This window comes from Erwinia oleae (assembly GCF_000770305.1).
GTDB classification, from domain to species: domain Bacteria; phylum Pseudomonadota; class Gammaproteobacteria; order Enterobacterales; family Enterobacteriaceae; genus Erwinia; species Erwinia oleae.
In genome coordinates, this window is sequence record NZ_JNVB01000016.1 from 1 (window position 1) to 57,671 (window position 57,671).

At 53.3% G+C, this 57,671-nt stretch carries 45 protein-coding genes, 1 tRNA gene and 4 pseudogenes (1 of these 50 running past the window's edge); 23 read left to right on the forward strand and 27 right to left on the reverse strand.

The genetic code is table 11. The annotated features are described in order from the left end of the window. From GS12_RS07385 to GS12_RS23945, 5 genes are all read left to right on the forward strand, one after another. The coding region (locus tag GS12_RS07385) for an integrase core domain-containing protein (protein ID WP_034945449.1) at window positions 1–191 on the forward strand (191 nt) is incomplete at its 5' end. 133 nt (window positions 192–324) lie between these two features. Continuing rightward, window positions 325–639: a GNAT family N-acetyltransferase gene (locus GS12_RS07390; RefSeq protein ID WP_152601377.1), complete on the forward strand. Its 315-nt coding sequence runs from the start codon at window positions 325–327 to the stop codon at window positions 637–639. Window positions 640–649: 10 nt separating this feature from the next. After that, the gene (locus GS12_RS07395) at window positions 650–1,015 is read left to right on the forward strand and encodes a hypothetical protein (protein ID WP_034945455.1); all 366 of its coding nucleotides are present in this window, start codon (window positions 650–652) and stop codon (window positions 1,013–1,015) included. 15 nt (window positions 1,016–1,030) lie between these two features. Beyond that, a complete protein-coding gene (locus tag GS12_RS07400) occupies window positions 1,031–1,777 on the forward strand; it encodes a lysophospholipid acyltransferase family protein (RefSeq protein WP_034945457.1) in 747 nt (248 codons plus the stop codon). A 277-nt stretch (window positions 1,778–2,054) separates the two neighbouring features. Then, window positions 2,055–2,222 carry a biotin/lipoyl-binding protein gene (locus GS12_RS23945; RefSeq protein WP_235421104.1) on the forward strand — a complete coding sequence of 56 codons (168 nt, stop codon included), beginning with the start codon at window positions 2,055–2,057 and terminating at the stop codon, window positions 2,220–2,222. A gap of 48 nt (window positions 2,223–2,270) precedes the next feature. Here the strand turns inward: GS12_RS23945 and GS12_RS23950 are convergent. From GS12_RS23950 to GS12_RS07420, 3 genes and pseudogenes are all read right to left on the reverse strand, one after another. After that, a pseudogene (locus GS12_RS23950) lies at window positions 2,271–3,150 on the reverse strand (IS3 family transposase); the annotation flags it as partial. A gap of 201 nt (window positions 3,151–3,351) precedes the next feature. Further along, window positions 3,352–3,427 (reverse strand) — tRNA-Asn (locus GS12_RS07415). Window positions 3,428–3,572: 145 nt separating this feature from the next. Next, window positions 3,573–5,033: an AMP nucleosidase gene (locus GS12_RS07420; protein WP_034915782.1), complete on the reverse strand. Its 1,461-nt coding sequence runs from the start codon at window positions 5,031–5,033 to the stop codon at window positions 3,573–3,575. Window positions 5,034–5,278: 245 nt separating this feature from the next. Here GS12_RS07420 and GS12_RS07425 point away from each other — a divergent pair, with 245 nt between their 5' ends. Continuing rightward, complete coding sequence (locus GS12_RS07425) at window positions 5,279–6,967, forward strand: sensor histidine kinase (protein WP_034945462.1); 1,689 nt, start codon at window positions 5,279–5,281, stop codon at window positions 6,965–6,967. Further along, on the forward strand, window positions 6,961–7,680 hold the full coding sequence (gene btsR / locus GS12_RS07430; RefSeq protein WP_034945465.1) for a two-component system response regulator BtsR: 720 nt from the start codon (window positions 6,961–6,963) through the stop codon (window positions 7,678–7,680). Before GS12_RS07425 ends, btsR begins: the two co-directional genes overlap by 7 nt. 5 nt (window positions 7,681–7,685) lie before the next feature. Here btsR and yjiA read toward each other — a convergent pair whose 3' ends face one another. From yjiA to GS12_RS07450, 4 genes are all read right to left on the reverse strand, one after another. Then, window positions 7,686–8,648: a GTPase gene (yjiA, locus tag GS12_RS07435; RefSeq protein ID WP_034945468.1), complete on the reverse strand. Its 963-nt coding sequence runs from the start codon at window positions 8,646–8,648 to the stop codon at window positions 7,686–7,688. Between the two features lie 22 nt (window positions 8,649–8,670). Then, entirely contained in the window at window positions 8,671–8,874 is a 204-nt protein-coding gene (locus GS12_RS07440) for a YbdD/YjiX family protein (protein ID WP_034915779.1), read from the reverse strand. Between the two features lie 54 nt (window positions 8,875–8,928). Continuing rightward, window positions 8,929–11,082, reverse strand: coding sequence for a carbon starvation CstA family protein (locus GS12_RS07445; protein WP_034945547.1), 2,154 nt, complete (start codon window positions 11,080–11,082; stop codon window positions 8,929–8,931). A 218-nt stretch (window positions 11,083–11,300) separates the two neighbouring features. Next, entirely contained in the window at window positions 11,301–12,116 is an 816-nt protein-coding gene (locus tag GS12_RS07450) for an SDR family NAD(P)-dependent oxidoreductase (RefSeq protein WP_034945471.1), read from the reverse strand. A 157-nt stretch (window positions 12,117–12,273) separates the two neighbouring features. On the opposite strand from GS12_RS07450, the gene GS12_RS07455 reads away from it, so the two are divergent. Further along, window positions 12,274–12,546: a winged helix-turn-helix transcriptional regulator gene (locus GS12_RS07455; RefSeq protein WP_235421106.1), complete on the forward strand. Its 273-nt coding sequence runs from the start codon at window positions 12,274–12,276 to the stop codon at window positions 12,544–12,546. An 87-nt stretch (window positions 12,547–12,633) separates the two neighbouring features. Here the strand turns inward: GS12_RS07455 and GS12_RS07460 are convergent, their stop codons facing one another. Then, window positions 12,634–13,824, reverse strand: a complete 1,191-nt coding sequence (locus GS12_RS07460; protein ID WP_034945477.1) for a LacI family DNA-binding transcriptional regulator — start codon at window positions 13,822–13,824, stop codon at window positions 12,634–12,636. A gap of 196 nt (window positions 13,825–14,020) precedes the next feature. Between GS12_RS07460 and GS12_RS07465 the strand changes: the two genes are divergently transcribed. The 4 genes from GS12_RS07465 to fsa all read left to right on the forward strand — a co-directional run bounded on the left by GS12_RS07465 (window position 14,021) and on the right by fsa (window position 16,798). Then, window positions 14,021–14,464, forward strand: coding sequence for a PTS sugar transporter subunit IIA (locus tag GS12_RS07465; protein ID WP_034945480.1), 444 nt, complete (start codon window positions 14,021–14,023; stop codon window positions 14,462–14,464). A gap of 22 nt (window positions 14,465–14,486) precedes the next feature. After that, window positions 14,487–14,774: a PTS sugar transporter subunit IIB gene (locus GS12_RS07470; protein WP_034945483.1), complete on the forward strand. Its 288-nt coding sequence runs from the start codon at window positions 14,487–14,489 to the stop codon at window positions 14,772–14,774. 13 nt (window positions 14,775–14,787) lie between these two features. Further along, a complete protein-coding gene (locus tag GS12_RS07475; RefSeq protein ID WP_034915773.1) occupies window positions 14,788–16,047 on the forward strand; it encodes a PTS ascorbate transporter subunit IIC in 1,260 nt (419 codons plus the stop codon). Window positions 16,048–16,135: 88 nt separating this feature from the next. Beyond that, entirely contained in the window at window positions 16,136–16,798 is a 663-nt protein-coding gene (gene fsa, locus GS12_RS07480) for a fructose-6-phosphate aldolase (protein ID WP_034915771.1), read from the forward strand. Window positions 16,799–16,901: 103 nt separating this feature from the next. Here fsa and GS12_RS07485 read toward each other — a convergent pair whose 3' ends face one another. From GS12_RS07485 to GS12_RS07515, 7 genes are all read right to left on the reverse strand, one after another. Further along, window positions 16,902–17,492, reverse strand: a complete 591-nt coding sequence (locus GS12_RS07485; protein ID WP_034945486.1) for a cupin domain-containing protein — start codon at window positions 17,490–17,492, stop codon at window positions 16,902–16,904. Window positions 17,493–17,576: 84 nt separating this feature from the next. Continuing rightward, window positions 17,577–18,275 carry a DUF1989 domain-containing protein gene (locus GS12_RS07490; RefSeq protein WP_034945489.1) on the reverse strand — a complete coding sequence of 233 codons (699 nt, stop codon included), beginning with the start codon at window positions 18,273–18,275 and terminating at the stop codon, window positions 17,577–17,579. Then, window positions 18,244–19,527, reverse strand: coding sequence for a M20 family metallo-hydrolase (locus GS12_RS07495; protein WP_034945491.1), 1,284 nt, complete (start codon window positions 19,525–19,527; stop codon window positions 18,244–18,246). The genes GS12_RS07490 and GS12_RS07495 overlap by 32 nt, the downstream gene beginning before the upstream one ends. Further along, window positions 19,520–20,332, reverse strand: coding sequence for an amino acid ABC transporter ATP-binding protein (locus GS12_RS07500; RefSeq protein ID WP_034945494.1), 813 nt, complete (start codon window positions 20,330–20,332; stop codon window positions 19,520–19,522). Before GS12_RS07500 ends, GS12_RS07495 begins: the two co-directional genes overlap by 8 nt. A gap of 4 nt (window positions 20,333–20,336) precedes the next feature. After that, window positions 20,337–20,975: an amino acid ABC transporter permease gene (locus GS12_RS07505; protein ID WP_034945497.1), complete on the reverse strand. Its 639-nt coding sequence runs from the start codon at window positions 20,973–20,975 to the stop codon at window positions 20,337–20,339. Beyond that, entirely contained in the window at window positions 20,972–21,634 is a 663-nt protein-coding gene (locus GS12_RS07510) for an amino acid ABC transporter permease (protein ID WP_034915759.1), read from the reverse strand. The genes GS12_RS07505 and GS12_RS07510 overlap by 4 nt, the downstream gene beginning before the upstream one ends. Before the next feature lie 8 nt (window positions 21,635–21,642). Further along, window positions 21,643–22,500, reverse strand: a complete 858-nt coding sequence (locus GS12_RS07515; protein WP_034945500.1) for a transporter substrate-binding domain-containing protein — start codon at window positions 22,498–22,500, stop codon at window positions 21,643–21,645. Between the two features lie 410 nt (window positions 22,501–22,910). Here GS12_RS07515 and GS12_RS07520 point away from each other — a divergent pair, with 410 nt between their 5' ends. Next, a complete protein-coding gene (locus GS12_RS07520; RefSeq protein ID WP_034915753.1) occupies window positions 22,911–23,387 on the forward strand; it encodes a cold shock domain-containing protein in 477 nt (158 codons plus the stop codon). A 697-nt stretch (window positions 23,388–24,084) separates the two neighbouring features. On the opposite strand, the gene GS12_RS07525 is transcribed toward GS12_RS07520, so the two are convergent. The 5 genes and pseudogenes from GS12_RS07525 to GS12_RS23245 all read right to left on the reverse strand — a co-directional run. Then, a complete protein-coding gene (locus tag GS12_RS07525) occupies window positions 24,085–24,360 on the reverse strand; it encodes a hypothetical protein (protein WP_034945504.1) in 276 nt (91 codons plus the stop codon). 149 nt (window positions 24,361–24,509) lie between these two features. Beyond that, window positions 24,510–24,794, reverse strand: coding sequence for a hypothetical protein (locus GS12_RS24265; RefSeq protein ID WP_152601379.1), 285 nt, complete (start codon window positions 24,792–24,794; stop codon window positions 24,510–24,512). Continuing rightward, window positions 24,783–24,875: pseudogene (locus tag GS12_RS25280) on the reverse strand (RHS repeat-associated core domain-containing protein); the annotation flags it as partial. The gene GS12_RS24265 and the pseudogene GS12_RS25280, both read right to left, overlap by 12 nt. A gap of 180 nt (window positions 24,876–25,055) precedes the next feature. Further along, window positions 25,056–25,376, reverse strand: a complete 321-nt coding sequence (locus GS12_RS07530; RefSeq protein ID WP_034945506.1) for a hypothetical protein — start codon at window positions 25,374–25,376, stop codon at window positions 25,056–25,058. A gap of 304 nt (window positions 25,377–25,680) precedes the next feature. After that, window positions 25,681–25,923: pseudogene (locus GS12_RS23245) on the reverse strand (RHS repeat-associated core domain-containing protein); the annotation flags it as partial. A gap of 201 nt (window positions 25,924–26,124) precedes the next feature. Here GS12_RS23245 and GS12_RS23960 point away from each other — a divergent pair. Beyond that, window positions 26,125–26,397, forward strand: a complete 273-nt coding sequence (locus tag GS12_RS23960; protein WP_235421108.1) for a replication protein — start codon at window positions 26,125–26,127, stop codon at window positions 26,395–26,397. 162 nt (window positions 26,398–26,559) lie between these two features. Here GS12_RS23960 and GS12_RS07540 read toward each other — a convergent pair whose 3' ends face one another. The 4 genes from GS12_RS07540 to GS12_RS25285 all read right to left on the reverse strand — a co-directional run bounded on the left by GS12_RS07540 (window position 26,560) and on the right by GS12_RS25285 (window position 32,459). Further along, window positions 26,560–26,895, reverse strand: coding sequence for a DUF7716 domain-containing protein (locus tag GS12_RS07540; protein ID WP_052118385.1), 336 nt, complete (start codon window positions 26,893–26,895; stop codon window positions 26,560–26,562). A 24-nt stretch (window positions 26,896–26,919) separates the two neighbouring features. Next, a complete protein-coding gene (locus GS12_RS07545) occupies window positions 26,920–31,164 on the reverse strand; it encodes an RHS repeat-associated core domain-containing protein (protein WP_034945511.1) in 4,245 nt (1,414 codons plus the stop codon). Between the two features lie 18 nt (window positions 31,165–31,182). Then, window positions 31,183–31,620 carry a DcrB-related protein gene (locus tag GS12_RS07550; protein WP_034945514.1) on the reverse strand — a complete coding sequence of 146 codons (438 nt, stop codon included), beginning with the start codon at window positions 31,618–31,620 and terminating at the stop codon, window positions 31,183–31,185. 521 nt (window positions 31,621–32,141) lie between these two features. Further along, entirely contained in the window at window positions 32,142–32,459 is a 318-nt protein-coding gene (locus tag GS12_RS25285; protein WP_072016851.1) for a Shedu anti-phage system protein SduA domain-containing protein, read from the reverse strand. Window positions 32,460–32,545: 86 nt separating this feature from the next. Between GS12_RS25285 and GS12_RS25290 the strand changes: the two are divergent. Further along, window positions 32,546–32,670, forward strand: a pseudogene (locus tag GS12_RS25290) (transposase); the annotation flags it as partial. Between the two features lie 67 nt (window positions 32,671–32,737). Here the strand turns inward: GS12_RS25290 and GS12_RS07560 are convergent. From GS12_RS07560 to GS12_RS07570, 3 genes are read right to left on the reverse strand one after another with little or no spacing between them, the layout of a single operon-like run. Continuing rightward, a complete protein-coding gene (locus GS12_RS07560; protein ID WP_034945519.1) occupies window positions 32,738–33,619 on the reverse strand; it encodes an SPL family radical SAM protein in 882 nt (293 codons plus the stop codon). A 13-nt stretch (window positions 33,620–33,632) separates the two neighbouring features. Beyond that, entirely contained in the window at window positions 33,633–34,388 is a 756-nt protein-coding gene (clbA, locus tag GS12_RS07565) for a colibactin biosynthesis phosphopantetheinyl transferase ClbA (RefSeq protein ID WP_034945521.1), read from the reverse strand. Then, entirely contained in the window at window positions 34,389–34,601 is a 213-nt protein-coding gene (locus GS12_RS07570) for a response regulator transcription factor (protein ID WP_034945523.1), read from the reverse strand. Window positions 34,602–35,054: 453 nt separating this feature from the next. On the opposite strand from GS12_RS07570, the gene clbB reads away from it, so the two are divergent. The 8 genes in view from clbB to clbI are tightly spaced (at most 48 nt apart) and all read left to right on the forward strand, a layout consistent with a single transcriptional unit that may run on beyond the window. Then, window positions 35,055–44,711 carry a colibactin hybrid non-ribosomal peptide synthetase/type I polyketide synthase ClbB gene (gene clbB, locus GS12_RS07575; RefSeq protein WP_034945526.1) on the forward strand — a complete coding sequence of 3,219 codons (9,657 nt, stop codon included), beginning with the start codon at window positions 35,055–35,057 and terminating at the stop codon, window positions 44,709–44,711. Window positions 44,712–44,757: 46 nt separating this feature from the next. Then, window positions 44,758–47,340 carry a colibactin polyketide synthase ClbC gene (gene clbC, locus GS12_RS07580; RefSeq protein ID WP_034945553.1) on the forward strand — a complete coding sequence of 861 codons (2,583 nt, stop codon included), beginning with the start codon at window positions 44,758–44,760 and terminating at the stop codon, window positions 47,338–47,340. 9 nt (window positions 47,341–47,349) lie between these two features. Continuing rightward, a complete protein-coding gene (gene clbD / locus GS12_RS07585; protein ID WP_034945529.1) occupies window positions 47,350–48,219 on the forward strand; it encodes a colibactin biosynthesis dehydrogenase ClbD in 870 nt (289 codons plus the stop codon). Between the two features lie 29 nt (window positions 48,220–48,248). Next, the gene (gene clbE, locus GS12_RS07590; protein WP_052118387.1) at window positions 48,249–48,497 is read left to right on the forward strand and encodes a colibactin biosynthesis aminomalonyl-acyl carrier protein ClbE; all 249 of its coding nucleotides are present in this window, start codon (window positions 48,249–48,251) and stop codon (window positions 48,495–48,497) included. A gap of 3 nt (window positions 48,498–48,500) precedes the next feature. Continuing rightward, a complete protein-coding gene (clbF, locus tag GS12_RS07595) occupies window positions 48,501–49,631 on the forward strand; it encodes a colibactin biosynthesis dehydrogenase ClbF (RefSeq protein WP_034945532.1) in 1,131 nt (376 codons plus the stop codon). Continuing rightward, window positions 49,628–50,896, forward strand: a complete 1,269-nt coding sequence (clbG, locus tag GS12_RS07600; protein ID WP_034945535.1) for a colibactin biosynthesis acyltransferase ClbG — start codon at window positions 49,628–49,630, stop codon at window positions 50,894–50,896. Before clbF ends, clbG begins: the two co-directional genes overlap by 4 nt. Window positions 50,897–50,943: 47 nt before the next feature. Then, entirely contained in the window at window positions 50,944–55,740 is a 4,797-nt protein-coding gene (gene clbH, locus GS12_RS07605) for a colibactin non-ribosomal peptide synthetase ClbH (protein ID WP_034945538.1), read from the forward strand. Window positions 55,741–55,788: 48 nt separating this feature from the next. Beyond that, window positions 55,789–57,671 carry the 5' portion of a colibactin polyketide synthase ClbI gene (clbI, locus tag GS12_RS07610; RefSeq protein ID WP_034945541.1) on the forward strand. 1,150 nt of this gene lie beyond the right edge of the window, so 1,883 of the gene's 3,033 nt are visible here — the first part of the coding sequence; it begins with the start codon at window positions 55,789–55,791; its stop codon lies beyond the right edge, outside the window.

The window sequence follows — 57,671 nt, forward strand, 5'->3', positions numbered from 1 at the left end:
TGGTTGAGTCATTTAACGGCAGCCTGCGTGATGAATGTCTGAACGTGCACTGGTTCCTGTCACTGGAAGATGCTCAGGAGAAGATCGAGCACTGGCGGCAGGAATATAACCAGTACCGGCCACATTCCTCGTTAAATAACCAGACTCCGGAAGAATTTATCCGAAGCCTGCAAACAGGGCCGGATCTCTGATTTACCCTGGCACCGATATTGGGAGGAGATCAAACTGGCCGCTGTCTATAATACCGCCTGGCACCATAACTGGGGTTCCAGTGCGACAACGGCTGATGAAATCGCAATTGCAGCAAATACTGTGCCCAACATCATGGGCATGATTGCATGCAAAAATGCCCGTATTATTGGTTTTACAATGATGCAATTTATTACTGATGCCTCAGGAAAGATGGGGCGTGCTTTTCTTTCTGGAGTATTCCCTGAATATCGTCAACGCGGACTGTCGGTTGTGCTGACATCAAAACTCTCTGCTATTGCCATTGAACAAGACATCAAAAAATTCAGCATTTCTTGGATGCTGGAAGATAACAAAATGATTGTGAGAACGATGCAAAAACTTACCCAGCACGGTAAAAGCCAGCTCAGGCGTTACAGAATTTTTGCGATTGCGCAGAAAAAAACTTAAGGAAAAGGCAATGAGTTTATATGAAATGGTCAGTACAGAAAATGATGACGTTAAACTGCACTACTTCCCGCGTGTGCGTTCTGCCTGCGGTCGGCATTTAACCTTGGTGGATGGCGACAAAAATCTGAATTTCTCGTCCTGCGATTATCTGGATATGGCAGATAACAAGTTAATGAAGGATGCGGCGATAAAAGCCATCCAGAAGTACGGTACTAATATCAGCGGGCCGATGATTTTTTGTGGTTATACTGAATATCATGAAGAATTAGAAAACCGTTATTCCGAAATGTATCGTGTCAAGGTTAGCGAGGAAACTGTCGTTAGCTACCAGCAGGTATGGCTGGGCTTTCAGCAACGTGAAACTCAACATGGATAAATATTGGGTAGGTTTATGATCGCTATAGTCAGACTGATTTTGATAGGCATTTTTATATTGCTGAGCAGCGTTGTGGTGCTACTTGTTTGCCTTTTACGGCCCCGTAACATCATGAACGTTCACTTCGCAGCCCAGCTTTACAGTAAAGTCTCCTGGCTGCTTGGGGTCAAAGTTATCATCACTGGCAGGGAAAATATTCTTCCAGGTAGTTGTGTCTATGTCGCCAATCATCAAAGCAACTATGATATTTTTTTCCTGACTGGGGCTGTCCCGCCTGGTGCGGTGAGCATAGGAAAAAAAAGCATCCTCTACTTCCCTTTCTTTGGGCTGATTTACTGGTTATCGGGTAACATATTTATCGAGCGTGGTAATAAAATTAAGGCGCTTCAGGCGCTGCAAAAAACCAAAGAAAAAATGCTGAAGGAGAATATGTCCGTTTGGTTATTCCCCGAAGGTACGCGCAATTATGGTAAAGGCTTAAAACCGTTTAAAACTGGTGCTTTTCATCTTGCCCGTAATGCCGGATTGTCTTTGGTTCCAGTTAGTGCCAGTAATTATTATGGTGATTTTAAAATTAACAGAATAAATAACGGTGAAATTATTATCAAATTTTTACCGCCGGTGAAAAAAGAAACCATTACTACGCAGTCTGTCCGCGACATTGTTGCCACCGTATATGAGCAAATGAATACGGAAATCGCTGCATTGGATAAAGAACTCAGTCTGTCGGGTGAGAATGTTTTAAGGCAAGATGAACATTAGTTTCTGGCCAATTTAGCAGGACTAAAAATCCCGCTTTACTCTTTCGTTAGCCTGCCGGTTAATATCGGGAGGCGGTATGATTTTATCTTTATTTTAATGTAATCCTGAAAGTAGGCTATGCAGATTAAGTGGGAATGAATAATGGAATAATTTGGAAAAATAAAATACATTATCTTTATTTTCTGTTTAACCATTTTTGTGTTGACCAACTTTTTTATGGGGCAAAACGGCACCTCGTTCTGATGCAGTAAATTTACCGCAAGCGTTGAGAGCACCAGTGCAAACCGCACTGGCACATCGGGCCGATGTGCCAGTAACTTTACAGGCATTAGGTAAGGTTGCCTCGCAGGCAACGGTGAATGTCGCCAGCCAGATCGACGGGCAGCTAATTAAGGTAATGTTTACTGAAGGGGATGAAGTAAAAAAAGGTCAACTTCTGGTGTAGTCCCTACGGTTTTTAGTACCATCGCCAATGAGGATCTCCGGCCAGTTTTTACCTTGCATAGATAACGGAGGGCATACCCAATGAGCTATGCTGACGTTCTTCGCTATATTCTGCGCGCTAGTCTTATGTTAGCACGCGGACTACTGAGAGTGTTCTGAACAGATACATATCGAGTATTTCTGTTCGTAGCGTTTTGTTAAATCGCTCAATAAATCCGTTCTGCATCGGCCTGCCTGGCTGAATAAAATCAAGTATCACGCCGTGCAATTCTACTCATTTGACTAAAGCAGCGGCAGTGAGCTCTGGCCCGTTATCGCTGCGTATAAATGTCGGATAGCCTCTTTCAGCACTTAACCGCTCCAGGATGCGTACGACGCGATGAGCCAGGATATTCAAATTAACCTCAATTGCCAGCGCTTCCCGATTAAAATCATCGACCACGTTAAATAACCTGAATCGCCGCCAGTCGATCAGGGCATCACTCATAAAATTAACTGACCAACAGTGGTTCATTTTATGCGGAATAACCAACGGCTGTGGATAACTGTTAGGTAAGCGTTTTCTCCCTTTACGACGAAGGTTCAGTTTTAACAATCGATAGATCCGATAAACCCGTTTTGCATTCCACGGTAACCCTGCCAGGCGTGACTTATTGAACATAAGTCCAAACCCTAGGCCGGATACTGATACGTCAATTTTTTCAGTGCCTCGACCACGTGCAGATCCCGTGCCGTGTTCAGGCAATAATGCAACTGACTTCAACTTATACCCATAATCCGACACCCATGTCGTTCGCTGGCCTGATATTCCGTCATGACGTAACGCACTAACTCACGTTTTCCGGGCACCGTTAAAGTTTTTTTGACACAACATCCTTAAGAATTTCATGATCTAAGCTCAGGGAGGCATACATCTGTTTTAATCGGAGGATTTGATCTTGCGGATAGCGGTATCGGTTAATGCCATAGCGGGGGCTCCATTTTCTCAACGAACCGTGAGGCCCCGATTACGCCGCCAAAAACTATGGATATCAAGAAGCCCAGCGATCCTTCTCAGGATAGCCGGGTAAAGATAACTTCTTTTTTTTCAAACGTATCAGGACTCACTGAGATGTCATGATACTAAAATTTGGCTCCTCTGACTGGACTCGAACCAGTGACATACGGATTAACAGTCCGCCGTTCTACCGACTGAACTACAGAGGAATTGTTGGAACGGGGCGCATCATATCCAGCACGCTTTCGGATGTCAAAGGCTGTTTTCACCTTTTTTGTCGACTGCTGCATAAAACAGCAAAACGGCGACCGGCGGCTCTGGCAGCGGCATTTACGCCGCCGCCAATGGCGCGCATTACCGGAATGGCGGCTCGTTGAAGGTGCGCAGCTTGCGCGAATGCAGACGGTCGCCTTCGGCGCGCAGCAGGTCGATGGCGCAGATGCCAATTTGCAGATGCTCGGAGATGGCTCCTTCATAAAAGCGATTCGCCTGGCCCGGCAGCTTGATCTCGCCGTGCAGTGGCTTGTCGGAAACGCACAGCAGCGTTCCGTAGGGGACGCGAAAACGGTAACCCTGCGCGGCGATGGTGGCACTTTCCATATCTACCGCCACTGCGCGGCTCAGGTTGAAGCGCAGAGCCGAGGCGGCATAGCGCAGCTCCCAGTTGCGATCGTCGGTGGTGACGACGGTGCCGGTACGCAGCCGCTGTTTGATCTCTTCACCCGGCCGGCCGCTCACCTGACGTGTGGCGTCGTAAAGCGCGCGCTGCACTTCGGCAATGCTCGGCACAGGGATATCAGGCGGCAGAACGGCATCAAGGACGTGATCGTCGCGCAGGTAGGCGTGCGCCAGCACGTAATCGCCAATCGACTGGCTCTCGCGCAGGCCGCCGCAGTGGCCAATCATCAGCCATGTATGCGGACGCAGTACTGCCAGATGATCGCAAATAGTTTTGGCGTTAGACGGCCCCACGCCGATGTTAATCAACGTGATGCCCTGGCCCTCTTTGGCGATCAGATGCCAGGCAGGCATCTGATGGTTTTTCCACGCCAGACCGGAGAGGGTTTCCTGCGGGTTTGGCGTGTCCGCGGTCAGATAAATGCTGCCCGCGCAGGAGAGCGCCTCGTAAGGCGAATTCGGGTCGGCAATCTGCTCACAGCTCCAGCGGACGAACTCATCAACATAGCGCGTATAGTTGGTGAACAGCACATACGATTGGAAATGTTCCACCGGCGTGCCGGTGTAGTGGCGAAGGCGGGCCAGCGAGAAGTCAGTGCGCAGCGCGTCAAAGTGCGACAGCGGAAACGCTTCCCCTGGCTGATAAAGACCATCGGCGTTCTCATCGCCAATTTGCGCCAGCTCGGTGGTGGGGAAATGGGACGCCAGCCCGGCGCTCATGGTGCGATCCAGCGCCAGGTCGGAACCGTCAATCACATACGGGAAGGGGATTTCCTGGCTGGAGGGCCTGACGCTGAAGGTCACCGGGTATTCGCCCGCCAGCATCTCCAGCTGTTCGGAAAGGTAGTGGCGGAACAGTGACGGGCGCGTGATGGTGGTTGCGTAGCTGCCGGGGCGGGTGAAACGGCCAAAAGCGCGTGACAGATGATGCTTTGCCGCATCGCCCTGCCAGCTCACGCGCAGCTCAGGATAGACAAAAAGTCCGTTGGATCGCAGAACCGGGTCGGGCAGCGTGCCATTATCAATATAGTCGGTGATGGCTCCGCGCAGTGCGTTTACGGCATCCTCATACAGGGTATCCAGTTTATTCAGCGTCTCTTCAACGGTGAGTCCCTGCGGAGCAAAAGGTTGAGTCATCTCTTCTTCCTGTGATTATTGTTTACATAACAGCATGGTAGCCGAAGTCAGCAATAAGCGCCTGGCGCAGAAAGGTTTAACATGTTCACATGACAGTTTTTAGGATTGGTGGTAAGACGTCATCGCAGGCGACGCGTCGTTATCATTAATTATTCAGAACAACTTCGCATTTTAGCGTTTGATGCCGGGAAAGATCGCCCGGTCCGGTGTATGTTGCTCGCAGCGGAGAACAGGGGCGACAAGGTATGTACGAATTTACGTTGATTTTACTGTTGTTACAGCAGATGTGTGTCTTTCTGGTCATCGCCTGGCTGATGAGTAAAACGCGCCTGTTTATTCCCTTAATGCAGGTGACCGTGCGCCTGCCGCACAAGCTGCTGTGCTATGTCACCTTCTCAATTTTCTGCATTATGGGTACCTATTTCGGCCTGCATATTGAAGATTCCATCGCCAACACCCGTGCCATTGGCGCGGTAATGGGCGGCCTGCTCGGCGGGCCGGTGGTCGGGGGACTGGTGGGCCTGACCGGCGGGCTCCATCGTTACTCACTCGGCGGCATGACCGCACTGAGCTGCATGATATCAACCATTGCCGAAGGGCTGCTGGGCGGCCTGATGCACAGTATTCTGATTGCGCGCGGGCGCAGCGATAAAGTCTTCAGCCCGTTAACGGCTGGCGTGATCACCTTTATTGCCGAACTGGTGCAGATGGCGATTATCCTGCTGATTGCGCGTCCGTTTCAGGATGCATTGCATCTGGTGCAGAATATCGCGGCGCCGATGATGATCACCAACACCGTCGGCGCAGCGATGTTTATGCGCATCCTGCTTGATAAGCGAGCAATGTTTGAAAAATACACCACTGCGTTCTCGGCGAAAGCACTGAAGGTCGCAGCGTCAACCGAAGGCATTCTTCGCCAGGGCTTTAACGAAGAAAACAGCATGAAAGTGGCGCAGGTACTCTATAAAGAGCTGGATATCGGGGCGGTGGCCATTACCGATCGTGAAAAACTGCTGGCGTTTACCGGTACCGGCGATGACCACCATCTGCCGGGAAAACCTGTCTCATCCAGCTATACCTGGCGGGCCATCGAGAGTGGGGAAGTCGTCTACGCTGACGGCAACGAAATCCCTTATCGCTGTTCGCTGCATCCTGACTGCAAGCTCGGTTCCACGCTGGTTATTCCGCTGCGCGGTGAAAATCAGCGTGTGATCGGCACAATCAAACTGTATGAACCGCGTAATCGCCTGTTCAGCTCTATCAACCGCACGCTGGGAGAAGGCATTGCGCAACTGCTGTCAACGCAGATCCTCGCCGGGCAGTATGAGCGTCAGACTGCGCTGTTGGCGCAGTCGGAAATCAAACTGCTGCATGCGCAGGTAAACCCGCATTTTCTGTTCAACGCATTGAACACATTGATGGCGGTGATCCGCCACGACAGCGATAAAGCGGGGCAGTTGGTGCACTATCTCTCCACCTTTTTCCGTAAAAATTTAAAGCGTCCTTCAGAAATTGTCACGCTGGCGAATGAGATAGAGCATGTGAATGCCTATTTGCAAATAGAGCAGGCGCGTTTTCAGTCCCGGCTGAATATACATTTACGCATACCGGAAGAGCTGGCCCATCATCAGCTCCCGGCTTTTACGCTGCAACCTATTGTGGAAAATGCCATTAAGCACGGCACGTCGCAGCTATTAGGGACAGGTGAAATTACTATTCAGGCCAGCCGCGACGGGCAGCATCTGATTCTGGATATCGAAGACAATGCCGGACTGTATCAACCCAAAAACAGCGGCGGCGGGCTGGGAATGAGCCTGGTGGATAAGCGTCTGCGCGTGCGTTATGGCGATACCTACGGCATCACCGTTGCCTGCGAGCCTGACTGCCTTACCCGTATTACCCTGCGGCTACCGCTGGAGGAACATGTATGTTAAGCGTACTGATCGTGGATGATGAACCCATGGCGCGCGAGAACCTGCGCATCATGCTGCAAAAAGAGACGGATATCGATATCGTTGGCGAGTGCAGCAACGCCATCGAAGCCATTGGCATGGTGCATAAATTGCGGCCTGACGTGCTGTTTCTGGATATCCAGATGCCGCGCATCAGCGGTCTTGAGATGGTCAGCATGCTCGACCCGCAGGATCGTCCTTGGGTTGTGTTTCTTACCGCCTTCGATGAGTTTGCCGTACAGGCATTTGAGGAGCACGCCTTTGACTATCTGCTGAAACCGGTGGAGGCGCCCCGGCTCGGCAAAACGCTGGCGCGTTTGCGCCTGAACCGCCAGGAGCAGGATATCTCGGTGTTGCCGGAGAGTCAGCAGCATTTGAAGTTTATTCCCTGTAGCGGTTTGAGCCGTATTTATCTGTTGCAGATGGATGAGGTGATGTTTGTCAGCAGCCGCCTGAGCGGCGTGTACGTCACCAGTCAGGATGGCAAAGAGGGTTTTACTGAACTGACGTTACGCACCCTGGAAAACCGCACGCCGCTCCTGCGATGCCATCGCCAGTTTCTGGTGAATATGGCGCACCTGAAAGAGATACGTCTGGAAGATAACGGCCAGGCCGAGCTGCTGCTGCGCGACGGGCACACCGTACCGGTGAGCCGCCGCTACCTGAAAAGCCTGAAAGAAGTCGTGGGATTGTAGGTGCGTCAGGCTCTTTTCAGCGAGGCAAAGGCGTCGCGAATTTCAGTTTCCGGGAGCCGGATACCGATAAAAACCAGCGTGCTGGCGGGTTGTTCATCGGGCTGCCATTCCCGATCCCAGTCCGCACTGTAAAGGCGCTGCACGCCCTGAAACAGCAGGCGGCAAGGCTGATTTTCAATCCACAACATTCCTTTGTAACGCAGCAGCTTATCCGCAAAGCCTGCCAGCAGATTTTCCATAACGCCAGAAACTGCGTCCAGCGCCACCGGATAATCCAGATCCACAACAACCGATGAGATCTCATTTTGTTTATCAGGCATAAAGCGGAAAAGGGGGCTGACTGAAATAATCGACTCTTCCAGCATAAAACCGCGGGTATCAAACAGCAGCGCCAGGTCAATATTACCGTTAATCACCGGGTAAAGGGGCGCGCGCGCGTTGATGCGCTGAAGCCGCGCCAGCAGTTCGGGTGGCTCCCCGGCGATATCTGTTTTGGTCAACAGAATGCGATCGGCATAGCCAACCTGCGATTGCGCAAGGGTAAACTGATCCATCTGCTGCCCGGCGTGAACCGCATCGACTAATGCAATGACGCCATCCAGCAGATAGCGCTGGCAGAGGATCTCATGAGAGAAAAAAGTCTGAATAATCGGGCCGGGATCGGCCATGCCGGTACATTCAATGATTAAGCGATCGAAGGTGATGTCGCCGTTATCAAGACACTCCAGCAGATCCAGCAGGGCGACTTCCAGTTCGCCTGAACGAGTGCAGCAGATACAGCCGTTAGTCAGCGTTTTAATTTGCGTCGCGTGGTCGCCGAGCAGCTGGTCATCGACGGCAACGGCACCAAATTCGTTCTCGATAACGGCGATTTTGTAATCGTGCTGTTCATGCAGAATGTGGCGCAGCAGGGTGGTTTTTCCTGCGCCGAGAAAACCGGTCAGTACCGTAACAGCAATCGGTGTCATAGAGTGTATTCCTTTATTACTGTCAGCAGCAGCGCATACCGCCTTTGCCGTCTCCGCCGTAGCGCGCCTGCTGTCGCTCGCGGAAAAATTCTTTATAGGTCATCATCGGCGTATCGGGATGATTAGTCTGCATGTGCAGAACATAGGTATCGTAATCGGGAATGCCGACCAGCATGCGGGCGGCCTGGCCGAGATACTTTTTTGCCGCGCCCAGATTATCAAACATAACTTGCTCCCGACTGAGCTGGCCCCGCAGAAGCAGGGCCAGGATGTAACGTTATCAATGACCCGAAGAAATTTTTATTCCTTCCTTCGGCACTGCCACATAAGGCGTTTCGGTGTCCGTTGGGGTGTCTGACTGACGTGCCTTCAGCCATGCTTTGATGCCGTAGAAAATAATACTGTACACCACCAGCAGAAACAGAATACTCAAACCTGCGTTAGTGTAGTTGTTGATCACAATATGATTCATATTGGCAACCTGATGAGCGGTAAGATCGGCACCTCCCGTCGCCACTTTCGCTTTGTATTGGCGCGCCATGTAGAAGAAGCCTTCCATTTGCGGGTTATCGCTGAACAGTTTCAGGCTCAGCGCCCACGTGGTGCAGATCAGCAGCCAGACGGCAGGGAGCAAGGTTACCCAAACGTACTGTGTGCGCTTCATCTTAACCAGCACCACGGTTGCCAGCACCAGCGCGACGGCAGCCAGCATCTGGTTTGAGATGCCAAACAGCGGCCACAGGCTTTTCACGCCGCCCAGCGGATCAACCACGCCCTGGTAAAGCAGATAGCCCCACAATCCGACGCAGCCTGCGGTGCCGATAACACCCGCCAGCAGCGAGTCGGTTTTTTTCAGGAACGGCACGAAGTTGCCCAGCAGATCCTGGAGCATAAAGCGCCCGGAGCGCGTCCCGGCATCCAGCGCGGTGAGAATAAACAGCGCTTCGAACAGAATGCCAAAGTGATACCAGAAGCCCATATCGGCGATCGGCATAATTTTGTCGAACACGTGCGCGATCCCGACGGCAAGGGTAGGCGCGCCGCCAGCGCGATTCAGCACCGACGGTTCACCTATATCTTTCGCGGTTTGCAGGATCTGCTCAGGAGAGATAACAAAGCCCCACGAGCTGACGGTTGCCGCCGCATGGGCAGTGACATCCTGTAACTGCGCCATGATCATTGGCGCGTTCGCGCCACCCAGTTCATGCAGGTTAGGCATGGTAATGCCCAGGCCAGCCGGTGGCGTGTTCATCGCGAAGTAAAGACCGGGTTCGATAATAGATGCAGCCACCAGCGCCATCACCGCCACAAACGACTCCATCAGCATGGCGCCATAGCCGATAAAGCGCGCGTCGGTTTCGCAGGCCAGCAGTTTGGGCGTGGTGCCGGAGGCAATCAGCGCATGGAAGCCAGAGACGGCACCGCAGGCGATAGTAATAAACAGGAACGGGAAGAGCGCGCCTTTCCACAGCGGGCCAGTGCCATCAATATACTGCGTCAGCGCAGGCATTTTGAGTTCAGGATTCAGGATCACAATGCCTATTGCCAGACCAACAATTACCCCAATCTTAAGGAAGGTGGCCAGGTAGTCACGCGGCGCCAGAATCAGCCACACCGGCAGCAGCGCGGAGACAAATGCGTAGCCAATCAGGGTGAAGGTAATGGTGGTGTCTTTGAACGTCAGCGCCGGGCCCCAGTACGGGTCGTGAGCGATGACGCCGCCGAACCAGATAGAAGCAACCAGCAGCACCACGCCAATCACGGAAATTTCACCCACGCGGCCCGGACGAATAAAGCGCATGTAGATACCCATAAACAGCGCAATCGGCACCGTCGAACAAACGGTAAATACGCCCCAGGGGCTCTCTGCCAGCGCTTTCACCACAATCAGCGCCAGCACCGCGAGAATGATGATCATGATCAGGAAGCAGCCAAAAAGCGCGATGGTGCCGGGAACAAATCCCATCTCTTTCTTGATCATCTCGCCGAGCGACTCGCCGTTGCGGCGCGATGAGATGAACAGCACCATAAAATCCTGCACCGCGCCGGCCAGCACCACACCCGCCAGCAGCCACAGCACGCCGGGCAGATAACCCATCTGCGCCGCCAGCACCGGCCCGACCAGCGGCCCGGCACCGGCGATAGCCGCAAAATGATGCCCAAACAGCACGTTGCGGTTAGTAGGAACGTAGTTCAGGCCGTCGTTATTGACCACCGCAGGGGTCGCGCGGGTGTGATCAAGCCTCATCACTTTTTGCGCGATATAGAGGCTGTAATAACGGTAGGCCACCAAATAGACCGATACTGACGCAACCACGATCCACAGTGCGCTGATATGCTCACCGCGTCGCAGTGCCACCACCGCCAGACAGCAGGCACCGATGAATCCCAGAAGTATCCATGGTATGTGCTTAAAAATTTTATGTTTATTCATCATGAGTCCGATTATTACAACGTGGGTAAGGTAATAAGAGGCAAGTTTTTTACACAGGATATGTTGACGAATTTCCGGCGGCAGAAGGGGGATAATTCATTGAGCGGTTGTATGCGCGCATAAGCGGTCAGGTGGCAGGCATAAGCGGTTTCAGACGGTGGCTAAGCGCCTGAAAATTGTGACTAAGATCTCACTGTAAAAGACAACGCGGAGAACAGCTATAGTCCGGCCGACATTGCACCGTCAATCCGCAAATTTATGCCTGTAATATAACCGGCGAGGGGACTGGCGAGAAAGGCGACGGCCTGCGCAATATCATCGGGTTTCCCAACGCGTCCTGCGGGTACCTGAGCAAATAAGGGTAATACAACTCGCTCAATATCGTGCCAGGGAGCATCTTTATCCAGCAGCTTTTGCTGCTGCGCCACTTCGCGAAAACGCTCCTCAAGCGTTGCGCTGTGAACGGTGCCCGGAGAAACGCTATTTACCGTAACGCCCTCTGCGGCCACCGCCTTCGCCAGCGAGACGGTCATCGCGTTCATCGCCGCTTTAGACGCTGAATAATCGGGCGCAGAGGGCGGAGGCATAATGGCCGCAATGCTGGATATATTGATGATGCGGCCCCACTGGTTTTGCTTCATGGCAGACAAAAGGCGGGTGGTGACGCGAAGTGCCGCCAGTACATTACGATCGTAAGTGGACGTCCAGGAGGCGGTTTGCGTTTCAGACCAGCTTTCCTTAATACCACCCGAGCCACCGGCATTATTGACAAGGATATCAATACCGCCAGCGAGTTTTTCTGCCTCATCAACCAGATGCTGCACGTCATCATTGCTGGTCAGATCGCCCGTTACAAAGAAAGCTTTTCCGCCTTCAGCGACGATCGCATTGGCCACTTTCTCTGTCTGCGCACGATTCCGTCCATGAATGATAACAACTGCCTTTTCAAGTGCGAGTCGTCTGGCGATGGCTTCACCAATACCTTTGCTGCTGCCGGTGATCAGCGCTTTTTTACCTTCTAATTGCAAATTCATCTCTGGAAACCTATCGTGGAATGAGCATGTTTTAACAAGGTAAAGGCGGATGCAAAACGACACAATCAGGCACTTTTTTGTGCCTGTCGACCCGCAAGAGAAAGCCCTCTGCCTGGGCCCGGACGGCTCGGTTGCGCACGTAACCAGAGTCATGCGGATGTTACAGGGGCGCTGGAAACTGCCCATTCTTTTCAGGCTTTATGCCGATCCTGCGCTGCGAACCTCTCAACTGAAGCGGGAGATTGCAGGCATTTCACAAAAAATGCTGACGCAACACCTGCGCGAACTGGCAGAGGATGGTCTTGTCGAGCGCATTGATTTCATGGAAAAGCCTTTGCGGGTGGAATATCAGTTATCAGAGAGAGGCAGGCAGCTTTTACCTGTTTTGGTCGCTATGCGAGGTTTCTCTGTGGCGCATTCGGCTGTGTGACCGCTGTGAGGTGGGAAAGGGGGGAAATCCGCCGGACAACCCACCCGTTCACAAAATAACGCCACGATTTCAGGCCCCGCAGAGGGATTAACTGCTGTCACCGATATGAAGCACAAACTTCAGATCCTCTTCCACAGCATGCGGTGAATCATCAAGCATCATCAGCAGTTTTTCCCCGACCGTTTGACCCAGTTTTTCGTAATCCAGCCTCATTGAGGTCAGCACCGGAAAGGTGTGGTCACAGTTATCGGAACCGTTAAGACAGGCCACGGCGAGGTTATAGGGGATCTTGAGTAGTCTGCGCTGGCATTCATACATAACGCCCAGGGCAATTTCTTCATGGCTACAGATCACAGCATCCAAATCTGGCTGATTTTGTAACAGCTGGCAAAGCGCATAGCGACCAAATTCCAGCGAAGGGGCATCGGGTACCGTGATCATCAAATCGGCATTTTGATAGTGGGACATCATGGCTTTATGCCAGCCGTTTAACTGTTGCTTGTGAAGGCGGTTATCGGTATGCGCCCCTAAAAATGCAATGCGCTGATAACCTTTTTCCAGCAAAGAGTGAGTCAACGTTTCAGCCGCTTCCGCGATCGCAACATTAAACGTGATGTCGGCAGGGAAATGCCCGGCACCGCCGATGTTAGCGGTGACGATATCAGCCGACTCAATCAATTTGCAGGTTTTCTGCGACAGTTGCGCACTGAAAAGCACCAACGCCGCCGGACGCATTTGTAAAAGTTTTTCTACCAGCGCTGTCTCACCATACTGATGGTATTCATGGCAGGCCATAATAAGCCGGAACGGCTGATTATTCAGAGACTGTTGCAATGACTGGATAAAACGGTTGCTGGCGCGGTCGTGCTGGAAAGGATACAGCACCGCCACGGTGTGCAGTTGAGTCGATGCCAGCGTCGCCGCCGCCTGATGAGGAACATATCCCAGTTCGGCCACGGCCTGATGGATCTTTTTTAACGATGCGTCAGATACCAGTTCTGGTTCTCGTAACGCGCGGGAAACCGTCATCGGCCCCACTCCCGCATGACGGGCGACATCTTGCAACGTCGTACGTGTTGAAGGATGCCCGGCGAGATGGCTGGCCTGGACATTGGCCTCGTAGCCCAGCGTGTCAACCGCCTGCTGTACCTGCTGGCGAATCTTATCCGACACTAATTCGGGCGTTCGCATCACCCGCGAAACCGTCATGATCCCGACACCGACATAGTTGGCTACATCCTGGAGCGTAACCCGACCACTGCTCCGCCGTTTTCCCACGCGGGCTCTCCTTCCACTATCGATTAAAAAGGGACGCTAATCCGGTAAAGACCCACCAGATGTTAACCGTTTAATGATAAGCCGATCACATTAAATGATAACTTTAACAGTTAGCGCTAACTTATGAGATATGCATCACATCTTTGTGACGTCCGGCACACTACTCTGCCGGAACGAAATGCCAAGGTGATCCTAAATGATTAATGAATTATTAACACCCGATGTTATTCAAATTATTCCCGCTTGCGAAGACTGGCGGCAGGCGATTTCGTTGGCGTGCCAACCGCTTCAGGACAACCACACCATTGAAGGCAGATATGTAGAAGCCATATTTCGCTCTCATGAGGAAATCGGCCCTTACTATGTTGTCGGGCCGGGGATTGCTATGCCTCATGCCCGCCCTGAAGAGGGTGCGAATAAAACGGGCATCAGCCTGACGATTATTCAGAAGGGCGTTAACTTCGGTTCGGCAGGGAATGACCCCGTTCACCTGGTGATCGTGCTGGCTGCTTCTGACAGTAACAGCCATATCGGCATCATCTCATCGCTGGCAGCGCTGTTCGATAACCCGGCCGATACCGCGTCGTTGATTGCAGCAAAAAACGTTGCGGACATTCACGCCATCCTTTCAGATTACTAAGCAACCATAAGAGAAAAAACAGATGAAAATTACCGTCGTATGTGGCAATGGCCTGGGCACGAGTTTAATGATGGAAATGAGTATTAAGAATATTATTAAAGAGTTAGGCGTTGCGGCTGACGTCGACCATGTCGATTTAGGTTCAGCAAAAAGCACTGCCAGCGATATTTTTGTGGGAACTTCCGATATTGCCGAGCAGCTCCATGCGCAAAAAGTGGACGGGAAAATCGTGTCGTTAAAAAACATGGTGGATAAAGCCGCCATGAAAGAGCGCATCTCTGCTGCGCTGACAGAACTCGGCGCATTGTAATCAGGAGCTAAAAATGGATTTCTTCCGTTTTTTAATGAGTGATGTACTGTCTGAACCGTCGATACTGGTGGGATTGATCGCCTTAATTGGTTTGATTGCGCAAAAAAAACCTGCCACGGAAGTGATCAAAGGCACGGTAAAAACCGTCATGGGTTTCCTGATATTAGGGGCGGGCGCCGGTCTTATCGTTTCATCGTTGAGCGATTTCTCAGCCATATTTCACCATGCGTTTGGCATTGCCGGCGTTGTACCAAACAATGAAGCCATTGTTGCCGTGGCACAGAAAAGTTTTGGCACCGAGATGGCGATGATCATGTTTTTCGCTATGGTCATTAACATTGCCATTGCGCGTTTTACGCCGTGGAAATACATTTTTCTTACCGGCCATCACACGCTGTTTATGTCAATGATGGTGGCGGTGATCCTCGCAACCGCCGGTCTTCAGGGCACAGTGTTGATCGCAGTAGGGGCGCTGGTGGTGGGGGTATCGATGGTGTTTTTCCCGGCTATCGTGCATCCCTATATGAAAAAAGTTACCGGTTCCGATGAGGTGGCCTATGGACACTTTTCCGCGCTCTCTCAACTGCTAGCCGCCTTTATTGGCAGCCGGTTTGGCAACAAGGAAAAGTCCACAGAGGACATGGAAGTGCCGAGAAGCCTGCTGTTTCTGCGCGATACGCCGGTAGCGATAGCCTTTACGATGTTTTTTATCTTCATTTTTACCTGCCTTGTTGCCGGCCCCGAATCAGTCAAAAGCATGAATGCAGGCGGTAAAAACTGGTTTATGTTCTCATTGATGCAGTCGATTACCTTTGCCGCCGGGGTTTTCATCGTCCTCCAGGGCATCCGCATGGTCATTGCCGAGATTGTCCCGGCATTTAAAGGGATCTCGGACAAACTGGTTCCTGATGCCAGGCCTGCACTGGATTGCCCGGTAGTGTTCCCTTATGCGCCCAACGCGGTACTGGTTGGTTTTCTGAGCAGTTTTGCCGCCGGTGTATCAGGCATGGTTCTTCTGTACGCACTGAACATGACGGTGATTATTCCGGGAGTGGTTCCGCACTTCTTCGTGGGCGCAGCGGCCGGAGTATTTGGAAATGCCACCGGCGGACGGCGGGGAGCCGTGCTTGGCGCGTTCGCCAATGGATTGCTCATCACTTTCATTCCTGTTTTTCTGCTACCGGTGCTGGGAAGCATTGGACTGGCAAATACTACTTTCAGTGATTCCGACCTTGGCGCGGTGGGTATTCTTTTGGGACTGGGCGTCCGTTAAGCCAACCGGCGGCTCTGCAACTATGAGTCGCCGTTTATGTTTTATGACGACGCTTCCGGTTATCTGTTTTGACACGCAGGAGGAATGAATGGAGTTTTATCTTGATACGGCCGATGTGGAGAGTGTAAGGCGTCTCGCGCCTGTCCTGCCCATTAAGGGCGTGACCACCAACCCGAGCATTGTTTCGCGCGGAAAGCGGCGGATCGCCGACGTTTTGCAGGAGTTAGCATCACTTCTGCCTGCGGATAATACGCTCTTTGCTCAGGTGCTCTCCCGCGACCCGGAAGCCATGATTGAGGAGGCACATCAGCTTCGTGAGAGTGTACCCAATCTGGTGGTGAAGATCCCCGTCACGCATAACGGTTTGGTTGCTATTAAGGCGCTGACGCAACAAAAAATTCCGACGCTGGGAACGGCGGTTTACGGCGCCGGGCAGGGGCTTTATGCGGCAATGGCGGGCGCGCGTTACATTGCACCCTATGTCAATCGGATTGATGCTCAGGGCGGCGATGGCGTTGCGCTGGTGAAAGAGTTACAGACGCTGCTCGATCTCCACCTTCCCGAAAGCAAAGTACTGGCTGCCAGTTTTCGCACGCCGCGGCAGGTACTGGATTGCATGTTAGCAGGCTGTCAGGCGATCACGGTCGAGCCCGGCGTGGCGGAGCTTTTTCTTCTGGACCCCGCCGTCGACAGCGCGCTTCAGCGTTTTGATCAGGACTGGACGGCGGCATTTGGCAGGCTCCAGTTGTAGAGAGCCGGTTTTCGTTAAATCGCCGCCACCTGAAAGAGTGTCTTCTTGTCGTCACCGACAGGCTGGAAGCATAAACGCCTTTTCAGCGTCACCGGGGGCGCCATCAGAACGTCACCGGCGTATTCACCCACAGCACTTTCGCCACGCAGTCGCCCGTATTGCGATAGCCATGCGGCACGTTGCTCGGAAAATAGAAAGAATCGCCCGCGCTGAGGCTCCACGTCTCCTCCCCAAGGTAAAGCGCGATTTCCCCTTCCAGCACGTAACCCATCTCTTCACCGTGATGCTCTATCTGCCCGTCGCTGGCAATGCCTGGCTCAATAATATGAATGTTGCCCTGAAGCAAATTTCCCTTGTGAGGGCTGGTCAGATTCTCCAGTTCAATACCGCCTTTTTTATTGCGATGTACAAAGCGTTTGCGGGGGCGCTGGCCGGACTTCAGCACCGGCGCGTCCGCCACCCAGGTTTTTGCCATCAGATCGGAGATGTTGGTTTCCAGCGCGTTAGCAAGGCGGTGCAGCATTGCCAGCGAGGGAGAGGCAACGTCGTTTTCCAGTTTAGAGAGCAGACTCTCTGAACAGCCCACTTTCAGCGCCAGCTGTTTGAGCGTTATCTCCTGAGCCAGTCGAGCATGTCGCAGGCGCATTCCCAGTGCCGGTATGGCCTGACTGTCAGTCACATCGTTTTTTTTCATAAATTAACTTCGGGTGTGAAAGAGACGAAAAACCCGGCAGGACATGGCCGGGCACGGGCGCGACGGGATAAGCGTTAAAACTGCTTAGCCGATGACGCTGAAATGGATGGCCTGCGGATCGCAGCCGTTGATCGGCACAATATCCTGCGGGCAGGCCGACATCACCACAATGCAGTCAAGCTCGGCGCGGATCTCAACGTAATCCCCGGCTTTGCTCACCGTGGGTAGCCAGGCAATGCTGTTATCAGCCCTGACCGGAATGTTCATCCACAGGTTTAAAGGCTGGGGAACCTCACGCGCGCGCAAACCGATGGCATTCAGCGCCAGACGCATATTATCAGCACAGCTGTCATGGTAACCCTCCACGCCCAGATTGGTATAACGAAACAGATCGCAGGCGGCAATCAGCGTGTCGTGCACGCCCGGCGACGTGTCCTTCAGCAGCGTGCCGATCGGACGGCGCTGGTTGGTCACCAGCGCATCGCCTTCCTGCGGAATGATTTTATCGATATAGGCGCGGGTATGCTCCATTGAAGAGAACTCACTTAAGTCGGCGCTGTTGAACAGCCAGGTATCACATACCTGGCTGCCGGGCGTGTTAATGATACGGATCACCTGGCCCTGACGTAAACGCACGGCGCGGCCGCAACGTGCCGGGATGGTATAACGCTCGCCGGGGATCGGGGTGCCGTCAGCAGAGATGGGCTCGGAAAGGGTTGCATTCGTGCCCAGTGCGTCGCCATTGTCGTGGTCACAGCAGTGAGGATAGGTGAGAGTGCTCATGGTTAACTCCTGTCGGTTGATTTGCCAGCTCTGTCAGGCAACAGGCCAGTGCCTTTGCGCCGAGATACAGATACTGAGGATCGGTGTACTCAGCCGGGTTATGGCTGATGCCGTTATGACTGGGAACAAAAAACATACTGGTCGGGCAGTGGCTGGCCAGGTGCATGGCGTCGTGAAAGGCACCCGAAATGAGCGTGGTAGTCTCAATCTGTAAGGCTTGTGTACAGGCAAACTGCGCGTCAAGCAGCGTCGGATCGAAAGCGACCGGTGCCTGACTGAACACGCACGCAACCGCAACATTCTCTGCGGCAAGCTGCTGCATCCAGGCGTCAAAGCGGGCCAGAACCGCCGCATCGGGATGACGAAAATCAAGCGTGAACGTCACCCGACCGGCGATGGTGTTGATTGCATTAGGCTCGACGTGCCAGCGGCCAAAAGTCAGGCGAAGTTCGTCTGCCGGGAGCGTTGCAGCACGCTGCTCCAGCTGCTGCATTATGCTGCGCGCCAGAGTCATGGCATCCTGGCGGTCGGCCATCGGCGTGGTACCTGCGTGTGCGGGAGTTCCATGGCAGCAGACCTGATACCAGCGCACGCCCTGAATCCCGCCCACCAGCGCCAGCGGTAGTCCGGCCTGTTGCAGCACCGGGCCCTGTTCGATATGTAACTCAATAAAGGCTGCCATCGGTACAGTGGCGCGGCGCGGCAGCCCTGAAAAACGTTGATGACAGCGGCTGAGCGCTTGCGCAAGCGTGATACCCTGCGCATCCTGATGCGGCAGGTAGTCTGCCAGCCTTGACGGATGGACAAACGCGCTTGATCCCATCGCGCCGGGAGAAAAACGGCTGCCTTCTTCGTTTGTCCACACGACGACTTCAATCGGTCGCCGCGTAATAACGGCTGCGTCATTCAGCGCGCTCAGGCACTCCATACCGGCCATAACGCCATAGCAGCCGTCGAGGTTACCGCCGCCGGGCTGCGTATCAATGTGGCTGCCGGTCACGATCGGCGGCAAATCTTCACGCCCGGCACGACGGATAAAAAGATTGGCGCAGTCATCGGTCATTACCGTGCAGCCCAGCGCGCCCGCCCACTCAATCAGCCACGCTCTGGCGGTTAACTCAACGTCAGAAAGCGCCTGGCGATCAACGCCGCCGTTATCCAGCGCGCCAAAGCAGGCCAGTTCTGCCAGCCTGTCCAACAGGCGTTGCTGGCTGACAAAACCCGCGACCTTCAGAGCCGTTTTCTCAGCCATGTAAGCGCTCCACATCGTCCGGTTGCAGGGGGCGCCTGAACCACGGTGCCAGAAACGTTTTCAGTCGCTCCGTTTGCGGCTGGCGGAAAAGAGAAGCTGGTGCGCCGCTTTCGACCAGCATGCCATCGGCCATAAAGACCACCCGTGAGGAGATACTGGCCGCGAAAGACATCTCATGCGTGACCATCACCATCGTCATACCGCCATTGGCCAGCGTTTTAATGACATCCTGCACCTCTTCCACACGTTCCGGATCGAGCGCGGAGGTAGGCTCGTCCAGCAGCATCAGTTCCGGCCCGAGCGCCAGGGCGCGGGCGATGCCCACGCGTTGCTGCTGTCCGCCGGAGAGGCGCGCCGGGCGGGACTCTGCTTTGTCCGACATCCCGACCTGCGCCAACGCCGCTGCCGCTTTTTTACGCGCCTCGTCGCGCGGTAATTTTTTGCCGAGCAGCAGTGGGGCGCAGACGTTTTCCAGCACCGTCATGTGCGGCCACAAATTAAACTGCTGAAAGACCATCGCCAGCGGGCGACGTACTTCGGCGATCAGCGCGGCGCTGTCGCGATGTTTCGCCTCGCGGCCAGGGCCGCTGTAGCCAAGAAGTTGCCCTTTGATCAGCACCTCGCCTTCATCATAGGCTTCAAGAAAGTTCATGCAGCGCAGCGCTGTGGTTTTTCCTGACCCGGACGGCCCGATAAGCGTGACGATTTCACCAGCGCTGACTGTCAGGCTGATACCCTTTAGTACGCGATGTGCCGCGAACGACTTGCCGACGTTGCGTAACTGAATAATGGGTTCGTGATGCATTAAGTTATCCCTCTGTAACCTGGCGGCTGAGCAGACGCACGCTGAGACTGATCCCCTGCGCCAGCAGCCAGTAACTGATGATGAGCAGGGTGTAAGGCACGATATAGGTGTAGGTAGTGGCAACGATTTGCCCGGTGGTCATGGTCAGCTCAGGAACGGTTATCACCGAGGCCACCGCACTTTCTTTGATGACTAAAATGCACTGGTTGCCCAGTAAAGGCAGGCTGAATCGCAGCGCCTGCGGCGACTGGATAAACCAGAAGCTTTGCCACGCGGAGATATCATGAACCTGTGCCGCTTCAAGCTGGCCTGGCCCGATACTCTTCCACGCCGTGCGGAAGATTTCACCGAAGTAGGCAGCGCTGTAGAGAGCCAGCGACATCACCGTGGCTTCTACGGCGCTCAGCGTCAGGCCCAGAGCGGGTAGCCCAAAGTAGAACACGGCAAGCTGCGCCAGATAGGGAGTGCCACGAATAAGCCATACCCAGACGCGCCAGATCCCGAACAGCCACGCGTTGCTGCGGCACAGGGCATGCAGAAGAAATCCGCCGCAGGCGCCACACAGCGCAGCGCTGAGGCTCACGCCCAGCGTGACGCCCAGCGCGCGGGCAAAATCGGGCAGATAGAGCAGAAATTCGTTCATCGGCTCTCCTTGTGCCAGCGACGTTCAACATAGTTGCCCAGCAGGGCGAGCAGGCTGGTCAGTAACAGGTAGGACAGCGCAATGGCAATGTAAACCTCTAATGGCCGGTAGGTGGCGGAGGCAAGCTGTTGACCGACGCGCATCAGGTCGGTAATCGCAATCACCGACACGACAGCCGACGCTTTAATCACATCGATCAGTTCGGAAATCAGCGACGGCAGCGTCAATCGCAGCACCTGCGGGATTTGGATATGCCACAGGGCCTGGCGTGGACTTAACCCGCACACGTCTGCGGCTTCCAGTTGGCCGGGCGGAATGGCAGCAAATCCGCTGCGCAGGATCTGTGACTGGTAGGCGGCGGTATTCAGGGTCAGCGCCAGCACCGCCGCCAGATAGCCAGGTAACGACAGATTCAGTTCACCGGGCAGGTAGTAGCAGAGCAGCACCTGTGCCAGCACCGGCGTACCGCGCAACAGGCTGACAGCGAAGTGGGCGACGCCTCTGCCGACGCGTGAGCGGCCGTTTTGCATCAGACAGATAACCACGGCGACAAAAAAACCGGCCGCAATGGCGACGATACAGAGTGAGGCGGTGGTCATCGCGCCGTCCGCCAGCATCGGCAGCCAGCCACCCAGTAGTAGCAGATAGTCGCCCATCATCACTCCTGTTACAGCGCCGGAGCCGGCATCTGGTCTGCCGGCACGTCCATGACGAAACCGAACCACTTCTGCTGTAGCGCCTTCATGGTGCCATCGTGATTGGCTTCGCTAATGCCGTCGCTGAAAAGCTTCACCAGTTGCGCGCTGTCATCGCCTTTACGTCCCACCCAGCCAAAATAGGTCGTCGGGCCGAGCATCGGCTTCAGAGTGGTAAAAATCCCCGGACGCGCCTTAATGAGCGGGCCGAGGTTAGCCAGTGACTGCGCCACGCCATCAAGACGCTTGTTGGCTAAATCGGCATAGGCTTCATCGAAAGAGACGTACTGTTTGATCTCTTTTATGCCGGGCTTGCCGCTGGCTCTGAGCTTTTGATCAAATGCCTGGAGAACCTGAAGCTGCCCGGAACCGGCCTGCGATCCCACGACCTTACCGTTGAGATCGTCAAGGCTGTTGAGAGAGTCGTCGCCGTCGCGTTTAAGCAGCGCCACGGTGGATTCGGCAATCGGCACGGTGAAGGCAAAATGCTCAACGCGCTGCTTGTTGACGGTGACGGCGGTGACAACGAAATCAAACTTCTGAGCATCAAGGCCAGGCAGAATGCCCTGAAACGGCAGATCAAGCTGCTTCACTTTCACGCCAGGCAGTTTTTTTTCAAGAATATAGTTCATCAAATCCACGTCATAGCCAACAATCCTGCCGTTCTCTACTGACTCAAAGGGCGCGTAACGCGCCTCGGTGGCGATAGTGATGGTTTTGCTGGCTTTGATACGATCCAACTGATCGGCACTGTGCGCCGCCGTTGAAAAAATGGTGGCTGCGCCGAGTAGCGCCCAGCCGAGAGAGAGTGCCTGCTTGTGTCGTGTCATGTTCGTCGCCCCGGTGAAAGTGATTTGAAGGTAATTCAAGTAACTTGACAAATATGACAGAAGCATGAAACGTGCCATGCCGGCTGCGCGGCACATCGGTTCAGATTTTTTGAGATTAAGTTGATGAATTAATGTCGATTATTTTTCATCAGGCCGAAAGAGAGGCACGGAAGGGGATGCGCGGAGCAGGAACAGTGGCCGGAAAGAGTGCACCATCGCACTGTCGCTGTGCAGGAGTCACGTTGCCATGAGGCAGGTACCTGTGCAGGGCAGATTCACGGCCGACTCTTCGCCTGTCAGAGATTTATCGTCCAGACTTAACCTGAAGGCATAGTCTGTGCGCACAGAGTGTTTTACACTGCGCGCTGGAAAAACTGAGCAGATAAACGAGTAAACAGGCGATAAAAGCAATGAACGGAACGATCACAACCTGGTTTCAGGATAAAGGTTTTGGATTTATCAAAGATGAAAACGGTGAAAACCGTTACTTTCATGTGATTAAGGTCGCCAATCCTGAACTGATAAAAAAAGATGCATCGGTGACTTTCGAACCCACTACCAATAACAAGGGTTTGTCCGCTTATGGTGTAAAAGTGCAGGCGGAAAGCAAATACATCTATATTGCTGGCGAGCGCCTTAAGCTCACCTCGATCAAATCTTACCTGGTTTACCGCGAAGAAGTGCCTGCCGTAACACGTATTGATAAAGAAAATGCGGTGCTGTCGGTAGGGGTGCTGATGAGCAGCATCAGGCCGAAAAAAGCCGATAAGCCAGACGAGGTGCGTTCGCTGAAAAAACTGGCGATTACCACCTTCCAGGGAACAACGTTGATCTTCTCGGAAGATGAGATAGACATTGATTCCACGGTAAAACTGCTTAAGGTCTGAAGTCATTCCGACCGTTTTGGTGATGAAATCCTGCGCTATGCAACGGCCAGAATTCAGGCAGAGGCTATTTTGAAAGCCGTTTAGCATTCATTTTCCACAGACCACTAAAAGTATGAAGACCGTCCGGGGAGTCCCTGGTGGGCTCCATGCTTTTGGTTCGCCTGACTGGAATCGCCTTTGCCATTAACTGCCTGATGGGTAAATTAAATTTATTCCTTGTCAGGTCCATCAGAATGCCCTCTCTCTCCAACAGCGATGATCTGAAGCTGGTTCACTACTCAAATTAATGATTCGTACTGGCCGTTCCTGAGCCGTTCGTCATTACGGCGGTCATATCCAGCGGTCCGCCATTCAAATCGGTGCTGAACAAGAAGATTTCATCTTGGCTGTCGTCCCGTAAATGGTCAATACGCGCCAGCGGGCTCTATGCCTCGTCGGGTTCGTAAACATATATCTGGTATTGTCCGCTCTGCTGCTGTTCATGTAGCGACTGGTAGCCCTGCCACAGGAAGCGGGGCTCGGTAATACGGGAGTAAATTTCGAGCCCTTATCCATGATACGTAAAAGAATTTTTTTTAATATGCAGTTCATGTTTTTTTTGATGTTCGTTTATTTTTGTTTTTTTTATTTAACTTTTTAATTCCGTCAACGTAATTTTCAGATGTGGAATGCGAGAATGAGTATGTATGACCGTTAATCACAAAACCACAGCCAATGATGTTTTTTCAAGAACAAAACAATCACCGAAGTATTTTTTGCTCTTTAAGCCATATCTTTCTACTAATGTATCAGCAGGTAGTTTTTCTAAAGAAAAAATTAAATCATTAAGGTCGAAAATGGAGGTTTTATTTTCCATGGTCATTTTTAATCTTATTTTTGACACATTCAAAAAGAAATCAGCTCTACTTATCTCAGGATTGTTAGGTATTTCTTCAATGTCAGGTGAAGATAATAGATTGTGCAGCATCTTCATCCATTTCTTCTCATTTTTTTCATTTGATAGCTTTATTAAATAATTAATTTAGTCTGCTTTTTTTCTCATTGAGTTGTTACCTTAGCACCTGTACGTGTCCCCATTTGAAGCATTTCAATTTCATTCCATTGATTAATATGACTCCCTCCCTACGACCATCCAGCCCCATCAGGAGACGCACCAGTAGGTACTTTAAGTAGAACACCACCTGACCCCTCCTTTATGGCGTGTTGCAAAGCCATATCCTTGTTTGGTGTCCAGGATACATATTGACTTTCCCCAGTCATCCCGCCCTCAGCATGTTGCTCCGGAGTAAGGTCCGTCTCAGGTTTAGCAGGTTTAACAATACCCTTTTTGGCATTCTCAATTTCTGGATGTTTTGCACTTACACCACGATAAAGTTTTTGTTCCCTGCTACAACTTGATAGGCTCATGGGGTCTATCCACATTAAAGGGTTTGGTGCATACTGATAAAGATTCCAGCCGCCTTTAAGCCCAATCGGGTCGGATAGCGAATCTACCTGACCGATGGATCATACTTCCCGTTTCGTTCGTACCCCCCCTGAAATTATCATGTTATAGTCCATACGCTACCGTCTATCGCAGTAAATTCGTCTGTTTTTACCCACAATATTTTACTGAAATAACGAAAAACCCTTACTATTTCAGATATCTCATTTCATGATAATTAGTAGTCAAGTGAACATTTTAATATCATCGAGAGCATCTTCAGCTCTCGATGATACTACTTCATTTGAATTTTTAATCTTATCCATCAAAAAAGGAATTACTGTGCCTTTATTTATCTTTCCATTTATTCTGGCTATATGACCTAAACAAGTTAAAGCTAATCCACTAATGTCATCGTCAGGATTATTTGCCATTCTCATTAACTGCTTCTCAGCCCAGTCAACATCATTTATATTATAGGCAATATAAAGAAGAGTGTCAGTGATTTTGCTTGATTCACCAGAGTTAAGCAATTTCTCTAACTGTAGTTTATTTTCACCCACCACAAATTTTTCCTTTTCTTGTTGTCTTGCCAGATTTGGTCAACGCAGATTGTTGTTTATTATCCAGAGCATCCCAATCACGTACATGTCCGTGATACTCATCTACATTATCTGATAAAGATCGTGTTTTATCTAACACAACAATTTCTTTGTTGGAAACATCAACACCAACTCGCCTTGGTGATGTTGATTTAACCTGGACAGAATTATCTAAAGCAGCTTGACCATTTATGGGCGCACGACTTTTTACCGAGTTATCAGTTGTACCATGATAAGGAGCATCTTTATATACATTAATTTTATCTCCACTCAACCCCAGCGGATCGATCCAGCCCAGCGGATTAGGTGCATACTGATAAAGATTCCATCCGCCCACAAGCCCAATCGGGTCCTGCACCGTAAAGCGTCCAACCTGCGGATCGTAATACCGGAACAGATTGTAGTGCAGCCCGGTTTCACTGTCAGCGTACTGCCCGGCATAGCGCAGCGGCTGGTGAGTCAGGGCCGTTCGCTGCGTGTGTCTGTGAAAACCTTCCGTCTGCCGGGTAAGATTACCCAGAACATCATAGGCAGAACGCAGCTCACCGTTGACCCCCTGTTCAGCGAGCAGTTTTCCTGCTGCATCAAATGTAAACGGAAGTTAGCAGGTGCTGGTTTCTTTCAATGGTAGGAAGTTGATAAAAAACAATTTTTAAAATTATATATAAATGGAGTAAAAGCGTTAACTGAACTTACCGGAGCGGGTACCAAAGTGTTTGAGATTTTGTATAGAACAGTACAGGAGTTCAAGGATACGGACAGAGTTTTCCTTGCTTATGCACTTGAAGATCAAAACATAGTGAATATTTCAGAATCAACGTATTACAGAGGAATGAAAGAGCTTCTTAACAAAGGTTTTATTGCTGAAACAACTGTTCAGAATTCCTATTTTATTAATCCTGCTTTCATATTTAATGGTGATTGTTTGTCATTTGTGAAATCATATGTTTTAACAAAATCATCTTCAATAAAAGAATTAAAGTAGAATGATGGCTTCACGAAGATTATGAAATGATTACAAGTTATTGCTTTCCCAACACAAACGTCTGTCCATATCCTCAGTTAGTTTCTGGTGCTGATAGAGCTAAAAATAGTTTAATACAGCCTGCTACCATAGATAATTATGTGCAGGCTGTCTGGATAAATGTCAGAAGTCTAAAAAATCATCATTTTCAAGATAATAATTTAGAGCATCGATAAAATCTTGATTACTGGCAGAAGGTTTTTGTTCAATTACTGATAAGATTACATCAGCAAACTGCTCACCAGAATAAATATATGATAAACCTCTGCCAGCTGCATCTTGCGGATAGACTTCATTATCATTTTCATCTACCTGTGGATAACCGGAGACCAAATATTCTTTGTCTCCGAATAACTTTCCATTTTCACCATAAATGCAAAAGTTATCATCTTCGCAACGAGTTTTAACCATGATGTCAATTATATCGTTCATTTTCATATTTTTACCTTTAATCGACATAGTATCCCCTTTTTTATTTAGGTCTTAACTACAAATTTTTCTACCAGTAGGACCATCAAGCTTACCTTGTCGTCCAGGTTTTCCACCACCCCATATATCACGTCCACCCTTACCAGTTGGATGATATAAAGAATGATTAGATCTATGATCTGCTCTGTCGACCAGAGTCAGTCTGTTTATATCTTCATGGTGATGCCAGGTTAATCCCGAAGGACTTCTGCTCATATCCCCATCTTTGAGCCAGTCATTCAGTTTTGGATATCTGTTAAGCATATCTTGTCGAAATACCGGAGTCGTTTCCATTTTCTGAACAAAATCCACATTAGCCCTGTTGAACTGGACTGCATCACTGGAATATCGATATTGAGGATCAAGTGAATAATCATGAAAAATATGATATTCACCATTATTTGGCCTGTTAGCTAACCCCCACGGATCAATCCAGCCCAGCGGATTCGGTGCATACTGATAAAGATTCCATCCGCCTGCAAGCCCAATCGGGTCCTGCACCGTAAAGCGTCCAACCTGCGGATCGTAATACCTGAAAAGATTGTAGTGCAGCCCGGTTTCACTGTCAGCGTACTGCCCGGCATAGCGAAGCGGCTGGTGAGTCAGGGCCGTTCGCTGCGTGTGTCTGTGAAAACCTTCCGTCTGCCGGGTAACCTCACCAAAACTCCCGTAATGACAGCTCCACCGGAGCTGTCCCTGTTCATCAGTGATATCCAGCGGTGCACCGTTCAGATCGGTGCTGAGCCAGAGAATCTCTCCGCTATTTTCTTCACTCAAATGATCAACACGCGCCAGCGGGCTGTATGCCTCGTTCGGGTCGTAAATATAAGTTATGCACTGATGTTTATGTCGCTGCTCCTGCAACAGCCGGTAGCCCTGCCACAGGAAGCGGGTCTCACATGTACCGCGCTGCGTGGTAACGGCTTTCCGTGTGCGACGACCCAGCACGTCATAGTGGTAGCGTGCCGTAAATCGGCCTTTCAGGCCGGTGCCTTCTGCCCGTATCAGCCGGTTTTCCGCGTCGTATACATAATGCTGTTCATACAGGCCGCTTCGGCGACTGACCAGGTTGCCCCACCCGTCGTATTTCATAAAGAGATTTTGCCAGTGTGTAAGACGGTTATCCGTCAGCGGCAGGGCGGGCAGCTTATCATCCGGCAGCAGATTATCCGCAGCGTCGTAGCAGAACGTCCGGGTACTGTGACCCGGACGGGCTTCGTAGTGCCTGAGAAGACGACCTTCCTCATCATAGCCATAAATGGTGTTGCCACGCAGCGTGTCACTGACGTCTGACAGTTCTCCGCGCGCGGTGTAGTTGAAGGCGCGTTCGAAGGTTGCCTGTTCCGGCAGGTCGGGTGCGAAGCTGCGTTGCCGGGTACGTCTGCCCGAACTGTCATACTGGCGGGTCTGTTCACGGGTTCCCTGAGTGCGGGACACCTCCCTGTGGAGGCGGTCGCGGGTAAATTCAGAGACCAGTTGCTGATTAAAGCGGATGGCACTGACGTGGCCGGAGCCGTAATGCAGCCAGCTTATGTGCTGCCCGCCGGGCAGGGTCAACGCGGTGAGGTTGTCCAGGGCGTCATAGTCGTAATGCAGCTCACCATTAATGCCCCGCTCACCGAGCAGTTTTCCTACTGCATCAAAGCAAAACTGAATCTCATCCGGTTCCATTCCAGGCGCCATGCCATCGGTGGTTGGTGTGCGCGTCAGGCCGATAAGCTGCCCGCTGTTGTTACGCCGCAAATGGTATTGAGCATCGCAGGTTGTTCGGGTGGTCAGCAGGCCGCTGCTGTCATAGCTGAACGTCTGCATACGCCGGGGAATGCCGCCGTCATTATCCGGTCTGCCGCTTTCCAGCAGGGTGGTGAGCAGTCCCCGTTCGTTCCATTCCATCTGCCGGATTGTGTCGTCCGGGCGGACTTCGCTCAGTGGACGGCCTGTCGGGTCATACGTAAACCGGTACTCACCGCCGTTGCCGTTTTCCAGACGCAGCAAATTGCCTCTCGGGTCATAGTGCCAGCGGCGGATGATACCATTGCGGTCAGTCTGACTGAGCGGCTGCCCCAGGCGGTTATACGTCCAGAGCACTTCGCTTTCCAGCGGGTCACGCCAGGCAGTGAGTTGCCCGTGTTCGCTCCACCTCAGCGTTTCCCGATTGCCATCGGCACGAATAACGGCGGTAAGCTGGCCTGCATCGTTCCACTCGCGACGGGTGATATTGCCTTCTGCGTCCTCGCTGGTAATAAGCTGACCGAACCGGTCATACGCATAGCGGGTGATGCTACCAGAGCAGTCGGTACGCTGCGTCAACAGTCCCTGATGGTTCCATTCAAGTATCACGTCACCGCCACCGGCATCGGTGATGCGTTCCGGCAGCGTTTCTTCTTCATCAAAATAGTGGTACGTGGTTATGTGACTGAGTGCGTCGCTTTCCGACAGCAGGCGACCGTTTAAATCATACGTTGACTGTGTGGCTGTTGAATCCGGAAAAACCGTGCGGGCAATGCGGTCAGTGTTGCGAAACCAGTAATACTCTGTGGTGCGGCCTGCCGGGTCGGTTTCGGTCGTAAGGCGGCCATAACGGTCCCACTGGCTGCGCCGCATGGCGCCGTCAGGCAGGATAACGTCGCATAACTCACCGTCGCGGTAAACGAAGCTGGTCTGGCGACCGTCATAATCTGTAAAGCGGGCGACATTGTCATCATCCTCAACCAGCCAGTTTGCCTGAGCACCGTCATCACGAACGGCACGCCGTATACCGTTATTAAAATCGTATTCAAAATCAAGCTGCTCACCCGCGCTGTTGCGGTATGCCACCACGCGCGGCAGGCCATCAATGTTCCGCCACAGGTATTCATTCAGAAGCCCGTTGCTGTCCTCATGGCTGCGCAGTAAATCCGTGCCGTGCCGGCCGTCATGCCAGCTGAAACGGCGGCGTACCTGACCACCACGTCCGGTGACGCTAATCAACCTGGCCTCATCATCGTAGCCGTAGCTGACCAGGCAGATTTCATCATCCAGCCAGGCTCCGCTAAGTCGGACATTTCCACTGAGAGTTGTGTAGCGGCATACCACACTTTTCCCCGCACTGTCGGCGAGTGAATGCAGCGTGTTGTCATCGTTCCACGCAAACACAATATCGTTACCACAGGGCTCGGTGAGTCGCTGCGGCAGGGAAGGGGAATTGTCCTGCAACGACTGATAATGCCAGCGCTCGCCGCGGATATCATATACTGACCAGCTGTCGTCCTGATGATGCTCCAGCCAGCGCTTCTCCGGTTCACAGAAGGTACGCTGTCCTTTTGGCACGAGAGGAAATGACACGTAATCGCCGGACGGTGCACGCCATACCAGCCCGTCCTGATACGCTTCAAGCCGGGTTTCCCAGAAAAGTGACCAGCCCCGGCCCAGCACGCTGTCGTCGGGATTGCCGCTGCGCCAGTAACGCTGCCAGACGACCGGCAGACGGGAGGGTAAGACAAAGTCCAGCTCGTCGTCACCGGAGAGAAACTTCTGTCCGCTGATAATATCGACCGCGCGAGCGATGATGCCCACGGCAGCCGCACCCGTCATCAGCGCGCCAGCGCGGCAGACGATACGGGCCAGCTTATTAATGCCGGGAATTTTACTGAACAGCTTCGCCAGCGCCCCGGCTTTCGCGGCTCCACCCGCGCCGCCGAGCAATCCTGCAAATAACAGCGTCAGGTCAGACGCTTTATACAGCCATTCTGGCACCTCTGACTGTATCGGCAGTGTCTGTTCCGGCTCACCGCCAGTCATAACGTCTCCGGAACCGGTCATGACCTTTCCGCCACAGGTGGTCTGATCACCGGTACGAACGGCAGGCAGGCCGTTGATGTAAACGCGTGAGGAACCTTCGGCCAACTGCTGTGAGCCGGCATCTCTGGCGCATTCCACCATGCTGTCGGTGGCAAGGGCGGCAGGTTTGCCATTAATGAACACGTTATGAGAGCCGGTGGCGATAACGCCTTCCTTCTCCATACTGGCGGCCCCGGCATCCGCAATACCGTCGCGTGCCGCCGTTGCCAGTTCGCCAGTAAAATACCCCACCGCCAGGCTGGCCCCGACCAGCAGCACACCAATACCCAGACATGACGCCCCGATACCGACAATCATCAGTGCCCCGGCGGCGATACCCCCTGCTGCGGCAATCAGTCCACCGACAATCGTTCCGGCAATCATCCCTGCCAGTGCATGGGAATGACCGATATCATCACCCACGCATGCCGCCTCAAACATAACAACCTTCCTTAATTGTTAAGCGTTAAACTGAAAACTGGCGAGCAGGGTCTGAAAATGCTGGCTGTCCGTGTCCCTGATTTTTCCCGCACGGGTCATGGTGAACACCAGAATATGCTTATTCGCTGTATTAAAGACGGCCTGCTGCTGAAAGACCCGCTGGTTGTCACGAAGGTAGCTGGCATGAATACATTCACCGTGGATAAGATTCTCCCCCAGCACAGCGGCTTCACGCAGCGACAGTTTCCATCCTTTAAGATGCTTATCCATGAGCGCTGACTGGCGACTGATGTAGTCCGTCAGCGCCTCTCCATTATTGAGGGTATCGCAGGAGATGTTAAAGGCGGGGGCGTTCTCGCCAGAAAGGGTAAAGACATTAACCGTGCGATCCTGATACTGGTCAGGAAGCGTTATCCGGCCTTCGCTGAACAGACAGATAGCGTGGCTTTGGGACATTGGGCAGATTCCTTTGCCTGAGAAAACGTAAGTTTGCCACAGGGTATGCCCACTGGCTATATTCGCAACGGGATTTTCATTAACTCAAAAGCCGGTATTCTGAGCCGTTGGGATGAACAGGCAGATACATACCAAAACCATCCGTTAGCTTGACGGATTTCCCGGAAGGTTTCGTATTTATTTTTTTTATATCAGTGAGTGCCACAGGACAGCCTCCGTCTGATGGTACAAACCGGATATGCCAGCATATATACCCTTAAATGCGGGTGGCTGATGCCGTCTTTGAAGGACGTTGTCGAACATGGGGGGAGAAGAAAACTGCCTGACCAGAAAGCGGAAAGCAGACGTTATGAAAGGTCTGCTGACCTGAAGATGGCTCCTCTGACTGGGATCGCCATAGCCATTAACTGGCTGATTGGTAAGCTAAACCTAAAAGTTGGGATTGTCAAGACCACCAGAATGACCACCATTTATAGATATACGTCTTGGTTACTGTCTTCAATATCAGAATCAGGGATATATCACGAAATATAAACATTATCTATTGTAGTTGCACACATAATTCTTTGAAGTTCTTTGAGTTTCTCCAGAAGCTCATCAAATGTGATCACTACGATATCTTTTAAGGAGTGCCGAAACAAATCAAAGGTACTTTTTTGTGCATGTTTCTCAGGCATTGATCCGATAATGACGATGCAATTTACGGAGGATACGTGTATTTCATTCATAGCTCTGTCTTGGGATTTCTTAGCAGCAAAGTGGTGCAGTAGTTGTGTTCGTTGATCAAGGACCTGTGAGATAGAGGCCGTCCACTTTTTATATTGGGCATGCAATACCAACTGTTTGGAGGTTCAGAGGGCCAGTCTAGAACTATGTTTAACACCTGCCAGAATAATAAAATAACTGAAGTGTTATCAGGGCCGGAATGGCATTGAACACCGTTGGTAAAAAAAACGCCATAATTCAGGAGACTATGGAAACCGTATGATCGTGTCTCACGTTGCGTGTCTGCATGGAATCAATGCCAACCAGATTTTCAAATGGCGTAGATAGTATGAAGAAGGTTGATAGATTTTCAGTGGTATAAATTTATGCAATGCCAGTAGATGATTTTATATCAAAAAAGAGCTAATTGTTGAGTGCAATTCTTTTTATACGACTGTATTATCTCTTTCATATCATATATCAAATTATACTGGTCGCAGGTCTCCTCAAATATATTACATAGATCGGTGTAGTGCGGTGGGTAGGATAAATAATTTTCATGGTATTTTTCTTTATAGGTAGACAGAAGATGAGGAAATAATCGCTCTAACCAACTGTAAAAATGTTCCCTCTGCTTATCACGCAATGATAAACAAAACCATGGAAAGACAAATTTTCCACCAGCTTCATACGTTTTTTTTATAATGCATTGTATATTCTCTACATTATCTGTAATAAACGGAATTACAGGCATCATGATTGTACCTGTATAAATATTTTTAGCCGATAACTCGGCCATCGCAGAAAAACGTTGTGAGGTAGTGGAAGCATTACGCTCTATTCTTTTACTCAACTCATCATCAGCACAAGTTATCGAGAATCCGATCAATAATGAGGCATATTGATTGATCTGTTGGAGAAGTTTTGAGTCTCTTAAGATCAAGCTGCTTTTTGTCGCTAGCATTACGCCAAACTGATAATGTGCAATGAGGTCTAGTGCGCGTCGAGTCAGCAATAACTTTTTTTCCAAGTGATTATAGGGATCGCTCATTGAACCAAACCCAATAATACCATTTTGCTTCGAGCGTAGAGCTTGAGCTAGCAAGTGTATACTATTTTTCTTGGCGCTGACTGTATCAAAATTATCAATATGGTAGCATTCGCTACGCGAATCACAATAAATACATCTTAAATTGCAGCCTCGATAGATATTTATAGTATAATCAGTACCAAACCATTGTTGGGATTTTGTTGGTATCAGAATTTTTTTTGCTTCCAGGTAATTAATCTTCATTATTTTCTTTCTTTTAAAAGGAAACATTCTGGCTATTTGACGAATGTATTAGCTGATAGTCGTGATGATAATTTTTAGGCTGAATAGGAAAGAGTTGTAGGGTTATTTTAGGGGCGATGAGCGGAGAGGCTAATGCGAGAAGTGAGTCACATATTTTCCATTGGGAAAAATAAACAGGTGAACCTCTATATTGTGAGGTAAGCTTTTTATTTGTCAAATCAAATTCAATACAATCTAGTCCTAAAGACAAGCCTTTGCCCCGATATTTGATATAAGCTTCTTTGAGCGTCCAGATTTTCCAAAAGAGTAACTGGCCTTCATAAGGAGGAAGTGAATCTATGTCAGTAGCTTCCTGTGAAGTAAAAAAATGTTGACTAATATTCAGATAAGATGCCTGATAAGAGCTGCCTAAATCTCTTATTTTTTCAATGTCGATACCAAGTTCGCAGTGTGAACTTATAGCAATGGCTACTGTATCTGTGGTATGAGAGAGATTAAAAAAAACTGTTTTTGTCAACTGAGGAAAAACTATAAATGGTTTGCCATATTTGTTCGTGCTAAATTGCCATGATTGTAATGATACATCAGGTTGATATCTTGTTAGTGCTGTTTTGAGCAAGATACGACTTAAAATATAGACTTCTTTATCGCTAACAAAATGAAACTGATGATAGCGTTTTGTTTCTTCCTCATTGAGATAATGAAGGAAGTTATCCATACTGGTTTGATGAAAAAAACTAGTATGCCCAAGTAGTATATCAATTTTCATTTAGATAATCTCATCCCTGTCAGCAATGTGTATAGCGTGGTTCGTATTCTTGGCTTGTATTTTATGTTTGATGTTTTTCACATGAAATTTTACTGTGTTTATTGATATGTTAAGATTATGTGATATTTGAGAGTACTCATCGCCTTGTGCCAGCATACGTAACACTTGTCTTTCACGCAGCGATAATATGTTATTTCCCATGAACTTTTCCATATCCCCCCCATCCTGAGTTATAACTGTGGGTCTGTTGGTTTGGCACTATTAAAGATGAATTTACGATACAACGTTTTTTATGTAAAGAAGTGTTATGCATTATTTGCTATATGGGCTTTCCCCTATAACTCCAGACCACAGGACAACATGGGGTTGCCTGTATCAATTCTTACCCGTTACATAGATTGCTATGTTCTGCACGACTTTCAGATTTTTTTGCTTACAGACAGGCTAATTAATAAGAAGAAAAATCATGTAATTAGAATGGCATTATTGATGTAGGTGCTTATTTCATTAAGTGATTAAGCATTGGTGAGTTATATGAATACACAATAAAAAACTATCCTTGTGGATAGGTATGCCATTAGGAAAAACATGTTAATTTTATTTGCAATATCCCCTAATAATTTTTATTTATTTGAAATATTTGTATTATAAACAAGGTGGTGGATTATGGGTAATGCCTCTGGAGATTCTCCGTGTAATAGGAATACCATACGTAAGCAATTACCGCTAACACCTAGTCAACAGGGGTTCTTATTCCATTCGTTAAAGGATAAGGAGAGGCGTAACTACCATGAGCATTTTACATGCATTTTTTCCCAGCATGTAGATAGTGTCAACTTCAAGTGGGCGTTGGAAACGTTATTTCGCACACATGAGTGTTTTTGCACTGAATATCATTGGGAGATTGATGAGTGCCCTTGTCAAGTGGTGAATACCGATGTGTTGCCGGACATATATGTGTTAAACGGTGAGAAAGAGGAATTACGTTTTCCGCTCAATAACGATGAAGTAATCATTTCTGTCCCGCAGGATGAAGGTATTGATGCCATAATTCCTCCGCTGCTACAGGCTGATTTAAAGTACCCTTTTTCCTTAAATTCGATCCCAGTCCGAGCCTATCTTATTCAGTCAGCGAAAGAGAGTGCTTTTATACTTTCATACCACCACATTGTGATGGATGGCTGGAGCTTATCCCTTTTTATTAAACAGTTGCTCCAACTCTATGGAGCGGCTGTGGTCAGTGGTGTGAGGGATGGTAGCACAATTTTTCCCTCATCCCTGAAACCCCTTGTTGACACACTGTCAGCCCGACGACACACCTTTCAGCGAGACTATTGGGCTACATATCTTCAGGAGGGAACACCAACTTGCATCGTGCCGCTGACACAATATCACACTGACACTGACACTGACACTGACACTGACACTGACACTGACACTGACACTGAAGCCGAGAACAATTCTTACGTTTATCAATCACATCATGTAGAGATCACTCTATCACCGGATGTGTGTCAGAAAATACAGACGCTGTGCTGCGAGCACCGTATCACCCCCGCAGCCATCTTCTATGTGGCTTGGGGAATCCTGCTACAACGCTGGTGTTATGCTGACGATGTGGTATTCGGCGCGACGGTATCAGGGCGAAACATGCCAATTGATGGCATAGAAGAAACCCTAGGGCTATTTATTAACACGTTGCCGCTGCGCCTGCGTGATGATGGTGCGACTCTGTTGCAACACTTACAGCGTATGCACCAAACGCTAATAGCGCACTACGGCAATGAACATGATGCCTTAGCTAACATACAACAGCTGGTGCATAAAGAGGGCCATGCTGGTGATCTCTTTAATACCTTAGTGGTACTGGAGAATTATCCTGTCGATGCGGCCTTATTGTCAGGTGCGTCGCCCGTGGCGATTCGCCATCTTAGCGTACAGGAACAAACGCACTATCCGCTGACCTTGACCATCACTCAGCAGGAGAGATTCCGTTTCAGTATTGCCTATGCCCCCCACTACCTGACCGACAGCATGGCGCGAGCGTTGCTGACGCACCTGAGTTATCTGCTTGAACAACTGGTGGACAATCCGCAGCGGCCCATTGCTGCGTTGGTAAACTTGTCTCCATGCCAGCAGGCGCAGGTACTTCAACCCTATCTGGACCGCATGGCGTACCGGGATTGGGATAGTCAATCCAACGTCATCGAACAATTTCATCAGGTTGCTGCGGTTTCGCCAGCACAGGTCGCGGTGGTTGATGAGCAGTGCGCGTTGACCTATTCGGAGCTGGCAGCACGGGCTGAGCGGCTCGCGGCTTATTTGGTACAGCAGGGCGTTATGGTTGGCGATACGGTAGGCATTATTAGCGAACGCCGGGTAAACACCGTGGTTGGCATCATCGCCATCATGTTGATCGGTGCTGCTTATGTGCCCATCAGTCCCGACTACCCAGTGGGTAGGGTGCAGGAAATTATTGATGACAGCGGCTTGGCTCTGCTGCTGGTGCATGGCAAGTCGCTAAATGCATTGCACGTTGCGCAGGGTGATCTCTGTGCATTTCCCGTCGCGCCCTCAGTGGTATTCCCGGCCATCACACCGGATTCTCGCGCTTATGTGATTTACTCATCGGGTTCGACGGGCAAGCCCAAAGGCATCGCGGTGGCGCACCGCAGTTTACTGCGCCTGATGCAAGGCGACAGCCCGCTGAAGGTGGAGAGCGGTGAGACAACGCTGCTGACCTGCCCATTCGAGTTTGATGTTTCGGTGTTTGAGATGTGGTCTACCTTGCTCAACCACGGCAAGCTGGTATTGCTCAGCAAACTGGCATTACTCGATATCGATCACATTCGCCGCACGATCGCTGATGAACAGGTGACGCGCGCTTGGTTTACCTCATCCTTGTTTAACTCCTATGTGGCAGAAGGCGGCGATTTCTTCGGTATGTTACAACGCATTACGGTGGGCGGCGAAGCGGTATCCGCGCGGCATGTCAACGACGTGATGCAGAAATACCCGCATCTGGTGGTGACGAACGGTTACGGGCCGACGGAAAATACTATTTTTACCACCGCGTACCGTTTCAACGGGCTGCAACCCGCCCGAGTCCCGATTGGATACGCGGTGCCGGGCACCTCGCTCTACATTACCGATCTCCACGGGCATTTGTTGCCCATCGGTGCCACCGGTGAACTAGTGGCGGGGGGAGAGGGGGTCGCCATCGGCTATCAGAACAACCCGGCACTGAGCGCGACGGTTTTTGTCCCCGATCCTTTTATTCCCGGCGGCATGATGTACAAAACTGGTGATTATGCCCGGTTGCTGGATGATGGCTGTGTTGACTGTTTTGGGCGTAAAGACGGTCAAATTAAGATCAATGGACAACGAATTGAAACCGGAGAGATCGAGCAGCGCTTGCTGGAGTGCTCCGGCATTATCGAGGCGGTGGTGGTTCCTCACCGCGTACGCGAAACGCTGCATATTGCGGCGGTGGTCTGCGTCAATGATAGCTATGATGAGGTGGAAGTTCGCGGGCAATTGGCTGACAGGTTGCCGCCATTCGCTATTCCGGAATCCTTGGTGGTGGTGACGGAGATTGCCAAAAGCCATAGTGGTAAGGCCGACTTGGCGCAGTTGCGGCATCTCCTGCCCGCCGCACAGTGCAACGCCGCGCCCACCACGACATCAGTGGCGCATGGCGACGTGGAACGTGCGCTGCATGCCATCTGGCAACGCGTGCTCGATAGACAAGACATTGATAGCAATGCCTCCTTTTTCGTGCTCGGCGGCACCTCATTGGATACCATCAGGGTAAAAGGGGAGATTAAGCGGCAACTTGGCTTGGAGATTGATATTACCGATCTCTTTAAGTACCCAACGCTGACGGCGTTAACGCATTTTCTTGATACTGCCGTGTCGCCGGAGGATGCGATGCCAACGCGCGCTGTTGTCTACAGCGACATGCCGGTGGCGATTGTCGGAATGGCGGGACGTTTCCCCGGCGCGGCGAATATTGCGGCGTTGTGGACGCTGGTCGTCGGAGGGGAATCGGGATTAACACTGTTCAGCGATGAGGAGCTGCGCGCGCATGGCGTGATGCCAGACACGTTTAAACAAGCGAATTATATAAAAACCAAAGGGATTATTGACGATCACGAATGGTTTGATGCGGATTTCTTTGGTTATACCCCCAACGAGGCGGAGTGTATGGATCCGCAAATTCGCTTATTGCATCACTGCTGCTGGCAAACGCTGGAACACGCCGGGTGCGATCCTGTCTCCTTTGCCGGCGCGATTGGCATTTATGCCGGGCTGTTGACATCACCCCACTGGCTCAATGCGGTGATGCAAGACACTACCGACTCTACCGCCTTGTACAAGGCCAGTATCCTGAATATCCATGCCGTCACGGCGTTGATTGCCCATGCGCTCAACCTCACCGGTCCTGCCGTGACGCTGGACACCGCCTGCTCCACTTCGGCAGTGGCTATCCACCAGGCCTGCAACGCACTACGTAACCGGGATTGCGATGCTGCATTGGCGGGCGGCGTTTCTATCGAGATGCCTGCGTACCGGGGCTATGAATATCATGAAGGCATGATCAATGCGCGAGATGGTGTCTGTCGTCCTTTCGATAGCCAAGCCTCTGGCACCGTCACCGGTGATGGCGTAGGGATGCTGCTGCTAAAACGTCTGGATGACGCGCTGGCGGATCGGGACTGCATCTATGGCGTGATCAAAGGTTCGGCGGTCAATAATGATGGCAATAACAAGATCGGCTATACCGCGCCGAGCGTGACCGGGCAGACAACGGTGATCCGCACCAGCTTGCGCCGTGCCGGTTTTGATAGCGACAGCATCGGATTGGTGGAAGCGCACGGCACCGGTACGGTGCTGGGCGATCCTGTCGAGTTACGGGCGCTCAATGAGGTGTTTGGTCCTATACCTGCCCCAGTTTGTGCGGTTTCGGCGCTAAAAAGTAATATTGGCCATCTCAACTCGGCTGCGGGAGTGGCGGGCGTCATCAAAACAACGCTCGCCCTGTATCATCAAGTGCTGCCGCCAACGGCGCACTTTCGCCAACTCAATCCTGCTATCGATCTGTCGCGCTCTGCACTGTACGTTAACCCGCAAGTCCAACCGTGGCCGCCGACGCGTCCTCGTCGTGCGCTGGTGAGCGCCTTCGGCATCGGCGGCACCAATGCCAGCATCGCGCTGGAAGCTCATCAGCATGAGGACGACCCTTCAGCGACGCGAGTGCGCGACGACTACCTGTTGTTGTTCTCCGCTAAAACACCCGCCGCGTTAGAGGCGCGCGTGGTTTCCACGCTGGAATATGTCAAGCACGGAGTGGGTGTGCGCCTGCCGGATGTGGCTTATACATTGCAAACTGGACGCACGGCCTTTGACCATCGGCGGGCCTATTTGGTGAGTCGTGGATCGAAAATCGATCTCTCTTGTGCCACGATATTGCAGGCGGAAACCTTCAACGGTCAGCGCACGGCAGCGGAGATCTGCTTCATGTTTCCCGGTCAAGGTAGCCAATATCATGGCATGGCCAGCGCGCTCTATGCCCATCAACCTATGTTTCGCCAGCACATGGATCGCTGCTTTGCTGCGTTCCAACGCTATTCGACGGTCGATCTCAAGGCGTTGCTGTTTGATGATGGGGATACGCGGGATATTGATCAGACGCAGTTCACGCAGCCGGCGCTGTTCTGTGTCGAATATAGCTTGGCGAGCACCTTGATTGATCTGGGGATTACGCCGGACAGTATGATCGGGCACAGTCTGGGCGAGTATGTTGCGGCCTGTATCGCTGGCGTGTTTACTCTTGAGGATGCGCTGCACGTCATTGAGGCGCGCGGACGTTTGATGCAGTCCATGCATCCCGGCAGCATGATGGCGGTCTACCTCAGCCGCGAGCAGTTGACCCCGTGGCTAGCTACAGAACGGGGTATCGAACTGGCGGCGAATAATAGCGCGCAATTTTGCGTGGTCGCGGGCGAACAGGCGGCCATTTCACGTTTGAGCGCACGCTTAGCCGAGGGCGAGATACAGCACACGCGCCTGAAAACCTCTCACGCATTCCACTCGGCCATGATGACGCCGATGCTGCACGATTTTGCACAATTGCTGGGTCAAATCCCGTTGCACGCGCCGCACAGGCGCTTTATATCTAATGTAAGCGGCACCTGGATTACTGGGGAGCAAGCCACCTCACCGGATTACTGGGTGCAGCAAGTGCGCAACGCGGTGCTGTTCAACGAAGGTGCGGCGCAGCTGTTGGTACAGCCCACGCTGTTTATCGAATGTGGGCCGGGAAATACGCTCTCTACCTTTATTCAAGGACATGACCAATACAGCGATCAGCCGACCCTGTTGACGCTACGCAAAGCCAACGCGGCGATCGATGATGAGCACATGTTGCATCGTGCGCTGGCGGCGCTGTGGGTCAAGGGCGTGAATATCGATTGGCGGCGCTTCAACCAGACGGCACTCGGCAAGCACATTCCATTGCCGGACTACCCCTTCGAACAGGCTTATTACTATCGTTATGGTGCTGCACTTTCCGGCTATCGTCAGCACCCGCATCCTCTGCGCCGTCCGCAAGATGAGTGGCTCCAGCGTGTGCTGTGGCGGATGCACGACACATCCTTGCGGGAGGCGTTCTATGCGCCGGGCGAATTGACCATCATTATTAGTGCCGACGGCGACAAGTTACAGCAGACGCTGACAAGTAGCGGTGTTGACAGCATCACCGTGCCGCTGCCGACGTCGCCAGAGGACGACGTGTGGGATAATGACCGTATTCTGATGCATTTCCACGGCATCAGCTCGCTTTTAGCGCACAAAACCTACCGACAGTTGCATTGCCTGTATACTCCCGGCGCGGTGGCAGGATCATCGTTGACGCAGTCGCTCGCGGGGCTTTATCGTGTTGCTCGCTGGTGCGCGCGCAGCACCACGCCGCTGGCGTCCCTAACTGTATTGACCCAGGGTGCGTTTCGCGTACAGGAAGAGGATAACCCCGAACCAGCGCTGGCGGCGCTGTCGGGCGCGGCAAACGTGCTTGCCCAAGAGCTGCACCCGACCGAAGTACGATTGATCGATATCGATGCGCAGGGCAGTGATGAGAACCTGAACTTGCTGACCCAGCGTCTGGCCCCGAGACAAGAAACGGTAATGGCGCTCAGGCAGGGCATGCCCTACCTGCGATGCTTTATCCCGACACGGCTGTTGGCGCATTTACCCCCTCAGGCAGGGTGTCTACCAGGCAGCGTGCTGTGGATTATCGGCGGTGAAAAGGGCATTGGTCGCACGATCGGCGAAGCGCTTGCTCAGCGTGAGGGAGTCCGTGTGGTGCTGAGCAGCCGCGCCGGGTATCACCATGAACCGGTGCAGCAGGATGCATTAGACGTCATCCACTGCGACGTTACGCAGGCGGAGGCGGTTAGTGCTTGTCTGGCGACGCTACTCGAACACTATGGACGGTTGGATGGCGTGATTTTTGCTGCCGACGCCACCACCACATTGACACTGCATCAATTGAGCGAATCTGCGCTACGCGACATGCTAGCGGTGAAAGGACAGGGTACCGCTAACGTGCTGCATGCGTTAGCGCAACGGAATCTGCTGGATGAGCGTCTGCTACTGTTGTTCTGTAACTCGCTGGCTGCCGTGAATGCAGAGATTGGCCAGACAGGCTATGCCGCCGCCAGCGCCTATTTGGATGCGCTGGCACAGCAACTGCGTACCCGCTACGGGGTGAATGCGCTCAGTATCGGGTGGGATGCATTGCGTGAGCAGGGCATGTTGTTGGATGCCATAAACGGCAGTGAATACGACGTATTGCGTGGCCTGCGCCCATTGATGACGGGAACGCTGCTACAGGCTTATAAACGACAAGGGGCTGACGCCAGCTACTACGCGCGCTTATCCCCCGCGTCCGATTGGCTGCTGGATGAGCACCGGATATCCGGTGTCGCCACGCTGCCGGGGACCGGCTATCTGGCGCTGGCGTATGAAGCCCTGCGCCACTACTTTGCGCAAGACCCAATCAGCATTGATGAATTGGTCTTTTTGGCCCCGTTGACTGTGATGGACGACGGCTGTGTTGACATGTTTGTTGACATTTCACCTGACGGGCAGGGGGTTAGTGTCGAGGTGAAATCGATGAAGGAGCGCTTTAGCGGCACGCTGACAACCCATGCCAAAGGCCGAGCGACGCGCCTGATGGCAGACGAGAGCGGTGCGTGCGATCTTGCGAGTCTGATGCGCGGGATGCACACCATCACTCCCCCGGCACAGGGATTATCGAGCACGCACTTCCACTACGGGCCGCGCTGGCACAGCATACAACAACTGTATGGCAATACTGCACAGACTCAGGTTTTCGCCACGCTGGCCCGGCCCACCGCTGCCGCTGATGATACGATCGCGCTGCACCCGGCGCTGTTGGACATCGCAAGCAGCGTTGTCGAACAACTGCCCGGTTTTCATACCGATTCAGTGCCTTTCCTCTATCAGGATTTACGCCTGTACCGCCCGTTGCCAAACACCTTACACGTGGCGCTGACTGTCAATCGGCACGATGAGGAGGGTGACAGCTATGCCTTCACGCTCTACGACACGGCGGGAGAGCTGATTGCCCGCTGTGCGGCGTTGGTGAAGCGCAAGGTACAGATCCACATGCAAGATGCCGATGACGACACGCGACTGCGCGTGCCCAGTGCCGACAACTACCAACTGCAGCTGGCCTCGGAGGAATCGGGTGCAGGTACGCTGGCGCTGTATTCGACGCCGCGCCTGGCGCCGAGGGATTCACAGGTGGAGATTGAGGTAATGGCCACCGGACTGAACTTTAAGGATGTGCTGTTCACCACGGGGTTGCTCCGGCAGCAGCCGGGGGACGCGCCGCTGCAATTAGGACTGGAGTGCGCCGGACGCATTACTCGCGTGGGTAAAAATGTCACCGAATTTGCCCCGGGAGAGGATGTCATGGCGGTGCTGAACGGCGGTTTTGTCCAGTACGCACGGGTAGAAAGCGATTGTGTAGTGAGAAAACCAGCCCATTGCCGCATCGAACAGGCGGCTGCGCTGCCCATCGCATACCTCACAGCCTATTACGCGCTGGTGGTGCGCGCTAATTTGCAACCCGGAGAACGAGTATTGATCCACAGTGCGGCGGGGGGCGTTGGCTTGGCTGCGCTACATATTGCCAAACAGTGCGGAGCACAGATCTACGCCACGGCAGGCAGCGCGCAGAAACGCGATTACCTGCTTTCGCTGGGCGTACATGCCGTGGCGGATTCGCACAACGAACAGTTCGCTGCCACCCTGCTGGCCGCATCGGACGGACAGGGGATGGATGTGATCCTCAACTCCCTCACTGGCCGTCTGCTTGACGCTAGCCTCGCGCTGCTGGCACCGCTGGGCCGTTTTCTTGAGCTGGGCAGCAAGGACATTGTGGAAGACAGAGCGCTACCGATGCGTTTCTTCGCCCAGGGCGGCACCTTTATTCCGATTAATTTTCACGCGGCGCAGGGCGCGTTTAGCCGCTACCTGCAGCAGATTGTCGCTTGGATAGACGATAACACGCTGCCGCTCCTTCCATGCAAATCCGTACCGCTGCCCGAGGTCGCACGCGCCTTCGCCACCCTGACCACGCCGCAACATATTGGCAAGGTGGTGGTAACGCATCGCACTGCGGCAGGCATGGACCGGCTGAACGCTATGATGGCGGAACGGCGCCTCGGCGGCTATGCGCTCAGCATGAGCAATGCCGAGGTGATGCGCCAGTTGTGGCCGCTACTAAACACCCGCTGCCCGTGGGCGCAAGTGCTGCTCTCACCTCGGGCGATCGATCGCTTGGCGCGAGGCAACCGGGTGGATCGCGGTGTGCCGCCCGCCGCTGACGATACGATCGCTCAGCAGACTGTGAAAAAGCGGCCCCGTCCGGAAATGGGCGTGCCCTACAGCCCCGCGACGCGTGAAGTGGAACGTGTGCTCTGTCAGATCCTGGAAGAGTATCTGGGACTGGATAGCGTGGGCATCGATGACAATTATGCCGAATTAGGGGCAACCTCACTCGATATGGTGCAACTGAGTGGGCAGATGGCGCGTCGCTATCCGCAAGTGAGCGTGGTGTCGCTGTACAACCACGGCACCGTGCGCCAACTGGCGGCGTTTTGCCAGCCCCCGGAGGGTGAGCCGGGGGCGCCCTCACCACAGCCTGCGGCACAGACGACTGCGCGCGCGAATCAGGCGGCAAAACGCGCTTTGCAAATCGCGAAAAATATTGCGCGCAGTCGCACGTCTTAGCATTAATCCGGGCGCACCCTCGCCCTGAAGAAAGGTAATGAAGCTTATGGAATACGCAAGCGAAATGAACGGCATGGAGATCGCCATCATTGGCATGGCGGTCCGCTTTCCGCAGTCCCGGACGTTGCACGAATTCTGGCAAAACATCGTTCAGGGTAAAGAGTGCGCCACCTTCTTCAGCGAGGAGGTGCTGCTGGCCGAAGGCGTCGATCAGGCAATGCTGGACAACCCGGCCTATGTGCGGGCCAAACCCTATATCGAGGGCGTATGCGACTTTGATGCTGCATTTTTCGGTTACAGTCACAAAGAGGCGCAGGCTCTGGATCCGAAATCCCGCGTATTACATGAAGTTGCCTACCATGCGCTGGAAGATGCGGGCTATGCCCAACGCACCAACGAGCTGGTCACCGGGGTGTTCGTGGGGGCGTCGGAAGATGTGGATTGGCTACGGCGTTCGCTATCACAGATTGACGGCGATGCGCTGAATCGCTTTGAGTCCGGCATCTACGGTCACAAAGATCTGATCGCCCATCTCATTGCCTACAGTCTTAATCTCAACGGTCCGGTGTATAGCCTCTACACCAGCTGTTCGACTTCTCTGAGTGCAACGCATATCGCTTGCCGCAGCTTGCTGTTTGGCGAATGCGATCTAGCGCTGGCGGGCGGAATTACCATTGATTTACCGCAGAAGTCAGGCTACTTCTGTCAACAGGGCATGATCCATTCCACCGACGGCCACTGCCGTCCTTTTGACAGTCAGGCTTCTGGCACCTTGTTTGGCGACGGCGCGGGCGTGGTTGTGCTTCGTCGTTTGGAGGATGCGCTGGCAGCGGGCGATCGCATCTACGCGGTGATTCGAGGCAGCGCGGTCAACAACGACGGTAAACAAAAAATCGGTTTTGCCGCGCCCGGCCATGAGGGGCAGAAGGCGGTCATTCGTGCGGCCTGTCATCTGGCAGAAGTGAGTCCAGAAAGCATCGGCTACGTTGAAACCCACGGTACCGGCACCCGTATTGGCGATCCTATCGAGTTCGCTGCGTTGACAGAGGCGTTCGATACTTCACGCCGCCAATACTGCGCGCTGGGGGCTGTGAAGGCGAACATTGGCCACACCCACGCGGCGGCGGGCATGGCCGGGTTAATCAAGACAGCGCTGGCACTTCATCACCGGACTATCCCGCCGCTCGCCAACTATCAAACGCCTAACCCGAAGCTGGATCTGGCGCACTCACCGTTTTATATCCCGATGCAGCCGCAGAAGTGGCCCGCATCGGGAACGCCGCCCCGCGCTGGTGTCAGTTCTTTTGGCATTGGCGGTACTAATGTGCATGTGATTATGGAAGGGCTGAATCCTGCGGTGCGCGATGACCAAGTGCGCGCGCGGGTGTTTATTCCGCTCTCCGCGCCGTCTCACGAGCAGTTGGATGAGCTGACGCAACAGCTTGCCCCGTTGCTGACTACCCTTGATGCGGCAACGCTGGCCTACACACAACAAGTGGCGCGCCCCGTGTTTGACTGCCGCCGAGTGATGCAAGTGGAAAGCGATGGTACTCAAACGGTGCTGGCATCGCTGGATACCCTGATGCCCCACGCGCCCTGGGGCCTACACTGTCCAGATTTACGTACTACGCACGACGGTACCTACGTACAGTGGTTGGCGCACTCGGCGCATTATAAACGCGAAGTGGCTGCTCTGACAGCGTTACTCAACGACATGAGCATTCCGCCCGCCTATCGCCACGCTGAAACATGGGCGGCGCAGGCGGACAGCAGCCTGCTGATCAGAGGCTGCCAGACTATCGCCGCGCTGAAAACCTGGATGGGCCTGCTACCGACATTGACACTGCTGTCGGGCGCTGGAGCTGGCCTTTTGCCTGCCGCCGCAGCCAGCGGCGTGATGGCTACGCAAGAAGTGTTGCATCTGCTGTGGGAAATGGAGCAAAAGGCGCTTCATCTCATGCTTCCTGAACGCCATGCGCCTATCCCCGGCTACGTGCTGGCCTGGCAGGGACATCCCATCAACGATGCACAGCGTAACGACAGAGGGTTTTGGAGTGAAGCGCTGTTGGCGGATACCCGAGAACAGGGGGAGGGCGATCACAGTATCAACTGGGTCAGGCTGTCGCCGGAAACAGGGGAAGACGTTGATGTACTGCGCTACGTGGCGCAACTGTGGTGTGCGGGCATCAATGTGGATTGGGCCGTGTGGTACGGCGCGCCGCTGCCGCAACGCGGGAGCGCATCAGCATATCCCTTCGCACACAACCACTATCCATTGCCCGCACGGGCAACAGGTAGTGCGGAGACCCAACCCGAAGCGCACCGCCCTTATCAGGCGCGTCCCGCGTTAAGCGTGCCTTTCGTGGCCGCACACTCGCGGGGTATGCAGCATATCACCGGTCTGATAGAGCTGTTGCTGGAAATTTCGCCGGTCGGGTTGGACGATGACTTTTTTGAATTGGGCGGGCATTCGCTGCTGGTGACGCAACTGACCTCCCGCTTAGAACGCGATTTCAACGTACATATCGATCTTTTGGCCCTGATGGAAACCCCCAATCCGCGCAGTATCTACGCGCATATCGCGGCGCAACTGGGGGGTGAAGACAACCTGGAAACAGCCTGTCAGTAAAGGAGCGCAATGATGAACGTGGCGGTAATAGGTGCAGGAGTAATGGGAACTGGCGTCGCCCATAATATGGCGCAATACGGCATATCAACTACCGTTGTGGATATTTCTCAATCCCAATTGGATAAATGCCGACAGATGATCGAAGCGAATTTACGCTTATATCACTTTCACCCGCGGCATAAAAAAAAGACGCATAGCACAGCGGAGATAATGGAAAATATCCGTTTCACCACTGAATTGGGCGACATTGTAGAATGTGACCTGGTGATTGAGAATATTACTGAGGATATCGAGAAAAAAAACGCACTATACACCCGGATGAATACGATCTGCGGCGCGTCGACAGTGTTTGGTGTTAATACGTCCGCCATCTCTATCACCGCGTTGTCAAAATTAATGCGGCATCCGGAGAATGTGGTCGGCGTCCATTTTATGAACCCGGTACCGCTGATGCACACTGTCGAATTAATCCGTGGTGTACATACCGCAGAGCGCGCGCTGGACATATTTCACCGTTTATTTGCTCAGATGAATAAAACCGGCATCGTGGTCAATGATTCTCCGGGCTTTGTCACTAATCGCGCCATGATGATTTTTGTTAACGAAGCCATATTTATGGTGCAGGAGCAGGTCGCCCGTGCCGAGGATATCGATACGCTGTTTAAAACCTGCTTCGGGCACAAGATGGGGCCGCTACAAACCGCCGATTTGATTGGCTTGGATACGATTCTGCAATCGTTGCAGGTGCTGTATGAAAGTTTTAATGATGACAAGTATCGCCCCAGTTTTTTATTAAAGAAAATGGTCGATGCCGGGTATTTGGGCGCGAAATCTGGGCAGGGGTTTTATCGCTACCAACAGGCGTACGCCGAGCAGTGATTCCAGGTTAACCTGATAGGGATATGAATATGGAAACGCAAGATATGAAAGCCGCCATTCGGCAATTTCTCTCCCGCTCATTACGTGGGCATACGTTGAATGACGATGACGATATTTTTTCTCTTGGGCTTGTCCATTCGTTATTTACCGTGCAAATCATTCTGTTTATCGAAAAAACCTTTCAGGTTGAGCTGGAAGTGAGTGAGTTGAAAATAGAACAGATTGCTACCGTCAATAAAATGGTAGAACTCATCCAGCGGCAAACTTGCCCGGAGTGATCTATGAACACTGAAAATTATGAGCTTGTCCGGCAAGAGGCCGTCCTGTTCGCAAAAAAACATCTCGCCACGGCTGCACAGGATATTGAACGTCAGCAGTTTATTGTGCCAAGCATTATTTCTTGCGTGGCACAGGCCGGGTATTTAGGCGCGTCAATAGCCCAAAAATATGGCGGACGAGATTACGATTCTTATCAACTGTGCGCCTTGCATGAAGTGATGGCTGGGGTACACGGTTCGTTAGAAAATCTCATTACGGTGACTGGCATGGTCAGCACGCCGCTGCAACGCGCGGGCAGTGCGGCGCAAAAAGCCCATTATTTGCCAAAGCTGGCAACGGGGGAATTGATCGGAGCGATTGCCCTCACAGAGCCGAATATCGGCAGTGACTTGGTGAACGTGGAAACGGAATTACAGCAGGACGGCGACGGTTGGCGGCTGAACGGGAAAAAGAAATGGATCACGCTGGGGCAGATTGCGGATTTCTTTATCGTTTTAACCCGCTGTGGCAATCAGTTAGCGACAGTGCTTATCGATCGCAATACTGACGGCTTCACCATCACCCCGCTCAGCGACATGTTGGGGTTACGCGGCAATATGCTGGCGGAGCTGCATTTTAATGACTGCCGCCTGAAGGCGGATGCGTTGCTCGGTCCGCTCACCTCTGGGGTACCGCTGGCGGTGAATTTTGCGCTCAATGAAGGGCGGTTCACCACCGCTTGCGGTAGCCTGGGATTATGTCAGGCCGCTGTGGACGTGGCGGCGCGCTACATCCGCCAGCGTAAACAGTTCAAGCGGCGGTTGTTTTCTCACGGCATTGTCCAGCACCTGTTTACCACCATGCTAACCCAAACGCGCAGCGCGCAACTGATGTGCTTCAGCGCGGCGGAATACCGCGAAACGCTGCACGCGGCCATGATAAACCAAACCCTGATGGCGAAGTATGTCGCTTCCAAAGCGGCAGTGGACGTGACCGGGAATGCGGTGCAACTGCTGGGCGCGAATGGTTGCCATGCCGACTATGCCGTCGAACGTTACTATCGCGACGCCAAAATCATGGAAATCATCGAAGGGACATCGCAAATCCATGAAATCCAAATTGCGATGAATTACATGACGGGGAGTGAAGCATGACGCAGGATGTCGCGCTGATGTTCCCCGGCTCCGGTTCGCAATATGTGGGCATGGCACGGCGGCTGTATGAGCGTTATCCGCAGGTGCGTACGCTGTTTGATGAAGCTAGCCAGATCGCGGAACGGGACATGGCGGCGTTGTGCCTGTCGGGTACCTTGGTGCAACTTGCTGAGCCGACGGCGATGGCGCTGGCTATCTATACCACCAGCGTGGCCCACTTCGTCGCATGGCAGCAGTTTTTGGCGCAAACCGGTGCCGATGTCAACCTACGTTATATGTTGGGTCATAGCTTGGGCGAATATGCTGCGCTGACCTGTAGTGGTGCGCTGAGCTTTTCCCACGCGCTGGCGCTGGTGGCGATGCGCAGCCGTTTAGCCAGTGAGATCGCCCGCGAGATGGACGCGGGTACCACCATCATCAAGCAGGGGAATCAGGCGTTGGTGGCGGCGGCGTGCGAGGTGGCGGAGCGTGAAACCCGACAGCAGGTCGGCATCGCCTGCTTCAATTCGGCGCAACAGTTTATGTTGTCTGGGCAAAACGCGGCCATTATCGCCGCCGAGCAATACCTGCTGGATCATGATCGCCAGGTCGAGGTGGTGCCGCTGATTGGCGGTGTTCCTTACCACAGCCCGCTATTGAAACCTTACGGACAGCAATTGCGCCAGGCGCTGGATCGCTGCGACTGGCGACGTCCGTGCTGCCCAGTAATCGCCAATGTCAGCGCTCAACCCTATCCCGATACGGCCACGCCAACCCAGTGGCTAGAACAACAGCTCTCTCAGCCGGTGCAGTGGCAGCGCTCTCTCACCTACCTGACAGGGCAATCGTCACCGATCGCGATAGAGATCGGCCCGCAAAGTGTGCTGAAAAACCTGCTGCTGGAGAATCGCTATCCGGCACAGGTTTACGCGTTTGACGATCGCCAGGATCGCGCGCAACTGGCACTGGTGCTGGGGGACAGCACGGCGGCGAAGACCGATCCGGAAGCCGTGCGCCGCCAGCGCATCACGCTGCTCACTAACGCCCTGACTGCCACACGCCACCACCGCGCCGCCGATGCGGCCGCCAGTGCGCAATTGAAGGCATTGCTCAGCCGGTTTTTTGAGCGCATCCAGCAGATTGAGCAGCGTGGTACATCCAGCGAGGAGGACATCGCTTTTCTGCATGAACTTCTTGAACAGGGATTTCAACTCAAAGGCAGCAGTCAGGCGGAAATCGACGCCTGCCACGCGCGGTTGGCTGCCGACAACGGCGGACAGGCATAACCCGTCACGCCATCCTACGCACTTATCTCGCTTTGAAGGCCAGAGTTATGGAACAGCAAGGGACAACGGGGCAGTCGCCCACCGACGACCAAACGATAGTCGACTATCTGTATCGTATCGCCGGTGAATATGGGGAAAAATCCGCCGTGTTGATGGGTGACGCGGCGCTGAGCTATCGCGAACTCAACGCACGCTCTAACCAACTGGCGCATTATCTGCGCGGGCTTGGGATCGGCGAGGACAGCGTGGTAGCGATCCGCCTGCCGCGCGGCATGGCGATGCTGATTGCCATTTTCGCTATTGTAAAGGCTGGTGGTGCCTATTTACCGCTGGCGCACAATGCGCCGCGCAGCCGTATTGAAAACATACTGAGCAACAGCGGCGCTGCTTGTCTGATCGGTACCGACGATGGCGATCGCTGGTCGATTCCTCGCGTCGAGGTCGACAGCGCGGCGGTCAGTGCCATGCCGACGATGGATCTGCGTTACCGACCACATGCGCGGCAACTGGCGTATATCATCTACACCTCCGGCTCCACCGGTGTCCCTAAAGGGGTGGCGACGGAACATGCGGCGCTGCTCAACCGTATTGTCTGGATGCAGAACGCTTATCCCATCAGGTCGCAGGATGTGCTGTTCCAAAAGACGGTGTACACCTTTGACGTCTCCGTCTGGGAGATGTTCTGGTGGGCGATGCACGGCGCATCTGTGGTGCTGTTACCGTCCGGATTGGAGAGCGATCCGCGAACCTTGGTGCGACTGATTCAGCGTCACCGCGTGTCGGTTGTGCACTTTGTCCCTTCGATGCTGAACCTGTTTGTCGAGTATCTGGAGATGAAACAGGATCCGCGTTTGACCACCTCGTTGCGATCGGTGTTCGCCAGCGGTGAGAAACTCACGGCCCACAGCGTGGCACGCTTTTATCAATCGGTGGCGCAGGGCGACCTGATTAATCTCTATGGCCCGACCGAAGCCGCGATCGATGTCAGCCATCACCGCTGCCAGCGCGGGTACGACTACGACGATATCCCTATCGGTCAAGCGATTGACGGTTGCCGACTCTATGTGCTGGATGAGCACGGTAACCCGGTGGCGGACGGCGAAGAGGGCGAGCTTTATCTCGCCGGTATCGGGCTGGCACGTGGCTATCTCAACAACGTGGCGTTAACCGATCGCTATTTTACTGTGCATCCAACCTTGTGCCATTTAGGGCAGCCGGAGCGGCTGTATAAAACTGGCGATCTGGTGTGGTGCGACGGGAAAAGCCAACAAATTCATTACATTGGCCGTAATGATTTCCAGATTAAAATTAGAGGGTTGCGCGTTGAATTGGGAGAAATCGAGGCCCATGCGATGCGTTTTCCGGGGGTACAGCAGGCAGCCGTGGTGGCGGATCAGGATGATCCCGACAATCAGTTGATTTACGCTTTTGTCGTCAGTAGCGCGCCACTCAAGTTGGCGGCCTTGTTGGATGCACTGGCCAAAAACCTGCCCGCCTACATGTTGCCGAACCGTCTGTTGGCGCTGTCAGCGTTGCCACTCTCCGCCAATGGCAAGTGCTGTCGTAAAACGCTGCTCGGCTTGGCGCGGGCGCACTCAGCCAGTTGCGTCGATCTGCGTGAAACGCCCACCGTGCGCTACCTGCCGCTGTCATCGGCGCAAGCGTCGATGTGGTTTATGCAACAGTTGGCGCCGCACACCGCGCTATACAATAACCCCGCCGCCTTGCTGCTTGAAGGGGAACTGGACCGCACGCAGATGGACGGCGCGATCCGTCAATTGATGAGTCGGCATACGCTGTTGCGTGCTATGGCGGAAACCCACAATGGACAACCGGTATTGGCGGTGCCTCAGGCCGTATCGTCGCAGGCGTTGCTGACCATAGTGCCACTCTCCTCGGTGGGCGATGATAACGCGCTACAGGCGGTGATCAACCAGCGTGCGGCACAACCCATGCCCTTAACTCCGGGCACGCCGCTGTGCCGGTTTGAACTGTTGACGATCGATGACGCGCGTAGCGTACTGTTGATTCATCTGCACCACATCATCAGCGATGGCTGGTCGAAAGGCGTTCTGTTACGCGAGTTGCAGGCCGCGTATAACGGTGAGTCGCTGACGCCAGAACCGCCGCTGGAGTATGCCGACTACGTGGCGCACCAAGAGGAGTGGCGTCAGAGTGACGCCTATCAGGACGCGATGCGTTACTGGCAAGATACCCTGACGGGTACGCTGCCGATTCTTGATATCCCCACCGATCAACCGCGTCAGACGGTGGCGCGCTACCAAGGCGCGTTTGTTGCCTTCGCATTGCCTGCCAGCACCTGCGAGCGGGTGCTGGCAGCGGCGCGTGCGCAGCGCGTGTCATTGTATAACTATCTGCTGGCCGCCTTCGTGCTCCTGCTGCACCGTAATGCGCGTCAGCAGGAATATATCGTCGGTATGCCGATTGCTGCGCGGCTGGCGCAAGAACAGGAGCAGATGATCGCGCCGCTGGTCAACGTGCTACCGCTGCGCTTGCCTCTTGACGAAGCGGCATCGTTTTCCGCGTTAGTGCAGACGATCAGAGGCATTCTGTTTGCCGCTTTCAGGCACCAGCGTCTCGAATTCACCGACATCGCGCGCGCAGTGAATGTGGATCGCAGCGCCGGACATTTCCCGGTATATCAGTGCATGTTCCAACTCGACAACATGCCGCTGGCGATCCCGACGCTAAACGGCGTCAACGTCACGCCGTTACTGTTGGATACCGGGGCATCTCAGGTGGATATTTCGCTAAGTATGCAACATATCGACGGGCGCATCACCGGCACTTTCGAATACGACTCTGGATTATACAGTGCGGAGCGTATTCAGCACTTGGTGGCGCAGTGGGGAGAACTGCTGGATGAAGCCAGCCGCCAACCCACGCTGTCGGTCCGCGATTTGATCCGCTTCACCCCTCGGGAGCACGCTTGGCTGGCGCGGCACAACGCCACTGAAGTTGCGCTGCCGCCCGTAGATAACCTGCTGTCGCTAGTGTTACCGCACTGCCAGCAGCGCCCCACACAGGTGGCGTTGCGCCACGCTGACGACGCCATGACCTATGGCGAACTGCAACAGGCCACGATGCAGATGCGTGCTTGGCTGCGTGCGCAGGGCGTACAACGCGGAGAATCTGTCGCGCTGCAACTGCCGTTCTGCTTCGAATTGATTATCGCACAATTGGCGATCCTCTCTTTGGGGGCGAGCTATGTGCCGCTGGATGGCGACGCGCCAGCGGCCCGCAACGCCCTGATTTTGGCGCAGGCAACGCCGTGCATGCTGCTGGTGGTGCAACCGCTGGAGTCCCCTCATGGGCTGACGATACCTTGGGCGCTGGTGCCCGGCTGGCGTAGCCTGTTGGCAGAAATACCGAACCCGCCAGTTAGCGTTGCGCCAGCGGCGTTAGAATGCGACGCGGTGGTTATCTTTACCTCCGGTACTACCGGGCAACCCAAAGGCGTCCGGCTCAGCCAACGTAATCTGGTCAACTTGATCGCCTCCTTTGTCTCCAGCTATCAAGTGACGCATCAGGATGTTCTGCTACCCATTACCTCCGTCGCGTCCGCCAGCTTTGTCGGGGAGGTGCTGCCGCTGCTCGCCGCTGGCGGTACGTTGGTACTGGCGCAAAAAGCGCAGAGTTTGGATAGCGATGCGCTCATTGCGCTGCTGGCATCTCAGCGGGTGACTATCCTGAGCACCACCCCATCGCTCTCTGCCAGCCTCTCTGTGCTGGCACAGGCGATGGGATCGCTGCGCCTGTTTCTGTGCGGCGGTGAGGCGTTAGAGTATGAGCAGATAGCGCCGCTGCTGCCGCACATGGCAGTGGTTAACGGTTATGGCCTGACCGAAAGCGGTATCTGCTCAACCTACTTTCCCGTCGCACAACGTAGGGCGCAAGAAACGGGAACGTTGCCCATTGGCCGCCCGATCCAGAATACCCAAGCTTATGTGGTGGATGCAGATAACCGCTTGGTACCGCCAGGTGCCTGTGGCGAACTCTGTTTCTCTGGTCTGGGCATTTCGCCCGGCTACCTTGATGCACAACAGGATCCCGCGCGCTTTGTCGAGTTGCCGGAACACCCTGGCGTTCGGGTGCTGAAAACTGGCGATCGTGCTCGTTGGGCAACAGACGGGATGTTGTTCTATCTCGGCAGACAGGATCGCCAAGTGCAGATCCGTGGGCACCGGGTTGAATTGGGCGACATCGAAAGCCTACTGAAACAGCATCCGGATATTGCCGACGCTTGGGTCGATGTGCGACGCAATGCGGCGGCAACGCCGCTGCTGGTGGCCTTCTATTGCAGCGTCAACGGCGTTGCGTTGGATGCACAGCAATTGCGCGTATGGCTTAGCCTGCGGCTTCCGCTGCATATGTTGCCGTTGCTCTACGTGCCGTTGAGCGCCATGCCGCTTGGCGTAAACGGCAAAATCGATCCCCAGCGCTTGCCGCAGATCGATCTGCGACAGTTGGAAGGGCCGGGCGAGTATGTCCCTCCGGCGACCGAACTGGAACAGCGTCTGGCGGCGATCTGGCAGCAGTTGCTCGGCCTTGAGCGTGTCGGCACCACCACCAATTTCTTCGATCTCGGCGGACACTCGCTTCTGCTGGTACAGATGCAGCAACACATCGGGCAGCAGTTCGGCCAGCGCGTGGCGTTGGTCGACCTGTTGCGCTTCACCACCATCAAACGCTTGGCGGAATTTCTGCTGGCCCCGGACGCAGCGCAAGGGACCACAGGAGATCAGACACAGCAGCGTGCGGCACAGCAGCGTTCGGCCTTTGGTCAGGCGCGCTGGGCTGTCACAACCGACAGTCATCACTGATCCCGCTGAATGGAACGCGTGACAAACCTGAATACAGGGGAAAGCAACATGGCAGAGAATGATTTTGGTGTGGCCATCATTGGGATGGCGGGGCGTTTCCCTCAAGCCGATACGGTACAGGCGTTTTGGGAAAATCTGCTGGCGAGCCGAGAGTGCATCTCCTTTTACAGCGATGAGGAACTGCTGGCGATGGGGATCAGCCCCGAATTTGTTCAGCACCCAGACTACGTCAAGGCCAAGGGGGAGGTGGCGGACATCGATAAATTTGATGCCGCCTTCTTCGGTATCGCGCCCCGAGAGGCGGAGCTGATGGATCCTCAGCACCGCGTCCTGTTGGAAACCGCGTGGGCAGCCTTCGAGGATGCGGGCTATGTGGCTGCCGATTATCCAGGGGACGTGGGCATTTTTGCCGGCAAAAGCATGGATTCCTATTTGATGCTGAACTTGATGCCGCACTTTAAACGCGTTTTCTCTTCTGGCAGTTTGCAGGCGGCCATTGGTAACGACAAAGACAGTATCACTACCACCATCGCCTATCATCTCAACCTGCGCGGCCCGGCGATCACGGTACAGACTTCCTCATCGACATCCTTGGTGGCGGTGTGCGTGGCATGCCAAAGTCTGTTGACCTGGCAGTGTGACATGGCGATTGCTGGCGGCGTCACCCTAGGGCCGCCAGCAAAAACCGGCTATTTGTCGCAGGAAGGGGGGATCACCGCCGTCGATGGTCACTGCCGGGCGTTTTCCGATAACAGCAGCGGGTTTGTGCCCGGCACCGGCGCGGGGCTGGTGGTGTTAAAGCGCGTTGATGAGGCGCTGCGTGATGGCGATAACATCTATGCGGTCATCAAAGGTTTTGCCGTCAACAACGACGGTTCGGAGAAGATCAGTTATACCGCGCCGAGCGTGGATGCCCAAGCGCGCGCCATTGCTCAGGCACAGCGGTTGGCGGGGGTGGCACCGCAGGATATCACTTACGTGGAAGCCCACGGTACCGGTACGCGTTTGGGCGATCCGGTTGAGTTTTCTGCGCTGAGCCGCGCCTTTGCGGTCGCGCCGCAAAAACAGTACTGTGCGCTGGGGTCGGTAAAAACCAATATCGGCCATTTGGATACGGCGGCGGGCGTCACGGGGTTGATAAAAACCGCGCTGGCGGTGCAGCAGGGAAAAATTCCCGCCACGCTGCACTTTGAACGGCCCAATGCACAGATCGATCTGACCAATAGCCCGTTTTACATCAACACCACCTGTCAGCCGTGGCAACCGGAAAGCGGCATACGTCGCGCGGGCGTCACCTCGCTTGGCATGGGCGGCACCAATGCCCATGTTGTGCTGGAACAAGCACCAGCCGTTGACCTGCAAGCGCGAGCGCCTGCACCGGCCTACAGTATTTTGCCGTTCTCCGCCAAAACCGACAGTGCCTTATCCTCGGGACTGGCGCGTTTTGCCGATTTTCTGCAACGTGAATCGCTGCCGGATCGGCGGGATCTGGCGTGGACTCTCACCCAAGGACGTAAAGCCTTCGCACATCGCGCCGCGCTCGTGACCAGCGATCTACACGCTGCCGGGACGCTGTTGCAGCAGGCCGCGACAGCGCCGCTCGCCCGTGGCGTGGCGCAGACGCAGTCCGGGCTGGGGCTATTGTTTTCCGGGCAGGGTAGCCAATATCAGCGCATGGGCCATCAGCTCTATCAGGTTTGGCCGGTCTACGCCGATGCCTTCGACCGTTGCGCGACGTTACTCGCGCGTGAATACCGTCTGGATATCCGCCATGAGCTGTTCAGTGCAGAAGTCTCGTCAGCCCAAGGCGAACGCCTGGCGCAAACCTGCCTCACGCAACCGCTGCTGTTCAGCGTCGAGTATGCCTTAGCCCAATTGTGGCTCAGTTGGGGCATCACGCCGACGGTAATGATCGGCCATTCGCTGGGCGA

What these genes read in the sequence shown, in the direction of transcription:
- GS12_RS07390 (WP_152601377.1), top strand. Translation starts at nt 325, where the DNA reads ATGGGCATGATTGCATGCAAAAATGCCCGTATTATTGGTTTTACAATG.
- GS12_RS07395 (WP_034945455.1), top strand. Translation starts at nt 650, where the DNA reads ATGAGTTTATATGAAATGGTCAGTACAGAAAATGATGACGTTAAACTG.
- GS12_RS07400 (WP_034945457.1), top strand. Translation starts at nt 1,031, where the DNA reads ATGATCGCTATAGTCAGACTGATTTTGATAGGCATTTTTATATTGCTG.
- GS12_RS07420 (WP_034915782.1), bottom strand. Translation starts at nt 5,033, where the DNA reads ATGACTCAACCTTTTGCTCCGCAGGGACTCACCGTTGAAGAGACGCTG.
- GS12_RS07425 (WP_034945462.1), top strand. Translation starts at nt 5,279, where the DNA reads ATGTACGAATTTACGTTGATTTTACTGTTGTTACAGCAGATGTGTGTC.
- btsR (WP_034945465.1), top strand. Translation starts at nt 6,961, where the DNA reads ATGTTAAGCGTACTGATCGTGGATGATGAACCCATGGCGCGCGAGAAC.
- yjiA (WP_034945468.1), bottom strand. Translation starts at nt 8,648, where the DNA reads ATGACACCGATTGCTGTTACGGTACTGACCGGTTTTCTCGGCGCAGGA.
- GS12_RS07440 (WP_034915779.1), bottom strand. Translation starts at nt 8,874, where the DNA reads ATGTTTGATAATCTGGGCGCGGCAAAAAAGTATCTCGGCCAGGCCGCC.
- GS12_RS07445 (WP_034945547.1), bottom strand. Translation starts at nt 11,082, where the DNA reads ATGAATAAACATAAAATTTTTAAGCACATACCATGGATACTTCTGGGA.
- GS12_RS07450 (WP_034945471.1), bottom strand. Translation starts at nt 12,116, where the DNA reads ATGAATTTGCAATTAGAAGGTAAAAAAGCGCTGATCACCGGCAGCAGC.
- GS12_RS07455 (WP_235421106.1), top strand. Translation starts at nt 12,274, where the DNA reads ATGTTACAGGGGCGCTGGAAACTGCCCATTCTTTTCAGGCTTTATGCC.
- GS12_RS07465 (WP_034945480.1), top strand. Translation starts at nt 14,021, where the DNA reads ATGATTAATGAATTATTAACACCCGATGTTATTCAAATTATTCCCGCT.
- GS12_RS07470 (WP_034945483.1), top strand. Translation starts at nt 14,487, where the DNA reads ATGAAAATTACCGTCGTATGTGGCAATGGCCTGGGCACGAGTTTAATG.
- GS12_RS07475 (WP_034915773.1), top strand. Translation starts at nt 14,788, where the DNA reads ATGGATTTCTTCCGTTTTTTAATGAGTGATGTACTGTCTGAACCGTCG.
- fsa (WP_034915771.1), top strand. Translation starts at nt 16,136, where the DNA reads ATGGAGTTTTATCTTGATACGGCCGATGTGGAGAGTGTAAGGCGTCTC.
- GS12_RS07485 (WP_034945486.1), bottom strand. Translation starts at nt 17,492, where the DNA reads ATGAAAAAAAACGATGTGACTGACAGTCAGGCCATACCGGCACTGGGA.
- GS12_RS07490 (WP_034945489.1), bottom strand. Translation starts at nt 18,275, where the DNA reads ATGAGCACTCTCACCTATCCTCACTGCTGTGACCACGACAATGGCGAC.
- GS12_RS07495 (WP_034945491.1), bottom strand. Translation starts at nt 19,527, where the DNA reads ATGGCTGAGAAAACGGCTCTGAAGGTCGCGGGTTTTGTCAGCCAGCAA.
- GS12_RS07500 (WP_034945494.1), bottom strand. Translation starts at nt 20,332, where the DNA reads ATGCATCACGAACCCATTATTCAGTTACGCAACGTCGGCAAGTCGTTC.
- GS12_RS07505 (WP_034945497.1), bottom strand. Translation starts at nt 20,975, where the DNA reads ATGAACGAATTTCTGCTCTATCTGCCCGATTTTGCCCGCGCGCTGGGC.
- GS12_RS07510 (WP_034915759.1), bottom strand. Translation starts at nt 21,634, where the DNA reads ATGATGGGCGACTATCTGCTACTACTGGGTGGCTGGCTGCCGATGCTG.
- GS12_RS07515 (WP_034945500.1), bottom strand. Translation starts at nt 22,500, where the DNA reads ATGACACGACACAAGCAGGCACTCTCTCTCGGCTGGGCGCTACTCGGC.
- GS12_RS07520 (WP_034915753.1), top strand. Translation starts at nt 22,911, where the DNA reads ATGAACGGAACGATCACAACCTGGTTTCAGGATAAAGGTTTTGGATTT.
- GS12_RS07525 (WP_034945504.1), bottom strand. Translation starts at nt 24,360, where the DNA reads ATGAAGATGCTGCACAATCTATTATCTTCACCTGACATTGAAGAAATA.
- GS12_RS24265 (WP_152601379.1), bottom strand. Translation starts at nt 24,794, where the DNA reads ATGAGCCTATCAAGTTGTAGCAGGGAACAAAAACTTTATCGTGGTGTA.
- GS12_RS07540 (WP_052118385.1), bottom strand. Translation starts at nt 26,895, where the DNA reads ATGTCGATTAAAGGTAAAAATATGAAAATGAACGATATAATTGACATC.
- GS12_RS07545 (WP_034945511.1), bottom strand. Translation starts at nt 31,164, where the DNA reads ATGTTTGAGGCGGCATGCGTGGGTGATGATATCGGTCATTCCCATGCA.
- GS12_RS07550 (WP_034945514.1), bottom strand. Translation starts at nt 31,620, where the DNA reads ATGTCCCAAAGCCACGCTATCTGTCTGTTCAGCGAAGGCCGGATAACG.
- GS12_RS07560 (WP_034945519.1), bottom strand. Translation starts at nt 33,619, where the DNA reads ATGAAGATTAATTACCTGGAAGCAAAAAAAATTCTGATACCAACAAAA.
- clbA (WP_034945521.1), bottom strand. Translation starts at nt 34,388, where the DNA reads ATGAAAATTGATATACTACTTGGGCATACTAGTTTTTTTCATCAAACC.
- GS12_RS07570 (WP_034945523.1), bottom strand. Translation starts at nt 34,601, where the DNA reads ATGGAAAAGTTCATGGGAAATAACATATTATCGCTGCGTGAAAGACAA.
- clbB (WP_034945526.1), top strand. Translation starts at nt 35,055, where the DNA reads ATGGGTAATGCCTCTGGAGATTCTCCGTGTAATAGGAATACCATACGT.
- clbC (WP_034945553.1), top strand. Translation starts at nt 44,758, where the DNA reads ATGGAATACGCAAGCGAAATGAACGGCATGGAGATCGCCATCATTGGC.
- clbD (WP_034945529.1), top strand. Translation starts at nt 47,350, where the DNA reads ATGATGAACGTGGCGGTAATAGGTGCAGGAGTAATGGGAACTGGCGTC.
- clbE (WP_052118387.1), top strand. Translation starts at nt 48,249, where the DNA reads ATGGAAACGCAAGATATGAAAGCCGCCATTCGGCAATTTCTCTCCCGC.
- clbF (WP_034945532.1), top strand. Translation starts at nt 48,501, where the DNA reads ATGAACACTGAAAATTATGAGCTTGTCCGGCAAGAGGCCGTCCTGTTC.
- clbG (WP_034945535.1), top strand. Translation starts at nt 49,628, where the DNA reads ATGACGCAGGATGTCGCGCTGATGTTCCCCGGCTCCGGTTCGCAATAT.
- clbH (WP_034945538.1), top strand. Translation starts at nt 50,944, where the DNA reads ATGGAACAGCAAGGGACAACGGGGCAGTCGCCCACCGACGACCAAACG.